The organism is Nitrospirillum pindoramense (assembly GCF_007827955.1).
Lineage (GTDB): Bacteria > Pseudomonadota > Alphaproteobacteria > Azospirillales > Azospirillaceae > Nitrospirillum > Nitrospirillum amazonense_B.
The window spans coordinates 1-55,505 of the sequence record NZ_VITR01000023.1 but is presented as its reverse complement, the minus strand read 5'-3'; the positions used below and the strand labels follow the sequence as shown (position 1 = coordinate 55,505).

At 65.9% G+C, this 55,505-nt stretch carries 52 protein-coding genes, 1 tRNA gene and 4 pseudogenes; 36 read left to right on the top strand and 21 right to left on the bottom strand.

From position 1 onward, the window contains the following. Positions 1-18 precede the first annotated feature (18 nt). A tRNA-Met gene (locus FBZ90_RS26050) sits at positions 19-95 on the top strand. Here the strand turns inward: FBZ90_RS26050 and FBZ90_RS26045 are convergent. Then, positions 52-1,734, bottom strand: coding sequence for a recombinase family protein (locus FBZ90_RS26045; protein ID WP_145736345.1), 1,683 nt, complete (start codon positions 1,732-1,734; stop codon positions 52-54). The two genes, FBZ90_RS26050 and FBZ90_RS26045, sit on opposite strands and share 44 nt — an antisense overlap. A gap of 637 nt (positions 1,735-2,371) precedes the next feature. Between FBZ90_RS26045 and FBZ90_RS26035 the strand changes: the two genes are divergently transcribed. Next, positions 2,372-4,282, top strand: a complete 1,911-nt coding sequence (locus FBZ90_RS26035) for a ParB/RepB/Spo0J family partition protein (RefSeq protein WP_186456053.1) — start codon at positions 2,372-2,374, stop codon at positions 4,280-4,282. A 45-nt stretch (positions 4,283-4,327) separates the two neighbouring features. On the opposite strand, the gene FBZ90_RS26030 is transcribed toward FBZ90_RS26035, so the two are convergent. Both FBZ90_RS26030 and FBZ90_RS26025 read right to left on the bottom strand, forming a co-directional pair. Next, entirely contained in the window at positions 4,328-4,789 is a 462-nt protein-coding gene (locus tag FBZ90_RS26030) for a Ros/MucR family transcriptional regulator (RefSeq protein WP_186456052.1), read from the bottom strand. 191 nt (positions 4,790-4,980) lie between these two features. Beyond that, a complete protein-coding gene (locus FBZ90_RS26025) occupies positions 4,981-5,496 on the bottom strand; it encodes a hypothetical protein (protein WP_145736332.1) in 516 nt (171 codons plus the stop codon). A gap of 83 nt (positions 5,497-5,579) precedes the next feature. Between FBZ90_RS26025 and FBZ90_RS26020 the strand changes: the two genes are divergently transcribed. Then, entirely contained in the window at positions 5,580-5,843 is a 264-nt protein-coding gene (locus tag FBZ90_RS26020; protein ID WP_145736330.1) for a helix-turn-helix domain-containing protein, read from the top strand. Here FBZ90_RS26020 and FBZ90_RS26015 read toward each other — a convergent pair. Next, positions 5,821-6,204, bottom strand: a complete 384-nt coding sequence (locus FBZ90_RS26015) for a DUF5615 family PIN-like protein (RefSeq protein WP_145736328.1) — start codon at positions 6,202-6,204, stop codon at positions 5,821-5,823. The two genes, FBZ90_RS26020 and FBZ90_RS26015, sit on opposite strands and share 23 nt — an antisense overlap. Then, entirely contained in the window at positions 6,186-6,746 is a 561-nt protein-coding gene (locus FBZ90_RS26010; protein ID WP_186456051.1) for a DUF433 domain-containing protein, read from the bottom strand. The genes FBZ90_RS26015 and FBZ90_RS26010 overlap by 19 nt, the downstream gene beginning before the upstream one ends. Before the next feature lie 401 nt (positions 6,747-7,147). Here FBZ90_RS26010 and FBZ90_RS26005 point away from each other — a divergent pair, with 401 nt between their 5' ends. Next, positions 7,148-7,465, top strand: a complete 318-nt coding sequence (locus FBZ90_RS26005) for a DUF736 domain-containing protein (RefSeq protein ID WP_145736324.1) — start codon at positions 7,148-7,150, stop codon at positions 7,463-7,465. 376 nt (positions 7,466-7,841) lie between these two features. Then, complete coding sequence (locus FBZ90_RS26000) at positions 7,842-9,044, top strand: DUF932 domain-containing protein (RefSeq protein WP_145736322.1); 1,203 nt, start codon at positions 7,842-7,844, stop codon at positions 9,042-9,044. A 99-nt stretch (positions 9,045-9,143) separates the two neighbouring features. Here FBZ90_RS26000 and FBZ90_RS25995 read toward each other — a convergent pair whose 3' ends face one another. Further along, positions 9,144-9,371, bottom strand: a complete 228-nt coding sequence (locus FBZ90_RS25995; protein WP_145615362.1) for a helix-turn-helix domain-containing protein — start codon at positions 9,369-9,371, stop codon at positions 9,144-9,146. 170 nt (positions 9,372-9,541) lie between these two features. Between FBZ90_RS25995 and FBZ90_RS25990 the strand changes: the two genes are divergently transcribed. The 3 genes and pseudogenes from FBZ90_RS25990 (at position 9,542) to FBZ90_RS25980 (ending at position 10,805) form a co-directional block, all read left to right on the top strand. After that, the gene (locus FBZ90_RS25990; RefSeq protein ID WP_246130883.1) at positions 9,542-9,832 is read left to right on the top strand and encodes a DUF2285 domain-containing protein; all 291 of its coding nucleotides are present in this window, start codon (positions 9,542-9,544) and stop codon (positions 9,830-9,832) included. Between the two features lie 204 nt (positions 9,833-10,036). Continuing rightward, a pseudogene (locus tag FBZ90_RS28890) lies at positions 10,037-10,165 on the top strand (transcriptional regulator domain-containing protein); the annotation flags it as partial. Positions 10,166-10,196: 31 nt separating this feature from the next. Further along, positions 10,197-10,805: a DUF2285 domain-containing protein gene (locus tag FBZ90_RS25980; protein WP_246130885.1), complete on the top strand. Its 609-nt coding sequence runs from the start codon at positions 10,197-10,199 to the stop codon at positions 10,803-10,805. Positions 10,806-10,903: 98 nt separating this feature from the next. On the opposite strand, the gene FBZ90_RS25975 is transcribed toward FBZ90_RS25980, so the two are convergent. Continuing rightward, positions 10,904-11,185: a hypothetical protein gene (locus tag FBZ90_RS25975; RefSeq protein WP_145736318.1), complete on the bottom strand. Its 282-nt coding sequence runs from the start codon at positions 11,183-11,185 to the stop codon at positions 10,904-10,906. Next, entirely contained in the window at positions 11,182-11,871 is a 690-nt protein-coding gene (locus FBZ90_RS25970; RefSeq protein ID WP_145736316.1) for a hypothetical protein, read from the bottom strand. Before FBZ90_RS25970 ends, FBZ90_RS25975 begins: the two co-directional genes overlap by 4 nt. Before the next feature lie 285 nt (positions 11,872-12,156). On the opposite strand from FBZ90_RS25970, the gene FBZ90_RS25965 reads away from it, so the two are divergent. From FBZ90_RS25965 to FBZ90_RS25930, 8 genes are all read left to right on the top strand, one after another. Next, positions 12,157-12,420, top strand: a complete 264-nt coding sequence (locus FBZ90_RS25965) for a helix-turn-helix transcriptional regulator (RefSeq protein WP_145736314.1) — start codon at positions 12,157-12,159, stop codon at positions 12,418-12,420. A 3-nt stretch (positions 12,421-12,423) separates the two neighbouring features. Then, on the top strand, positions 12,424-13,260 hold the full coding sequence (locus FBZ90_RS25960) for a replication initiator protein A (RefSeq protein ID WP_145736312.1): 837 nt from the start codon (positions 12,424-12,426) through the stop codon (positions 13,258-13,260). Between the two features lie 199 nt (positions 13,261-13,459). Beyond that, the gene (gene parA, locus FBZ90_RS25955) at positions 13,460-14,098 is read left to right on the top strand and encodes a ParA family partition ATPase (protein WP_145736310.1); all 639 of its coding nucleotides are present in this window, start codon (positions 13,460-13,462) and stop codon (positions 14,096-14,098) included. Beyond that, entirely contained in the window at positions 14,095-14,343 is a 249-nt protein-coding gene (locus tag FBZ90_RS25950; RefSeq protein WP_145736308.1) for a hypothetical protein, read from the top strand. Before parA ends, FBZ90_RS25950 begins: the two co-directional genes overlap by 4 nt. Next, entirely contained in the window at positions 14,340-14,825 is a 486-nt protein-coding gene (locus FBZ90_RS25945) for a DUF2840 domain-containing protein (protein WP_145736306.1), read from the top strand. The genes FBZ90_RS25950 and FBZ90_RS25945 overlap by 4 nt, the downstream gene beginning before the upstream one ends. After that, positions 14,822-15,340, top strand: coding sequence for a S26 family signal peptidase (locus FBZ90_RS25940; protein WP_145736304.1), 519 nt, complete (start codon positions 14,822-14,824; stop codon positions 15,338-15,340). The genes FBZ90_RS25945 and FBZ90_RS25940 overlap by 4 nt, the downstream gene beginning before the upstream one ends. 190 nt (positions 15,341-15,530) lie before the next feature. Further along, entirely contained in the window at positions 15,531-16,109 is a 579-nt protein-coding gene (locus tag FBZ90_RS25935) for a lytic transglycosylase domain-containing protein (RefSeq protein ID WP_145736302.1), read from the top strand. Positions 16,110-16,343: 234 nt separating this feature from the next. Continuing rightward, a complete protein-coding gene (locus FBZ90_RS25930) occupies positions 16,344-17,630 on the top strand; it encodes a DUF3363 domain-containing protein (protein WP_145736300.1) in 1,287 nt (428 codons plus the stop codon). A gap of 21 nt (positions 17,631-17,651) precedes the next feature. Here FBZ90_RS25930 and FBZ90_RS25925 read toward each other — a convergent pair whose 3' ends face one another. Together FBZ90_RS25925 and FBZ90_RS25920 are read right to left on the bottom strand one after the other, a co-directional pair. After that, entirely contained in the window at positions 17,652-18,083 is a 432-nt protein-coding gene (locus tag FBZ90_RS25925) for a type II toxin-antitoxin system VapC family toxin (protein ID WP_145736298.1), read from the bottom strand. Beyond that, positions 18,080-18,706: a DUF433 domain-containing protein gene (locus FBZ90_RS25920; RefSeq protein ID WP_145615376.1), complete on the bottom strand. Its 627-nt coding sequence runs from the start codon at positions 18,704-18,706 to the stop codon at positions 18,080-18,082. The genes FBZ90_RS25925 and FBZ90_RS25920 overlap by 4 nt, the downstream gene beginning before the upstream one ends. A 194-nt stretch (positions 18,707-18,900) precedes the next feature. Between FBZ90_RS25920 and FBZ90_RS25915 the strand changes: the two genes are divergently transcribed. The 13 genes and pseudogenes from FBZ90_RS25915 to FBZ90_RS25855 form a co-directional block, all read left to right on the top strand. After that, the gene (locus FBZ90_RS25915; RefSeq protein ID WP_145736296.1) at positions 18,901-20,877 is read left to right on the top strand and encodes a conjugal transfer protein TraG; all 1,977 of its coding nucleotides are present in this window, start codon (positions 18,901-18,903) and stop codon (positions 20,875-20,877) included. 2 nt (positions 20,878-20,879) lie between these two features. Then, on the top strand, positions 20,880-21,365 hold the full coding sequence (locus FBZ90_RS25910; RefSeq protein WP_145736294.1) for a conjugal transfer protein TraG: 486 nt from the start codon (positions 20,880-20,882) through the stop codon (positions 21,363-21,365). After that, positions 21,358-22,374: a P-type conjugative transfer ATPase TrbB gene (trbB, locus tag FBZ90_RS25905; protein ID WP_246130882.1), complete on the top strand. Its 1,017-nt coding sequence runs from the start codon at positions 21,358-21,360 to the stop codon at positions 22,372-22,374. Before FBZ90_RS25910 ends, trbB begins: the two co-directional genes overlap by 8 nt. After that, positions 22,371-22,679, top strand: coding sequence for a TrbC/VirB2 family type IV secretion system protein (locus tag FBZ90_RS25900; protein ID WP_145736291.1), 309 nt, complete (start codon positions 22,371-22,373; stop codon positions 22,677-22,679). Before trbB ends, FBZ90_RS25900 begins: the two co-directional genes overlap by 4 nt. Beyond that, positions 22,676-22,942: a VirB3 family type IV secretion system protein gene (locus tag FBZ90_RS25895; protein ID WP_145736289.1), complete on the top strand. Its 267-nt coding sequence runs from the start codon at positions 22,676-22,678 to the stop codon at positions 22,940-22,942. Before FBZ90_RS25900 ends, FBZ90_RS25895 begins: the two co-directional genes overlap by 4 nt. Positions 22,943-22,944: 2 nt before the next feature. After that, positions 22,945-25,374: a conjugal transfer protein TrbE gene (trbE, locus tag FBZ90_RS25890; protein WP_145736287.1), complete on the top strand. Its 2,430-nt coding sequence runs from the start codon at positions 22,945-22,947 to the stop codon at positions 25,372-25,374. Next, positions 25,371-26,099 (top strand): P-type conjugative transfer protein TrbJ, encoded by a 729-nt coding sequence (gene trbJ / locus FBZ90_RS25885; RefSeq protein ID WP_145736286.1) that lies wholly within the window; start codon positions 25,371-25,373, stop codon positions 26,097-26,099. Before trbE ends, trbJ begins: the two co-directional genes overlap by 4 nt. Beyond that, positions 26,096-26,440, top strand: a complete 345-nt coding sequence (gene trbK-alt, locus FBZ90_RS25880) for a putative entry exclusion protein TrbK-alt (RefSeq protein ID WP_145736284.1) — start codon at positions 26,096-26,098, stop codon at positions 26,438-26,440. The genes trbJ and trbK-alt overlap by 4 nt, the downstream gene beginning before the upstream one ends. After that, a complete protein-coding gene (trbL, locus tag FBZ90_RS25875) occupies positions 26,433-27,578 on the top strand; it encodes a P-type conjugative transfer protein TrbL (protein WP_145736283.1) in 1,146 nt (381 codons plus the stop codon). Before trbK-alt ends, trbL begins: the two co-directional genes overlap by 8 nt. Continuing rightward, positions 27,575-28,273, top strand: a complete 699-nt coding sequence (gene trbF, locus FBZ90_RS25870; protein WP_145736281.1) for a conjugal transfer protein TrbF — start codon at positions 27,575-27,577, stop codon at positions 28,271-28,273. Before trbL ends, trbF begins: the two co-directional genes overlap by 4 nt. After that, complete coding sequence (trbG, locus tag FBZ90_RS25865; protein WP_145736278.1) at positions 28,270-29,238, top strand: P-type conjugative transfer protein TrbG; 969 nt, start codon at positions 28,270-28,272, stop codon at positions 29,236-29,238. The genes trbF and trbG overlap by 4 nt, the downstream gene beginning before the upstream one ends. Before the next feature lies 1 nt (position 29,239). After that, positions 29,240-30,421, top strand: coding sequence for a TraB/TrbI/VirB10 family type IV secretion system protein (locus FBZ90_RS25860; RefSeq protein ID WP_246130881.1), 1,182 nt, complete (start codon positions 29,240-29,242; stop codon positions 30,419-30,421). 220 nt (positions 30,422-30,641) lie between these two features. Further along, positions 30,642-30,980, top strand: a pseudogene (locus FBZ90_RS25855) (IS110 family transposase); the annotation flags it as partial. A 277-nt stretch (positions 30,981-31,257) separates the two neighbouring features. On the opposite strand, the pseudogene FBZ90_RS25850 reads toward FBZ90_RS25855, so the two are convergent. Both FBZ90_RS25850 and FBZ90_RS25845 read right to left on the bottom strand, forming a co-directional pair. Beyond that, a pseudogene (locus FBZ90_RS25850) lies at positions 31,258-31,700 on the bottom strand (transposase); the annotation flags it as partial. A gap of 27 nt (positions 31,701-31,727) precedes the next feature. After that, positions 31,728-33,100: pseudogene (locus tag FBZ90_RS25845) on the bottom strand (transposase). Positions 33,101-33,465: 365 nt separating this feature from the next. On the opposite strand from FBZ90_RS25845, the gene FBZ90_RS25840 reads away from it, so the two are divergent. The 5 genes from FBZ90_RS25840 (at position 33,466) to FBZ90_RS25820 (ending at position 40,391) form a co-directional block, all read left to right on the top strand. Further along, positions 33,466-35,625, top strand: coding sequence for a peptidase domain-containing ABC transporter (locus FBZ90_RS25840; protein ID WP_145736276.1), 2,160 nt, complete (start codon positions 33,466-33,468; stop codon positions 35,623-35,625). Further along, the gene (locus FBZ90_RS25835; protein ID WP_145736274.1) at positions 35,622-36,866 is read left to right on the top strand and encodes an HlyD family secretion protein; all 1,245 of its coding nucleotides are present in this window, start codon (positions 35,622-35,624) and stop codon (positions 36,864-36,866) included. The genes FBZ90_RS25840 and FBZ90_RS25835 overlap by 4 nt, the downstream gene beginning before the upstream one ends. Before the next feature lie 47 nt (positions 36,867-36,913). After that, complete coding sequence (locus FBZ90_RS25830; protein ID WP_145736272.1) at positions 36,914-37,588, top strand: hypothetical protein; 675 nt, start codon at positions 36,914-36,916, stop codon at positions 37,586-37,588. Next, entirely contained in the window at positions 37,581-38,681 is a 1,101-nt protein-coding gene (locus FBZ90_RS25825; protein WP_145736270.1) for an ATP-grasp domain-containing protein, read from the top strand. The genes FBZ90_RS25830 and FBZ90_RS25825 overlap by 8 nt, the downstream gene beginning before the upstream one ends. A 738-nt stretch (positions 38,682-39,419) precedes the next feature. Further along, entirely contained in the window at positions 39,420-40,391 is a 972-nt protein-coding gene (locus FBZ90_RS25820) for a DUF6624 domain-containing protein (protein ID WP_145736268.1), read from the top strand. A gap of 503 nt (positions 40,392-40,894) precedes the next feature. On the opposite strand, the gene FBZ90_RS25815 is transcribed toward FBZ90_RS25820, so the two are convergent. Next, on the bottom strand, positions 40,895-41,419 hold the full coding sequence (locus tag FBZ90_RS25815; protein WP_145736266.1) for a RidA family protein: 525 nt from the start codon (positions 41,417-41,419) through the stop codon (positions 40,895-40,897). Between the two features lie 24 nt (positions 41,420-41,443). Beyond that, positions 41,444-43,045, bottom strand: a complete 1,602-nt coding sequence (locus FBZ90_RS25810) for a flavin monoamine oxidase family protein (protein WP_145736263.1) — start codon at positions 43,043-43,045, stop codon at positions 41,444-41,446. A gap of 354 nt (positions 43,046-43,399) precedes the next feature. Between FBZ90_RS25810 and FBZ90_RS25805 the strand changes: the two genes are divergently transcribed. Further along, complete coding sequence (locus tag FBZ90_RS25805; protein ID WP_186456050.1) at positions 43,400-45,847, top strand: TonB-dependent receptor plug domain-containing protein; 2,448 nt, start codon at positions 43,400-43,402, stop codon at positions 45,845-45,847. 149 nt (positions 45,848-45,996) lie between these two features. On the opposite strand, the gene FBZ90_RS25800 is transcribed toward FBZ90_RS25805, so the two are convergent. The 7 genes from FBZ90_RS25800 to FBZ90_RS25770 all read right to left on the bottom strand — a co-directional run bounded on the left by FBZ90_RS25800 (position 45,997) and on the right by FBZ90_RS25770 (position 53,128). Then, on the bottom strand, positions 45,997-46,335 hold the full coding sequence (locus FBZ90_RS25800) for a 4Fe-4S dicluster domain-containing protein (RefSeq protein ID WP_145736259.1): 339 nt from the start codon (positions 46,333-46,335) through the stop codon (positions 45,997-45,999). A gap of 15 nt (positions 46,336-46,350) precedes the next feature. Next, the gene (locus FBZ90_RS28730) at positions 46,351-47,961 is read right to left on the bottom strand and encodes an FAD-dependent oxidoreductase (protein ID WP_145736257.1); all 1,611 of its coding nucleotides are present in this window, start codon (positions 47,959-47,961) and stop codon (positions 46,351-46,353) included. 11 nt (positions 47,962-47,972) lie between these two features. After that, positions 47,973-48,860, bottom strand: coding sequence for an NADPH-dependent oxidoreductase (locus FBZ90_RS25790; RefSeq protein WP_145736255.1), 888 nt, complete (start codon positions 48,858-48,860; stop codon positions 47,973-47,975). Positions 48,861-48,888: 28 nt separating this feature from the next. Beyond that, the gene (locus FBZ90_RS25785; RefSeq protein WP_145736253.1) at positions 48,889-49,827 is read right to left on the bottom strand and encodes an ABC transporter substrate-binding protein; all 939 of its coding nucleotides are present in this window, start codon (positions 49,825-49,827) and stop codon (positions 48,889-48,891) included. Then, complete coding sequence (locus tag FBZ90_RS25780; RefSeq protein ID WP_145736251.1) at positions 49,814-50,704, bottom strand: TauD/TfdA dioxygenase family protein; 891 nt, start codon at positions 50,702-50,704, stop codon at positions 49,814-49,816. The genes FBZ90_RS25785 and FBZ90_RS25780 overlap by 14 nt, the downstream gene beginning before the upstream one ends. Before the next feature lie 363 nt (positions 50,705-51,067). Next, entirely contained in the window at positions 51,068-52,411 is a 1,344-nt protein-coding gene (locus FBZ90_RS25775; protein WP_145736249.1) for a sensor histidine kinase, read from the bottom strand. Positions 52,412-52,447: 36 nt separating this feature from the next. Continuing rightward, the gene (locus FBZ90_RS25770) at positions 52,448-53,128 is read right to left on the bottom strand and encodes a response regulator transcription factor (protein WP_186456049.1); all 681 of its coding nucleotides are present in this window, start codon (positions 53,126-53,128) and stop codon (positions 52,448-52,450) included. 545 nt (positions 53,129-53,673) lie between these two features. On the opposite strand from FBZ90_RS25770, the gene FBZ90_RS25765 reads away from it, so the two are divergent. Further along, on the top strand, positions 53,674-55,505 hold a 1,832-nt coding region (locus FBZ90_RS25765), incomplete at its 3' end, for a beta strand repeat-containing protein (protein WP_211102330.1).

The following is a 55,505-nucleotide window of genomic DNA, read 5'->3' as shown; positions in this document are numbered from 1 at the left end:
CCCCCATGCACCAACATCCGCGGGGTGGAGCAGCCCGGTAGCTCGTCAGGCTCATAACCTGAAGGCCGCAGGTTCAAATCCTGCCCCCGCAACCATCTTAACTTGCTCGACCAAGTCATCCGAACAGCCCGCCTCGAAAGAGCGCGGGCTGTTCGCTGTTCCGGGTTTTGCGGTGCCGCTCGCGGCGACGGCGAGGATGCCGGCGAGATCGCCGTGCAGCTCGACCCGCAGGCCATCGGCCGCCGGAGTCAGGACGATGCGGCTAACCAGCGACCGGATCAGTTCGGCAGCGCGGGGGCGCGTCTCTTCCTGTTGTAGGGCGTCATGCAGGGCGGCAACCCGCTCCCGGTAGACCAGCGCCATACTGGGATGAAGAACCGGTGGTGGATCTTCGGCTGATGCCAATGAGGCCGTCAGTTGGTCCTGCCTGGCCTCAAGCATGGCGATCCGTTTTCCAATCGCCCGGCCATCACCATGGCCTTCAGCGATATGTTGGACCAGTCGATCCAATTCACGTTCGATCTTTTGAAGGTCCGCTCGGGCGGCATTCAAGGCGGCACGGGCCTCCATCCGCCGCTCATTCATGCGGTGCGTGAACTCCTCGCAGAACATCGCGAAGAGGGCGGGGTCCATGAGGTGTTTCTGCAGCGCGGTCAGCACCCGCGTTTCCAAGGTGTCGCGACGGATATTGAGACGGTTTTGGCAGGTTCCTTTGTTCCGGGCGGCGGAGCAGCCCACATGAGCCCCGGAGATCATGGAATAACCGCCGCCGCAGCATCCGCATTTGGTCAGCCCGGAAAATAGATATTTGCTGCGTTGCCGCTCATGAAACGCGTTGGCGTTCCCGGTATCGTGGTCGATGTTGAGAGCCGCCTGCCGCTCCTTCACCCGGTCCCACAGACATTGGTCGACGATCCGCAAGTCCGGAACACCTTGCACCACCCAATCCGCTTCACTGTTCAGGCGGGAAACCCGCTTCCCGGTGTCGGGATCTTTGATGTAGCGGAGGCGGTTCCAGACCAGGTGCCCGATGTAGAGTTCGTTGTTGAGGATGCCGGTGCCCCGCCGACGGTTGCCGTTGATGGTGCTGAAGCTCCATTCACCGCCGCCTGGGGCCGGGACGGCGGTTTCGTTCAACGCGCTGGCGATACGTTTGGGTGACCGACCGTCGGCATACGCCTGAAAAATCCGCCGCACGACAGCAGCCTCGGTCTCATTGATGATGCGGTCGCCACGGTTGGCTAGGCCGTCCGCACTTGGCTGCCGCACCACGTCATAGCCGTAGGCGTTGCCGCCGCCGGATTTACCGAGCTCAACGCGGCCGCGCAGCCCCCGGTGGGTCTTGTCGCCCAAGTCCTTGAGGAACAGGGCGTTCATGGTGCCCTTGAGGCCGACATGCAGGGCGCTGACCTCGCCCTCGGCCAGGGTGACGATCTTGACGCCCGCGAACGCCATGCGCTTGAACAGTCCGGCGATATCCTCCTGGTCGCGGCTGAGCCGGTCCATGGCCTCGGCTAGCACGATGGTGAACAGCCCCCGCGTCGCGTCCTGGATCAATTCCTGGATGCCGGGGCGCAGCAGTGACGCGCCGGACATGGCCCGGTCGGTATAGCTGTCGGTGATGGTCCATCCCTGCCGCTCCGCATGGAGGCGACAGAGCCGTAGCTGGTCTTCAATCGACGCGTCGCGCTGGTTGTCGGAACTGTAGCGGGCGTAGAGCGCGACCTTGGTCATTCCGGCCTCTTGCTACCTGGGCTCCGCCTTCGGCGGTCGCGCGCCGTCAAAGTATTGATCAGCCGCCTGTCGCGCGAGGAGCCGGACCAGTTCCACCAACCTGGGATCCGGCATGACAGCAGGCCGGAAGGTGAGCAAGTCGCCGACCTTACTCTTCTCGCTATCTGGACGCCCTATCGTGCCGGACTTTTCCATGGTGCCGCAACCCGCTCTCAAGAGGCATTACCGTCTGGATAGACATGAACCTGGGGCTGTCCGGTGGGATGGGAAACCCTATCACAGGCCAGATCGCGCACTGACCTGCCAATGACGGTAAACGCCTACGCAATCGTAGCGGCGGATTGAGGCGGGTGGCCTATGGCGGTCCAAGGCTGCTCCTGGTTCTCTGACCCTGGCATCTGGGGAGAGGGGGCCCTTCGCCCCCTCTCCCCCGCGAGTGCCGGGCTCCGCCCGGCAGGGCCGCGGCCGCGCAGGCCCGGCGTCATGGTCATGATCACGGGTGCCGCGACGGTCCCGCCCGTCCTGGCAACCCGGCCGGGCGCGCCGGCGCTCGCCCCCCTCTCCCCCCGCGCGGTCGCCCGCCTCCGGGAAGCACGCACGGGTGCTTCCCGGCGGGATTTTACCGATGGAGACGATCATGGGAGAGTTCTTGACCCTGCCCCTGTCCAAGCTCAGCGCTTCGGACGCCAACATGCGCAAGACCGCCCGCGATAGCGGGCTGGAGGAACTGGCGGCCAGCATCGCCGCCCACGGCCTGCTGCAAAACCTCACCGTCCGGCCTGTCCTCGACGGCCAGGGGCAGGAGACGGGCCGCTATGAGGTGGTGGCCGGTGGGCGCCGGCTGGCGGCGCTCAAACTCCTGGCCCAACGTAAGCGCCTGCCCAAGGCGGCCCCCATCCCCTGCGCCCTGCTGGGGACGGCCAACGCCCTGGAGGTCAGCCTGGCCGAGAACAGCTACGTTCCGCCCCACCCGGCTGACCAATTCGAGGCCTTCCATCACTTGCATGCCGCCGAGGGTTTGCCGGCCCTGGAGATCGCGGCCCGCTTCGGGGTGGCTGAGCGGACGGTGAAGCAGCGCCTTAAGCTGGGTGCCGTGTCCCCCCGCTTGATGGCGCAGTACCGCGAGGGGCTGATGACGCTGGAGCAATTGACGGCCTTCGCCCTGACCGATGACCACGCCCGCCAGGAACAGGTTTGGGGCGACCTCACCTGGAACAAGTCGGCGGAGACGATCCGCCGCCTGCTGACCCAGGCCCATGTCCCCGCCACCGACAGGCGCGTCCGTTTTATCAGTATTGCCGCCTATGAGGCGGCGGGCGGCCCGGTGTTGCGTGATCTGTTCAGCGCTGATGACCAGGGCGTCTACCTGGAAGATGTGCCGTTGCTGGACCGGCTGATGGCCGAGAAGCTGGAGGCCGACGCCGTCACCGTGCGCGCGGAGGGGTGGAAGTGGGTGGCCGTCCATCCGGAATTCGCCTATGGCCTGGCCGCCGGCCTACGCCGCGCCTATCCCGTGCCCGCACCGCTCGACGCCAATGAACAGGCTGCCTTGGACGCGCTGGAGCAGGATTATGAGGCGCTGTCCAACCGTCTGCAGGGCGATGCGTCCCCTGAGGCGGATACCGCCTTTCAGGACCTGGAGGCCCGGATCGCCGCGTTGCGTGATCGCGAGGCCTATGATCCCGATGACATCGCGCGCGGCGGCGCCTTCGTCTGCCTCGGCGCCGATGGGGCGCTTCGGGTGGAACGCGGCTTTATCCGGCCGGAGGACGAAGCGCCGCCCGAGCCTGTCCCGCAGCCCGCGCCTCTTCCTGCTGCGCGGGGCGAGCCCGAGGCGATCAGCGCAGCGGTGGAGGAGGAAACGGACGGCTTGACGTCGTTGTCCGAGCGTCTGGTGGAGGAACTGACCACCCATCGCACCGCCGGGCTCCAGGCGGCGCTGATGGATCGGCCCGACGTCGCCTTGGCCGCCGTGGTGCATGCCTTGGCGCTGCCCCTGTTCCATGGCGGCGGTTACCTGCCGCAAAGCTGCCTGCGGTTGGAAACGGCGCCCGTGGTCTTCATCAATCCGGTGGCGGACGGTTCCGCCGCTCGTGCCGTCGCCAGTCGCCATGACGACTGGGCCCGGCAAGTGCCGTCCTCGCCGGATGAGCTTTGGGCCTGGGTGCTGGTGCAGGAAACCGCTGTTCTGGCCCGTCTGCTGGCGTTCTGCGTGGCCACCCTGGTCCATGGCGTGCAGGCGCCCTGGAGCCATGATCCGCGCCGCCTGGCCCATGCCGATGCCCTGGCCACCGTCCTGGACCTGGACATGAGCCGGCATTGGTCCGCCACCGTCGACAGCTATCTGGGCCGGGTCACCAAGGCCCATATCGTGGAAGCGGTGGGCGAGGGCGTATCGGCGCGCGATGCCGAGGCGATCAGCGGCTTGAAGAAGGGGGAGATGGCGGAGCAGGCGGAACGCTTGCTAGCCGGCAGGCCTTGGCTGCCCGCCTTGTTGCGCACGGTGCGGCGCGAGCCGGCGCCGGCGTTGGATCAGGCGGCGGAGTAACGAGGTGTCAGGAAGGCGGGGCCGGGATGACCGGCCCCGCTGGCCTTACGCCGCCTTCTTGGCGGCGCGCTTCCTCTTGGCCGGTTCCGCAGCCGGGGCGGCCACCGTGTTGCGCTGGGCACGGGTGCCCAAGCCATTGGCCTTGGCCAAACCCGACCGGCGCTCGGCGTAATTGGGCGCCACCATGGGATAATCCGAGGGCAGGCCCCACTTGGCGCGATATTCGTCCGGCGTCAGGTTGTAGGCCGTGCGCAGGTGGCGCTTCAGCATCTTCAGCTTCTTGCCGTCTTCCAGGCAGACGATGTAGTCGGGCGTCACCGAGCGGCGCACCGGAACGGCGGGCGTCAACGGCTCCGGCGTGGCCGCCACCACCGGCGGGTTTTCCAGGGCCACCAGCTTGTCATAGGTGGCCTTCAGCAGGGACGGCAGGTCCGCCACATCCACGCGGTTGTGGGAGACATAGGCGGCCACGATGTTGGTGGCCAGGTTCAGGGTCGAGTCGGACATTTGTATTCCATCGCCATTCGGGTTCGGCACGAGCAGAGGCACCATGCTGAAGTAAGTCCATGATCCTGCAAATCAAGGCGCAGGAATAGCCCCTATATAATTAAATGATATCCATACTCGGTATTGATGGCATCGGAACCAAGGGAGCGCCGGAAATGAGCGTTTCTGCGACGGAAATAAAATGGATTTGCTCAGTGCAGCCGATGATGTGGTGCCCGCTCCCCTCCGCGCCAAGGAGTGGAATTCGACCGCTCCGCTTTTGGCGCCAGCATGAAGACACCCATCACGGAAATCGGCTTTTCCTGCCGGATATGAAGAACTGGCAGAGCCAACAGGCCCAAGACCTCTTGCCGGCTGGGGATTTCATCATAGGTGGCGACCGCCATCTTGCCGGCGTGATAGGCGGGGGCGCCGGGCAGGTTGGCGCTGATGTCGAAACGGCTGGCCAGCAGGTTGCCGGCGCTCCAGCCGACGTCATGCCAGCGGGGTGGGGTCGCGTGCAGGTCTGCCACCACCAGAAAATCGCGGTAGGGCGCCTGAATCCGTTCCCGCACCGCCGGCCATGCGGGATAGCCGTCGCCCATGCGCGCCCGCATCCAGGAGACCAGCAGGTTGAAATGCCCGGCGTGGCGGATTCCCCGCACCTGGGGCGCCTGGGCTGTCGCCATGGCGAAAACCATTGGATCGGTATAGGCGGATAATGGCATGGTCCGCGCCCCTTTGCTCAGCAATAAGGGCTAAAATAGCCCTTATTGCCCGGGCCGTCACTGGCTTTGCTTTGATCGGAGCCATGATCTCGCTCCGTCAAATCCGGGCCGCCCGCGCACTTCTCGGCTGGTCGCAACAGATGCTGGCTGACAAGGCGCTGCTATCCGTCAAAGCCGTGGCCCGGCTGGAACGCAACGAGGTGACCAGTCATGCCGCCACGGTTGAAGCCTTGGAGCGGACGTTGACCCAAGCCGGCATCATCTTCATCCCTGCTGGCCACGGCTTGGGCGAGGGCGTGCAACTGGCGTCCGATCTGTTGCCGGTCAGGGCAGAGGAAACACCCTGACCGCTCCGGCCCGGTCCACCTCGAACAACTGCCCGGCGGCGGGTTCCCCGGCCTGAAGGCGGGCCTCCACCGCTTCCGCGAGAATGACAGTCAGCGCCACCTGCTGCTGGCGGCCCACGGCGTCCAGCAGTATGGCCAGCCCCGGATGGCCAGGGCTGGCCCGGCCCAGGCGGCGGAAGTCGTCGGCGTTGCTGGTAACCACGATGTGCTGGCGCTCCAGGGCCCAGGTCAGCACCGTGTCGTCCGGCTGGCCGCTCAAGCCCACCTCGTTCACATGTACGGCGTCATATCCCAGGGTGTCCCGCAGATGGCGGGCGACCTGAGGCGACAGGTTCTCATCGATCAGGAAGCGCGGGGCCACAGCTTGCCGCTCGGTCGGCCCCGCAAGGGGTTGGCCTTGGCGTACAGGGCCGCCACCTCCAGGGTGTCCCGGTCCAGGGCCGGATAGTCTTCCAGGATGCCGTCGACATCGTCCCCGGCCTCCAGCCGGCCCAGGATGGACTGGGCGGTGATGCGGGTCCCCTTGATCACCGGGGCCCCGCCCAGGATGGCGGGGTCCTTGACGATGACATCCGTCGCCCGGTCATACAGCGCCAGGCGTCGGCGTGTGCCCTCCAAGGCCTTGGCGGTATCGATGCGGACGACCTCGCCCAGCACCACGTCGCGCCGCTGCGGGTCTTCCCGCAACAGGTTGTAGACCGTCGCTGGGGAGAGGCGGACCTCCGCCGGCAGGGCTTCCAGCAGGGCGAAGGCCAGCAGCGCCGTCTCATTGAGCTGCCGCCGGCCGGTCTTGCCCAGGGCGCGGGCGGGGATGGCCTGGCGGGTGATCGCCCGCTGGATGGCGGCCAGCGGCGCGCCGGTGATGGCGGCGGTCTCTTGGGGGCTGTAACTGGGCAGCGGCATAATTCGTGTCCTCGTGGACATCAATTTAGGCCTTGTCCCTGCCAGCGGCAAGGGACTTGGCCGCCGAGGGTAGGGAAGGGGCCGCAGTGCCATCACGGCACCTTGGCAAAGGCGTCGGAGGCCGCCAGCGTCTCCGGGAACACCGGTGCCAGGGCGTCCGTCACGGCCTCTCGTCAGGTGACCCTGGCCGAAAGGGAAGCTCCGTCCCGCAACGGCCGGCAGGGCGTTTTATTCCCCAGCGCCGCTGGGCGGCGCCTCCTCGCGCACCAATAAAACGCCCCGCCAGCCGTCCTTCGCTGTCGCTGCGGCCGCCAGGGCGGTGCGGGCGCTTCCCCCTCGGCCGGTCGGATCACCATCGAGGCCGCGACGGGCGGCCCCGGACCATCCCAGGAGACGACATCATGGCGACCATCGGCACCTTCACCAAGGACGAGAACGGCAACTACACGGGCTCCGTCCGCACCCTCTCCGTCAACGCCAAGGCCCGCATCACCGCCGAGGCCGACAAGGCCAAGGACAGCGCCCCCGACTTCCGCGTCTACGCCGGCTCCGCCGAGATCGGCGCCGCCTGGAAGAAGACCGCCCAGGACACGGGCCGCCCCTACCTCTCCCTCAAGCTGGACGATCCCAGCTTCGCCCAGCCCATCTACGCCAGCTTGGTGGAGATGGACGACGGCAAGGGCTACAGCCTCATCTGGTCCCGCCGCAACGGCAACTGACCCCTGATCCCACCAGCGGCGCCCCGTCCACCCCGGCGGGGCGCCTTTTCTTTTCCGTAAAGCCGCTTCGCCGGAAACCCGGGTTTCAGGATTTGCGGAGAGCCGGGATTCCGGCTCGATGCCGTGTCAGCCCCGCACCGCCAGGGCGGTCGCGGGGCCGTTGGTGGGAGGGCGGGCCCTGGGCCCTCCCTCCCCGCGAATGCCGCCTGGCGCCCGGCAGGGCCGCGGTGCCCTGGGTGGGCCGAGGCCCACCCGTTCCCCGCAAACCCGGCCGGGCCATGCCGCATTCGCCCCCACCCACCCCGCGCGGTCACCCGCCTCCGGGAAGCAGCAGCCGCTGCTTCCCCTCGTCATCTTACCTGCAAGGAGACAGATCATGAGCCTGGTGACCCAAACCCTCGACGCCACTCCGGTGGCCGCCCCCTTCAAGGTGGACGTGACGCGCGGCCGGCGGGTTGGCCGCGTTTCATCGGAATGGTTCTCGCGCCCGGCGGACGAGCGCTATCTCAGCTTGGCTGACCTCTATGACGCGGTGCGCGACCGGGCCGACCGCTCCCGCACCCGGACGGTGGAGAGCCGGCATATCCTGGTGGAGGCCCACCGCGACGACCCGGACAGCCTGGCCCTGCGCCTGCCAGGGGAAGGGGCGGCCCTGGCGCCGACGCACTGGAGTTTCGGCCAGCTGGCCGGCCTGGTGGGCGCGCCCGCCCGCTATCTGCGACAACTGCCGGCCCCTTTGGCGGGCATCAACCTGCAATATGGCCTGACCCATCATCGGGCCGAACAGGTCAAGACTCTGGAAACGGACGACGGCCGGCTTGAACTGCGGGCGGTGACGGGGCCGGATTATGGCCGCATCCACGACCATGAACTGGTGGCCGCCGTGCGCGCCATTGCCGGCAACGGCACGGGTGACACCCGGTGGAAGGTACCGGGGACGCTGGACTGGTCCACCATGAGCCACAACCCCCACGTCGACATCAGCGCCGAGACCACCACGCTGTACGCCAGCGACCGCGACGTCTTCCTGTTCCTGGTGGACGACACCCATCCTATCGAGGCCGGGCGTTTGGCCGATGGATCACCGGACCTGTATTTTCGGGGTTTCTATTGCTGGAATTCGGAGGTGGGCAGCAAGACGCTGGGCATCGCCTCCTTCTTCCTGCGGGGCGTCTGCCAGAACCGCAATCTCTGGGGCGTGGAGGGCTTGGAGGAAATCACCATCCGCCACAGCAAGTACGCCGCTGGCCGCTTCGCCCACCAGGCGGCCCCGGCCCTGGAGCGCTTCGCCGCCAGCAGTCCCGCCGGCTTCATTGCCGGCATCAAGGCCGCCCGCGACACCATCGTCGCCACCAAGGATGAGGAGCGCACGGACTTCCTCAGCCGCCGCGCTGGCCTGGGTCGCCAGGATGCCGCCCGAGTCATCGAAACCGTCTTGCGGGAGGAAGGTAAGCCCCCGGAAAGCGTGTTCGACTTCATCCAGGGCATCACCGCTGTGGCCCGCGCCAAGGGCCACCAGGATGCCCGCTTGGACCTGGAGCAGAAGGCCAAGCGCTTGATGGACCGGGTGGCCGCGTAGATTGGGGTAGGGGCCGGTGTAATGCCGGCCCCTACCTTCCATAGGCTTGGATCCGTCGGGCTGGCGCAAAATTTGCGCGCCGGCGGGGCCGGCGCGGGATCAGGGCCCGGGGTCACCCACGCTTTCGTCAAAGAATTCGACAGGCCGAACCTGCAAGGCCTCACAAACCGCCCAGAGCGTGGTCAAGGTCACGTTCTGCAGGCCACGTTCCATCAGGCTGACATGGGCCCGGTCCACGCCCATGCGCGCCGCCACGGCCTCCTGGCTGAGGCCGGCGCGATCTCGCAGGCGGCGCAGGTTCGCCCCAAAGAGCCGTCGGATGTCCATCCCCAGGATGGAGCAGGATCGCGTATTCTAATGCGACGTACTATAATACGCAGACGTGGCGTCTTGACCTGTTCGTCCCCCGAACGCGCCTTCGCCGGGCGGGGGCGCCCATGGCATACTCCCAGCGGAGAAGCAGGACCACCTGTCCCATCAGCAAGGGGCCCCAATCCGTGACCCGATCCCCCGTGAATCCAGGGCCGGTGGCCGATCTGGCGCCGAGCGACACCACGATCACCGACTACGACCGTAAGCATTTTGCGACCTACCTGATGCTGCTGGACGCGGTACGGGATGGCAGGGCCATCGACGACATCATCCGGGAAGTCTTGCAAATCAATTCGCAAGGGGACCGGGCCAAAGCCTTGCGCGCTTACGACAGCCATCTGGCTCGGGCACGCTGGATGGCCGAGCATGGGCGTGAGCAACTGCATAAAAGTGGGCGGGACCGCCGGGTGGAGTAAATCCGTGGAGCCGTTTTTACGGATCCACGGCTCTACGCCTTTGGGGGCAGGGGGAGCCTCTTCAGGTCAAACGCGTCCCAATCGCGTCCCAATTCGGCCCGTGGGACCTACACCCGTTGATCTAGACACGACGCTTCGCGCTGGGCATTGTTTGTTGGGGAAGGTGCCTCCACTGATCCGCGCTAACGATGCACGGAGAGGGCTATGCGCCCGTTTAAGCGAGAACGCCTCGACGCCGACTACCGCTATATCGAGGGCCTGGACGATGACGGGCTCGCCTGGGAATTCCTGCGCCGTTCGGCCGCCTACCAGGCGGACCACCAGGCTGAAAAGGCGGAACCCGCAACCGTGATCCCGTTTGACCGTGGCGCCCGCTGGGGGCTGCGATGTCCTGGCCGACCCCGCCCTGACAGCCCGGGAAGCGTTCGTGTTCTGGCGCGCCGACGTTCTGGTTCGTCTGGTGCGGTTGACCCCGGCCCCCCTGGCCGCCGGGTGCTTGATCCACTTTGACCCGGATCGATGGGGCGGTCGCCAGGCTGCCTTGCTGACCCCCGATGGCTATCAGTTGATCGTCTCGCCCCGCCCGGGGTTGGCGCACCACCTGCTGCTGCCAGGCCCGGACCCGCCTGCCGCCCGTGCCGCCTTGGCCCCCCAGCCTCTGTTTGACGCCTGGCATCCCCAGCGATTGGCCTCAACGCTGGCATTCTGGCGCTATGCCCAGAACCCGCGCATCACCCGGGCGCCGCCTGTGCCGGCTCTCAAGCCGACCGGCCGCACGCTGGAATCCACCTTCATGCTCTGGGCGCTGGACCTGGCCGCCGCCGGGGCATCCGGCCGGGAGGTGGCGGCGGCATTGTGGGGAGCGGTGCCAGCGGATTGGTCCGACAGTCCGATGAGGGCCCAGGTGCGGAGATTGCTGGCGACGGGGCGCCGCTTGGTCAATGGCGACTATCGCGCCCTGTTAAGGCGCTGACGGCGCCGCAGTCAGCTTGCACCGCAAAGAACAGCCAGATGCTGAGCAAGGTCAGCTCGATGTAGTGGCCATTACCCACCAGTGGGGAGGGGCTTTCGTTATGGCCTCTCAACTGCATAGAACAGGCACACGTACAATATGGTCAAGGCGATGGCCATCCACAGCAAAAGGTTCAGGAAAGGGCGCCGATAACCAAAGGACTTGCCCGGCATGTCGGCGTGCAATAACAGGCCCCATGCGCCTATCGAGGCGATGATCAACCCGAGAACGGTGTACTCATACCGTTTGTCGGCTTGACTAAAAAAGGCCAGAAACCAGCCGGCCACCGTCAACCAGCGTCCATACCGGGCGACCCAACTGCGGAAAGCCAAGATGCTCATCGCAACAGCCTTCGATTGTACTCCGCGAGATAACGAGGCCATAGCCGGTTAGAACGCGCCGCAGCCCAGGTGTTGCCAGGCAACAAGCGGGATGCCAGCCCAGTCGCAAAACCGCTCACGGCCGATCTTGTGGTGGTGACGCCAAAAGTAGGTCCGCTGCTGGCTGCCGCTTTTGCGGCGGCTGTCCCAAGGACGGTTCTGCTCAAGGCTGCGACGCCTGCAGCCTCGGGGATTAGAGCGGTGGCCGCCATTCCTACACCGACACTGATAAAGAAGGTGCCGATGTCCTGGCCCAAGGCGGTATAGAAGTTGGGCGGCTTGTAGATGCCCTGGACGTCGCCGATCTTGCCGCTGAACTCCTTGGTGGCGTAGTAATCGAATTCCCGGTCGGTGAGGGAGAATGGGTATTCGTCCGGATTCTCCGTCACCTGGAACTTGGTCATGATCATCCAGGAATAGAACGGCCCCCAGCCGGGGGTATGCCGCAAGGTGTCCAGTTCCTTCTCGAATGCGAAACGGAAGTTGTCGCTCATGCGGATGAGGCAGAGGCCCGCCACCAGCGCGCGGGCTTTCTGCGGATCGGGCGTCTGGTTGAGCATGCCAAAGTCACAGGACGCCTCGCTCAAGAGCAAGGCCATGGCATCGTCCCGGAGCCAGCGGTGGCTCACGGTCAGGGTTTCCGCCATCTTCGCGCTCCTCGGCTGAACCGAACGGCGGGACCGTTGTCCCGCGTAATCAAATACGCGCCGCCCGTGTATCGGCAAGCTGTCCATGCGGCCCTCTGCCGAAGGCATGAGGCGCTTGGCCGGCGTCTTCCCCTTACGGGCAGGTCGTCCCGCGCCGATGCCGGGGTGGACGTTTTCCGCACCCCCCGATCTTCGTCCATCCCCAAGGGGGTGGCGGCCCGCCGATGCTTGCCGGTGATGCGGCCCCGTTCCCGGTGGGCCGCCTGGCCATGCCGGGGTGCGCCCATGCTCGATCCTTATCCTTCCCTGCCGCCGCGCTATCTGCGCACGCCCGAGGCCGCCCGGCTTCTGGGGCTGTCCGGCCGCACGCTGGAGAAGCACCGCACCTTCGGCACCGGGCCGGTCTATCGCAAGATCGGTGGACGCGTGATCTACGCCGTCGACGATCTGCAGCGCTGGGCCGACCAGGGCCGGCGGACCTCCACCACCGACGTCACCCCCACCACCGTCCGGCCGCCGCGTCAGGCCGCGTCGTTGGGAAGGCGATGACCCATGCGCGGCTTTCCCGCCATCCACGCCGGTGCCCCGGTGCGCGATGCCATCGACCTGATGGTCTGGCCTTGTTTTTCCTTATCCAAGCGGCCCCGGCATCGGCCGCTGTCGCACCGGCGGGCGGGTGCCCAGTTGCGGGTGTCGACCCCGGCCGGCGGGCCGGGCCTTGCCACCCTCTGGGATGCCGACCTGTTGATCTGGGCCGTTTCGCAACTGGCCGAGGGGCGTGATCAGGGGCTGGAACCAGCGCCGCTTTTACGCGCACCCGCGTTTCAGGTTTTACGCTTCCTCGGGCGCGGCACGGGCCGGGCGCAATATGCCGCCCTGGCCCAGGCGCTGGACCGACTGGTGGCCAGCGAGGTGGAGACCACCCTGGGCGTCCCCACCGCCGAGGGTCACCGCTTCCACTGGATCGAGCGCTGGACCGTTGACGGCGAAGGCTTGATCATTCTGCTACCGGAATGGCTGTGGACGGCGGTTGTCGTCCGCCGCCGGGTGCTGCGGATCGACCGCGCCTATCTGCGGCTGACCGGCGGGGTGGAACGCTGGCTGTGGCGCCTGCTGCGCCGGCATGCCGGGTTATCCACCGGCTGGACCATCGCTCTGGCCGACCTCCAGGCCCGGTCCGGCAGCCTGGCGCGCCCGGTCGATTTCATCGCGGACCTGAGGGGGATCGCGCGCCGGGGCGTATTGGCGGGCTATGTCCTGACCCTGGTGCGACACCACGGGCGGGAGGCCCTGCACGCCGCCCGATCCACCGAGCCCGTCCACAGTGCCGCTGTGGTGCCTGGGGATAAGGCGGGGGTTTTATCCACAGACGGGGAGGGTGGGCTGTGAATCCTCTCGGTGGATCAGGCGTGCCGCCACGGTGGATCAGGCGTGATTCGACGGTGGATCAGGCGTGGGGGTGGTCGGCAAGCCATTGGCAGAGCTTGCGAATTCGCCCTGGCCGAATCCCTGACTCTATGACTCTTAATAGACTCTTGGTTGTTGTTGAGGGTAGTGCCCTACGGCCGCGCCCGCGCGCGAGGCGGCCATGATCGTCGCCGTGCTGACGCAGAAGGGCGGGGCGGGCAAGACCACCTTGGCCCTGCATCTGGCCGGGGAGTGGGCGCGGGCCGGGGCGTCGGTGCTGCTGGTCGACGCCGATCCCCAGGCCTCCGCCCAGGACTGGGCGGAACAGCGGGCACGGGCGGGGCGCCGCCGGCTGTTTGGCATGGTGGGCTTGGCGCGGGAGACCCTGCACCGCGAGGTGCCGGACCTGGCGCGGGGCATCACCCACGTCGTCATCGACGGGCCGCCACGCACCACCGCCCTGGTGCGCTCCGCCCTGCTGGCGGCGGAGCGCGTGCTGGTGCCGGTGCAGCCGTCCGGCTTCGACGTCTGGGCCAGCCAGGCCATGCTGGACCTGGTGGCCGAGGCCCGTGTCTACCGGCCGGAGCTGAAGGCCCACTTCGTCGTCAACCGCCGTGTGGTGCGCACCCGCATCGCCCGGGAGGTCCAGCGCGCCATCGCCAGCCTGGGCGTGCCGGCGCTGGAGGCCAGCCTGGCCCAACGGGTGATCTACGCCGAGGCGGCGGGGTCCGGCCTGCTGGCGCGGGAGATCGACCGGGCGTCGCCGGCGGTGCGCGAGGTGGCAGCGCTGGCCGCCGAGGTGCTGCGGGGGCGGCCATGACCCGGCGGCCCGCCCCCGTCCTCGGTGCCCGCCCGCGCGACGATGCCCAACGCTGGGTCGATGGCGACGGCAAGGGCCGCGCTGCACCCAAGGCCGAGGCCTACAGCGCCCGCCTGACCATCGACGTCACGCCGGCCTTGCGCGGCCGCATCAAGGTCGCGGCCTTTCACCAGGGTATCACCGTGGCCGACCTGCTGCGGACGATGCTGGAGGAGCGCTTCGGCGCCGGAGCGGGGCCGTCATGACCGCGTCGGCTTCCCTGACCAGCCCCCTGACCAGCGTGGAACTGGTGTTCCACCGCGACTGGATCGAGCGCTGGCTGCGCTTCGGTCATCCGGTGGCGGACCAGGTGCTGGACCGGCGGCGGCGCCTGCTGTTCTTCGCCCCCGGGGCCGTGTTCGGCTACGTGCGGTGGGAGGGCAACGCCCACGGCACCGTCCTCTCCCGCATCGACATCCTGCGGGCCTGCGCGGCGGGGGAGGGGCGCGTCACCGTGCCCGGCATCACCCCTGGCGGTGACAGCCTGCTGCGTCTATCGGGCTGGCCCCGGGTGAAGCGCACGCTGGAACTGATCGACATGCTGGAGGCGGACGGCTTCGATCCGGCGGCGGTGGCGCCGGACTATTGGCGCCATGCCCACAACCGCCTGGCCTGCGGGCAGGCCCCCCGGCGCTACGGCCGGGATCAGCATGCCGCCTGGTGCCGGCGCCGGGGGGTGGGGGCATGACGCGCCGGACCTTCCCCTTGCTGGCGGGCCTGGCCGCCGTGCTGCTGCTGGTCCTGGCCCCACCCGGCCGCACGCCCGCGCTGGTGTGGAACGCCACCGCCAGCGCGCCCATCGGCCTCTACCGCGTCCGCCCCCTGGGCGATGGCGGCCCGGCCCCCGGCACCCTCCTGTTGGTGCGGCCCGACGCCGCCCAGGCCCGCCTCTACGCGAATCGCGGCTACCTGCCCTGGGGCGTGCCCCTGCTGAAGCCGGTGGCGGCGGTGGCGGGGCAGCAGGTCTGTGGCCGCGCCGGCTGGATGCTGGTGGACGGACGCCCCCTGGCGCGAGTGCGGGAGGCCGATGGCCAGGGGCGGCCGCTAACCGCCTGGCACGGCTGCCGGCGGCTGTTCCTCGGCGAGGTCCTGCTGCTGAACCCCGACCGCGCCGACGCGCTGGACGGCCGGTATTTTGGCCCGACGCCGCTGACCGCCGTCCTGGGCCAGGCGACCCCGCTTTGGGTGGGGCGTGACCCATGACGCCGCCTGTCCTTCCCCATCCTGTTGTTCGGCCCCGGGGCGACATCCTGTCGTCCCGACCGCCCTCCGGTCCGCCGCCGCGCGCAGCCGGGGTCAAGGTCAAGCGGCGCTTGGCCTTGACGCGGGCGAGCCCGGTGGCTGAAGGCCGCGCTCCGCTCGTCCCGTCGTCGCTATCGACCTGGAGGCCGCCATGCCCGTCCTGACCCTGGCTGCCGCCTGCGGCCTCGCCACCGCCAGCCCGCTGTTCGCGCCGTTGCAGCCACCACCGCCGTGCGTGACGACGACCGCACGTCGGCCGGTCTGGGTCGCGCCGGAGATCGCCCCCGAGATCGCGGAGGCGGCTGCGCGTGTCCACCTGCCGCCCTCTTTGCTGACCGCTGTGGTCGCGGTGGAAAGCGCCGGTGACCCCACCGTCACCTCACCAGCGGGAGCCATGGGGCTGACGCAACTGATGCCGGGGACTTGGGCCGCTATGCGGGCCCGCCTGCACTTGGGCACCAGCGCCTATCAGGTGCGCGACAACCTGCTGGCGGGTGCAGCGTTCCTGGCGGAGTTGCGGGAGCGCTTCGGGACCGTGGATGCCCTGGCCGCCTACCATGCCGGGCCCGCCCGTGTGCTGACTTACCACCGCACCGGCCAGCCCCTTCCGGTGGCGACCCGGCGCTATGTCGCCCAGGTGCTGGGGCGATGGACCCAGGCCCCGAGGGACCTGTCGACGCCGGACCGGGGGCTGTTCGTCGTGCTGAGCCACGCCGGGAGCACGCCGTGAGGGGGCGGCGCGACAGCGTGGGCCGGGCGCTTAAGGGCGGCGAGGGGCGGGGGATCAACGCCAGAAAGCCCGATGGACGACGGACGGCAAGATTAAAGGCGGTGCCGTGGGGTGGGTTTTACGGGTTGTCAGGGGCGGATTGCCTTGCGTCGGGACAGTGCCGGGTTTTGGGCGCCGTGCCGCTTACGCCCGCTGAGGGGCGGGTTAGCTGGGGTTTGCTGGCACGGGGCCGTCATGCCGCGCCGTGGTGACCGCGATGCCGACGCATTCCTGCGCCCCCGCCTGGGCCGCTTCCGGGCGGAGCGGCAGCCACCCCTGTTCAAGGCCAAGGTGCTGGTGGCGCGCGACCAGGCGGGCGTCGTCTCCACCCGCACGAAGCGTGGGATGGCCGGCCGGGGGGCTGGCATGGCCTGGAGGCTCAGCCGAGGTCTGCTGGCCCGGCGGGGGCGACGCGTGGTGGTCAAGGCCCGCATCGTCCGCCACGGCCGGCGGGGGGCGCCGCTGGGAACCCACCTGGCCTATCTGCGCCGGGAGGGCGTGACCAAGGACGGTCAGCCGGCGCGGATGTTCAGCGCGGACACCAACGATGCCGACGTGCGGGCGTTCGTCAACCGGACGGCGGACGACCGCCACCACTTCCGCTTCATTGTCAGCCCGGAGGATGCGGCCGACCTCACCGATCTGCGGGCCTACACCCGCGACCTGGTGCGGACCATGGAGCGCGACCTGGGCACCAAGCTGGAGTGGGTGGCGGTCGACCACTGGAACACCGACAACCCCCACGTCCATCTGATCGTGCGCGGCACGGACGAGGCGGGGCGCGACCTGGTCGTCCACCGCAATTACATCACCCAGGGCCTGCGGGCTCGGGCCCAGGAGCTGGCCACCCTGGAACTGGGGCCACGCTCGGAGTGGGAGATCCGGACCAAGCTGGCGCGGGAGGTGGAGGCCGAGCGTTGGACGCAGCTGGACCGGACCTTGGCCCAGATCGCGGCGGCGGACCAGGCCGGCGTCATCGACCTGCGGCCGGACGGACAGGGTTGGCCGAAGGGAGGCGGCGTTGAGGGGATGCTCATCGGCCGGCTCCAGCGCCTGCAGGTTCTGGGGCTGGCGACGGTGGAGGGGGTGGGACAGTGGCGGCTATCGGTGGCCGTCGAGCCAACCCTGCGTGCCTTGGGGCAACGAGGTGACATCATCCGCACCCTGAACCAGAGACTGGGCCGTGCGGTCGGTGACGTGGTGGTCCATGGGCAAGAGGGACCGGCCTACCCCATCGTCGGTCAAATCACCGTCAAGGGCTTGGACGATGAGTTGACGGGCCGACCGTTCATCGTTGTCGAAGACCAGGAGGGGCGGTCCCACTACCTGCGCTTGGGTGCCGACCTCAATAGTTCGAGCTTGCCCGTCCGTGGCACAGTCCGGGTGACCCGCCATCGGACAGGTCTGGTGGTTTCACCCCAGGAGCCGGACTGGATCGCCGATTGGGGATTCCCCGTGGGTCGTGGCCCTACGCCGGGATAGCGGGATAGGGCAAAGGGGGTGTCAGGCGGGCCGTATCCGGGGAGACGCGGAGTAGGGATCGAGGGTGGTGATGCCCCGCCCGGCCACGTTGGCGGAATTGCGGGTCACCAGGATCAGCCGATGGATGCGGGCCGTGGCCGCCAATCCGGTGTCGTCGGTATGTTTCTCGCTGGCGCCCAGCAACCTGCCCCATAGGGCCGCGATCTCGCGGTCGACAGGAAGGATCCGGTCCGCCAGGGCATCGAAGCTCGCCTGCACCCGGGTCTCGATTACCGCCGCGACGTCGGGTTTGGTGCGCCGGAGCTTCTCCACGCCCTTCATGACCTCACGCACGGTGATGGTGCTGAGGGCCAGATCGGAATCATCCACCTGCGCCAGCCAGGCCTTCACATGCTCGTGTGGCGCTGTCTTGCCGATCTCACGGAAGACGTTGGTGTCGAGCAGGTATTTCATGCCTCGCTGGCCGGGCCGTCGAGCACCTCATCCAAGGCTTCCAGTCCGGCCCCTTGCAAGGCGCGCTTCACCGTCGTCCGGGGATAGGGGCGCCCGGGTTTGGGATGGACGTCGGCATAAGCCTTGGCTGTGTCCACCATCGCAGGCGTGACCGAGGGATAATCGTCGCGGATTTCCTCAGCCGACAGGCCGCCGGCCAGCAGGGCCGCGATCCGATGCACCTCGATGGCGGTTCCCTTGAGCAACGGCTCGCCATCGGCGCGGAACTCGACCTTGTCGGCCAGCGCCGACAATTCCTGCGCCCGCGCCTCGACCTCCGCCTCGAACGCGTCCATTGTCACGCTCAGCCGGCCGAACCGTACCTCCCGAGTACCCTCCGCAGGACTCCGCTTCAGAGCCAGGTAGAACTCGGTCCGGCCCTTGGGCGTCAATTCCTCGCGCAGGGTGCGGACCGCGTGGAGATAGACCAGATCCCGCCAAGCGATGGCCCGCACCGGTCCGCCCGCCTTGGTGACCAGCCGGGCCTGCACCGGCCCCTCGTCCATGGCCTTGCGCACCGCCTTGATGGGTTCGCGCAGGACGAAGGCGGCTTCGGCGGCGGTGAACTCGAGCATGTTCGGCATAGTGAGGTCTCCAACTCTGCCCCATACTTGGGGTTACATTGGCTGATGTCAAGTCGATGGACGTCGTCCTGACGGGCCACTCCGCCGGCCGTTTCTATTTCTACGCTGCCCTACGACGGCGGCTGTTGGCTGTTGCGCTAGCCTGAATCGGGTCTTCTTTATCTATCCCGCCTCTATCAAGCGGGACGGGACAGATGACCGGCGGGCGCATCCTCTGGGGTCAGATCGCGGCGGCACTGGTGTTGGTGCTGGCCGGCGTCTGGCTTGCCACCCAGTGGGTGGCCTGGCGCTTGGGCCATGCCCCCGCCTTGGGGCCGCCCTGGTTCTTCCTGGGCGCCAGCCCCGTCTATCGCCCCGAACTGTTCTTCCTCTGGTGGCTGCGCTTCGACGCCTATGCCCCGCGCGTCTTCCTGGTCGGCGCCTGCATCGCCAGTGCCGGCGGCGTTGGTGCCCTGCTGGTGGCGGTGGTCGGCTCCACCCTGCGCGCCCGCGCCGCCGGCCAGGTGGCCACCTACGGGTCGGCCCGCTGGGCGGTGGCCGAGGAGGTGCGCGGCGCCGGCCTGCTGGCCGATGCCGGTGTGATGCTGGGGCGGATGGGCCGGCGCTACCTGCGCCATGATGGGCCGGAGCACGTCTTGGTGTTCGCGCCCACTCGCAGCGGCAAGGGCGTCGGGCTGGTGGTGCCCACCCTGCTGACCTGGACGGAGAGCGTCCTGGTCCATGACCTCAAGGGAGAGAACTGGGCGGTCACCGCCGGCTGGCGCGCCCTGTTCTCCCACTGCCTGCTGTTCGATCCCACCAATCCCCGGTCCGCCGCGTACAACCCGCTGCTGGAGGTGCGGCTGGGGGCGTGCGAGGTCCGCGACGTCCAGAACGTGGCCGACATCCTGGTCGATCCGGATGGGGCGCTGGAGCGGCGGAACCATTGGGAGAAGACCAGCCACGCCCTGCTGGTGGGGACCATCCTGCACGTCCTCTATGCCGAGGCCGATAAGACGCTGGCCGGCGTGGCCGCCTTCCTCTCCGACCCGGCCCGGCCCATCGACCGCACCCTGCGCGTCATGATGCGGACCCGGCATCTGGGCGACCAGGTGCACCCTGTTGTGGCCCAGGCGGCGCGGGAGTTGCTGAACAAGTCGGAGAACGAGCGCAGCGGCGTGCTGTCCACCGCCATGTCCTTCCTGGGCCTCTACCGCGACCCGGTGGTGGCCAAGGTGACCGGGCGGTGCGACTGGCGCATCACCGACCTCATGGAGGGCGGGCGGCCGGTGTCGCTCTACCTGGTGGTGCCCCCCTCGGACATCAGCCGTACGAAGCCGCTGATCCGCCTGGTGCTGAACCAGATCGGCCGCCGGCTGACGGAGCGCCTGGACAACCCCGCCCGGTGCCGGCGCCTGCTGATGATGCTGGACGAGTTTCCCGCGCTGGGCCGGCTGGATTTCTTCGAGACCGCGCTGGCCTTCCAGGCCGGCTACGGCATCCGTGCCTTCCTCATCGCCCAGTCGCTGAACCAGATCCAGAAGGCCTATGGCGAGCACGACGCCATCCTGGACAACTGCCACATCCGGGTGTGCTTCGCCACCAACGACGAGCGCACGGCCCGGCGCATCTCCGACGCCCTGGGCACGGCCACCGAGCAGCGGGCCATGAACAACTACGCCGGTCACCGCCTGGCGCCCTGGCTCAGCCACCTGATGGTGAGCCGGCAGGAGACGGCGCGCCCCCTGCTGACGCCGGGCGAGGTCATGCAACTGCCGGCCACCGATGAGCTGGTGATGGTGGCGGGTACGCCACCCATCCGGGCACGCAAGCTGCGCTATTACGAGGAGCCGCAACTGCGCGACCGCGTCCTGCCGGCGCCGGTGCTCAACGACACTGTCTATCCCGACCGCCCCCCGGGCCGGCCCGACGACTGGTCGGGCCGGCCGGCCTTGGGCGAGCCCACCGGACCCGGCGGCGGCGCGGGCGGTGCCGAGGACGAGGAGGGTGGCATCCGGCAGGAGCCGGACCTTGCCGGTCATGAACAGGCCGCTCCGCCCCTGGACCCCACCGATGAGTTTTCCGTGGCCGACGACGGGCCCGATGACGAGGGGCCACGCCAGCGGGTGATGGCCAGGCTGCCCATCGCCCGGGCGGCGGCGCTCGACCCCGATGACGGCATGGGGCTGTGACCATGAAGAGCCGCCTTAACTGCTATTTCGATCCCAAGCTGGCCGACCAGCTGACCGCCCTGGCCCTGCGCCAGGGCGTGCATCGGTCGCAGTTGGTGGAGGCGGCGGTGGCCTCCTTCCTGTCGCCGGACGCGCTGGACCGGCGCGAGGCCGCCTACGCCCGCCGCCTGGACCGGCTGTCGCGGCAGCTGGAGCGGGTGGAGCGCGACCTGACCATCGCCATCGAGGCCCAGGCGCTGTTCGTGCGCTTCTGGCTGTCGGTGACCATGCCCATCCCCGCCGAGCACCAGGCCGCCGCCAAGGCCCAAGGCACGCAGCGCTACCAGAACTACATCGCCACCCTGGGCCGTCGGCTGCAGCGCGGCGAGAGCCTGGTGCAGGAGATCAGCGTCGAGATCTGGCCGGAGCGCCACCAGGCCGCCAGCCCGGACAGGGCGGACGCCGAACCGGCGCCAGACGAAGAAGCGGCGGAGGCGGCCCATGTCTGACGGTTCCACCCTCGTGGCCGCCCGCACGGCCCGTATGCTGCGCAGCGCCCTGGGGCCGCTGCTGGCCGACCTGCTGCGCGCGCCGGACATCGTGGAGATCCTGCTGAACCCCGATGGCCGGCTGTGGGTCGACCATCTGTCCGCCGGCCTGGCGGACACGGGCCATCGCCTGTCCGCCGCCGACGGGGAGCGCATCATCCGCCTGGTCGCGTCCTGCGCCGGGGAGGAGGTGCATGGCGGCCGCCCCTCCATCTCCGCCGAACTGCCCCTGGATGCCGACGGCCAGGGCGGGGAGCGGTTCGAGGGCCTGCTGCCGCCGGTGGTCGCCGGCCCCACCTTCGCCATCCGCAAGCCGGTGGCCATGGGCCTGGGCCTGGACGATTACGTTGCCGCCCGGATCATGACCGCCCGCCAGGCCGCCACCCTGCGCGCCGCGGTGGCCGAGCGCTGGAACATCCTCATCGTCGGCGGCACCGGCACGGGTAAGACCACGCTGGCCAACGCCCTGCTGCGGGAACTGGCGCAGACGGGCGACCGCATTATCCTGATCGAGGACCGGCGGGAACTGCGCTGCGAGGTGCCCAACGTGGTGCCTCTGCGCACCCGCCCGGGCGTCATGGGCATGGGAGACCTGGTGCGCGCCAGCCTGGCCCTGCGTCCCGACCGCATCCCCGTGGGCGAGGTGCGCGGCCGCGAGGCCCTGGACCTGTTGAAGGCCTGGGGCACCGGCCATCCCGGCGGCATCGCCACCCTGCACGCCGGCTCCGCCCCCGGCGCCCTGCGCCGGCTGGAGCAACTGGTGCAGGAGGCGGTGGTGACGGTGCCGCGCCCCCTCATCGCCGAGACCATCGACCTCATCGCCGTCCTGGCCGGGCGGGGCCCGCAACGACGCCTGGCCGGCCTGTGGCGTGTCGCCGGCCTCAAGGGCGACGACGGCTACGCCTTGGAACCCCTGGGCGCCGGCCCCCTGGCGCTGCCCATCCCCATTGAACCTGGAGGTTCGTCATGAAGCGTTTTCCCCTGCGCTGGTCCGTTGCCATCGCGGTGCTCCTGCCCCAGGCGGCCCTGGCCGCCGGCACCAGCATGCCGTGGGAGCAGCCGCTGCAGCAGATCCTGGACTCCGTCCAGGGCCCCGTCGCCAAGATCATCGCCGTGCTGATCATCATCGGCACCGGCCTGGCGCTGGCGTTCGGGGAGACCTCCGGCGGCATGCGTCGGCTCATCCAGGTGGTGTTCGGCCTGTCCATCGCCTTCGCCGCCGCCAGCTTCTTCCTGACCTTCTTCAGCTTCTCCGGCGGGGCGCTGGTGTCATGACCGGCGATCTTCCCGGCTGGCTGGTGCCGCTGCATCGGTCGTTGACCGAGCCCATCCTGCTGGGCGGCATCCCGCGCGGCCTGGCCATCGCGCTGGGCACGCTGGCCGCCGCCATCGGGCTGGGCTTGCAGCTGTGGCTGGCGGGGGTGGCGGTCTACGCCCCGGGCCATGGCGTGGCCCTGTTCCTGACCCGCCAGGACCCGCAGTTCCTGCCATTGTTCGCTCGCCACCTGCGTGTCGCCCGCCTCTTGCTGGATGTCTGACCGTGCTCGACCTCCGCGAATACCGCGCCCAGCGCCGCGAACTGGCCGACTACCTGCCCTGGGCCGGATTGGTCGGGCCGGGCCTGGTGCTGAACAAGGACGGCAGCCTGCAACGCACCGCCCTGTTCCGGGGGCCGGACCTGGATTCGGTGCCGGCGGCGGAACTGATGGCGGTGGCGGCGCGCGTCAACAACGCGCTGAAGCGCCTGGGCGAGGGCTGGGCCCTGTTCGTCGAGGCGGCCCGGCGGCCAGCCACCGGCTACCCGGACAGCCGCTTTCCCGACCCCGTCTCCCGCCTGGTGGATGAGGAGCGCCGGGCGGCGTTTGACCAGGAGGGGGCGCAGTTCGAGAGCGAGCAGTTCCTGACGCTCTGCTACCTGCCGCCGCCGGAGCGCACGGCCCAGGCCGGCCAGTTGCTCTACGACACGGCAGGCAAACGACGGGAGGTGGACTGGCGGGCGGTGCGCGACGCCGTCGTGGCGGAGGGGGACCGGGTGCTGGACCTGCTGGTGCCGCTGATGCCGGTGTGCCGCTGGCTGGACGATGCCGAGACCCTGGCCTATCTCCACGGCTGTATCTCCACCCACGGCCGCCACCCGGTGACGGTGCCGCCGGTGCCCTTCCACCTGGACGGCCTGCTGCCCGACTGCGCCCTGACGCCGGGGGTGGCGCCGCTGCTGGGCCGGGCGCATCTGCGCACCCTGACCCTGCGCGGCCTGCCCGACGCCACCTGGCCGGGGCTGCTGGACGCGTTGAACCATCTGGCCTTGCCCTATCGCTGGGTGGTGCGCTGGCTGCCGCTGGAAAAGGCGGAGGCGCAGAAGGAACTGGCGACCAAGCGCCGGCACTGGTGGGCCAAGCGCAAGGGCATCGCCGCCTTGCTGCGGGAGGTGCTGTGGCAGCAGGAATCCCGCCTGGTCGACAGCGATGCCGAAGCCCAGGCGCTCGACGCGGACGTGGCCTTGCGCGAACTGGGCTCGGACGCCGTCAGCTATGGCTACTTCACGGCCACGGTCACCGTGTGGGATGAGGACGAGGCGGTGGCGGCGGAGCGGGCGCGGGCGGTGGGGCGGGTAGCGCGTGGCCTGGGCTTCGTGGCGGTGGAGGAGGGGCTGAACGCCGTGGAGGCCTGGCTGTCCAGTCTGCCCGGCCAATGCTACGCCAATGTGCGCCAGCCGCTGGTCTCGTCGCTGAACCTGGTGCATATGCTGCCGCTGTCGGCGGTATGGGCGGGGCCGGAGCGCAACGCCCATCTGAACGGCCCGCCGCTCTTGGTGGCGCGCACCGCCGGGGCGACGCCCTTTCGCCTGGTCACCCACCAGGGCGATGTGGGGCACACCCTGATCCTGGGCCCCACCGGGGCGGGCAAGTCGCTGCTGCTGGCGCTGATGGCGCTGCAGTTCCGCCGCTATCCCAAGGCCCGGGTTGTGCTGTTCGACAAGCGGCGGTCCTCCAAGGCGGCGGTCTGGGCCGCAGGCGGCGTGTTCCATGACCTGGCCTTGGGCGAGGGGCGGGCAGGGGCGCAGGCCATCGCCTTCCAGCCCCTGGCCCGCATTGACGAGGCGGCGGAGCGCGCCTGGGCGGCGGAGTGGATCGAGACCCTGCTGGGGCAGGAGGGCGTGCCCCTGACGCCGGCGGTGCGCGGCATGGTGTGGTCGGCGCTGGGCAGCCTGGCTGGCGCTCCCTCCCCGGAGCGCACGCTGTCCGGGCTGGTGGCGCTGCTGCAATCCAATGCCTTGAAGGCGGCGCTGGAGCCTTACACCCTGTCCGGCCCCTTCGGCCGGTTGCTGGACGCCGATGCGGAAAGCCTGAGTGACGTCAGCCTGCTGGCCATCGAGACGGAAGACCTGCTGGGCTCCAAGCGGGCGGCACGGGCCGTCCTGCTCTACCTGTTCCATCGCATCGAGGGCTGGCTGGACGGTCGGCCCACCCTGATCGGGGTGGATGAGGCCTGGGTGGCGCTGGACGATCCGCTGTTCGCCGCCAAGCTGCGGGAATGGCTGAAGACGGTGCGGGGCAAGAACGCCCTGGTGGTGTTCGCCACCCAGAACCTGGCCGACATCCTGGACTCCCCCGTGGCGCCGGCGATCATCGAAAGCTGCCTGTCGCGCATCTTCCTGCCCAACGCCCGGGCGGTGGAGCCGGAGAGCCGGCAGGCCTATGTCCGCCTGGGCCTGAACGACCGCCAGATCACCACCATCGCCCAGGCCGTGCCCAAGCGGGATTACTGGTTCCAGTCGGCCGCCGGCTGCCGTTTGTTCGAGTTGGGCATGGGCCCCGCAGCGCTCGCTATCTGCGGCACCTCCCAGCCGGAGGACCTGGCGCAGGTTGACCGGGTGCTGGCCGAGGCGGGAGCGGAGGGCTTCGGTGCGGCCTGGCTGCGCGCCCGGGGCCTGCCCTGGGCGGCGGACTTGGTGGAGGGCTGGTCATGAGGCGGCGCTGGACCTTCGCCCTGTTGGGCCTGCTGCTGCTGGCGCCGCCGGCAGGGGCCCAGTGGGCGGTCATCGACCATGCCAATCTGGTGCAGAACACGGTGGCGGCGGCGCGGGCGTTGCAGGAGATCAACAACCAGGTCACCCAGATTCAGCAGCTGACCCAGTCGCTGCAGTACCAGGTGCGCAACCTGACGACGTTGCCCTATTCCAGCCTGGCGCAGTTGCAGGCCTCGATGACGCAACTGACCACCTTGGTAAGCCAGGCCCAGCGGCTGAGCTTCGATGTCAGCCGGCTGCAGCAGCAGATGCAGGTCCTCTATCCCGCCTATGACGGCGCTATCACCCAGGCGGGGGTGGTGGCCGATGGCGATGCCCAGCGGGCCGCCGCCGTGGAGGCGCATCGCCAGGCCCTGGCGGTGCAGGCCCAGGTGGTGCAGGGCGGTGCCGCCGATCAGGCGCAGATGGCGGCCCTGGTGGATCAGAGCCAGGGGGCGGTGGGCGCTTTACAGGCCACGCAGGCCGGCAACCAGCTGCTGGCGCTGCAGGTGCGTCAGCTCGCCACCACCCAGGATCTGCTGGCCGCCAACGCCCGTGCCCAAACGGCGGAGGCCTTGCGTATCACTGAAGAAGAGGCGGCCGCGCAGGCGGAGTGGCGCCGGTTCGTGGGCGTGGGGGTGGGGTATACTCAGATACCCGTTCAGGTGTTTGGAGGCTCCCCATGAAGACGCGCGCTCTCGTCACGGCGGTGGCCGCCGCTGCCGTTGTCACCGCCGGTCCCATCGCCTTGCTGGCCCGCGCCGCCGACCCCACCGTGGAGCAGTTGCTGGCCGACCATGCCCTGCTGCGCCAGGAACTGGATCGCTGCCGGGATCTGGGCATGAAGGCGGTGGACGATCCCCGCTGCACGGTCGCGGATGAGGCCGAGCGGCGGCGGTTCATGGGCAATGGCGCGGGCCAGTATAACCCGCCGCCGGTGAACATCTTCCCCAATACTCCCGACAAGCTGATTCCGGCCCAGCCTTCGCAGACCGCGCCGCCAAAGACGGAGCCACCCCATGGCTAACGATGTCTCCGTTATCGATCACTTCCTGGATGTCTACGGCCAAACCATCGATAGCGGCTTCGGCTTGATCGCTGGGGACGTCGGTTACCTGGTCACCGTGCTGATCGGCATCGACGGCACCCTGGCCGGATTGGCCTGGGCATTGGGGGAAGAGGAGGTACCCCAAGTCCTGGCCAAGAAGGTCTTGTCAGTGGGCTTCTTCGCGCTGCTGCTGAACAATTGGAAATTCCTGGCGAAAACAATCTTCGATGGCTTTGCCGCGCTGGGGTTGAAGGCATCCAGTGCCACCTTGAGTTATCAGGATTTTTTGCATCCAGGACGTCTGGCCCATGCCGGCGTCGAAGGCGCCCAGGTGCTGCTGAACCAGTTCCAGCGCCTGTCTGGCTTCCCCAAGGTGTTCAGCAACCTGAGCGAGGTGTTGCTGCTGACAGTGGCCATTCTCATCACCCTGCTGGCCTTCTTCATCCTGGCCATCCTGCTGTTCCTGGCGGTCATCGAGTTCAAGCTGACGACCTTGAAGGGCTTCATCCTGGTGCCCTTCGCCTTGTGGAAGGGCACGGCCTTCATTGCCGAGCCGGTGCTGGGCCAGGTGGTCACGTCCGGCGTCCGCATCCTGGTGTTCGCCGTCATCACCGGCATCGGCACCCGGCTCTATACGGAAATCCTGCCCACCGACCCGGCGCAGGAGCTGAGCCTGCAGGACACGATGACCATCCTGCTGGCGGCCATGACCGTGGCCGGCCTGGCCTTCGCCGCCAACCGCTTGGCGGGCGGCCTCACCTCCGGCGCGCCGCAGTTGGGCTTGGGGGCCGCGGCGGCGCCGGTGGCCATGGTGGCCGGTACCGTGGCCTTGGCGGCCGGGGGCGCCGGTATGACCGCCCGCGCGGCCAGTGCCGATGCGGGGGCGGCGGGTGGTGGCGTGGGCCGGGGTATGGGCGGGGCGGTGCCCTCGGCGCCTGCAAGTCCGCCACCCCCGCCGCCGGCCCCACCGGCGCCCTCTTCGCCCGCCTCCGCTCCTCCGGCTTGGGCGGAGCGTCTGCGCCAGCAGGCGGTGGTGCGTGCCACCGATCATCTGTCACGCGACGATGGCGGCGGGGGTTCCGCCATGCGACCCCAGTTGAAGGGGGACGGGTCATGAGATGGCGCCGCCGACAGGCCCGGTATGGCGAGACGCCCGCTCCGGTGACGCCATTCCAGCGGGCGGAGCAGCTGTGGGATGAGCGCATCGGCAGCGCCCGGGTGCAGGCGGCCAACTGGCGCCTCATGGCCTTCGGCTGCTTCGGCCTGGCGGCCGTGCTGCTGGGTGATGACGTGCGCATGCGGGCCCGGGCGGTGGTGACACCTTTCGTGGTGGAGGTGGACAAGCTGGGGGCGGTCCAGGCGGTGGCGCCGGCCATGGCGGACTATCGCCCCAGCGATGCCCAGATCGCCTACTTCCTGGGGCGCTTCGTCACGGAGGTGCGCGGCCTGTCGGTGGACCCGGTGGTGGTGCGCCAGGCTTGGCTCGACGCCTATGGCCAGATCACCAGCCGCGCCAAGCCGGCGCTGGACGCCTACGCCCGCCAGGCGGATCCCTTTGGCCGGCTGGGCCGGCACGCCGTGACCGTGGACATCACCAGCGTGGTGCGGGCCAGTCCCGACTCCTTCCGCATCGCCTGGGTCGAGCATCCCTTTGACGACGGGGCGCCGCAACCGCCCCAACGCTGGTCGGCCATCCTGACGGTGGTGATCCAGACGCCGCACACCGAGGCCCGCCTGCGGCAAAACCCGTTGGGCCTGTACATCGATGCCATCAACTGGGCCCAGGAGTTGGGGCCGGGAGGATCGCCATGACGCGTTGGCTTTGCCTGGCCCTCAGCCTTCCCTTGGCCGCTTGCGCCGACAAGCCGCCGGCCATCACCTACGACGTCCCACAGCCGGCTCAGCTGGAGCCGGCACCGCCCAAGCCGGTGGAGATCGTCACTCTGCCGGAGCCCTTGCCGCTGCCAGGCCAGTTGAAACCGCTGGTGCTGGAAGGCACCTCAACGCCGGAGGCGGCGGACCCGGCCAAGCGGGTGCAGGCCGCCAATGCGGGCGCCAAGGTGCTGCCCACCCGTGATGGCTATATCAACGCCATGCAGGTGTTTCCCTACAGCGAGGGGGCGCTTTACCAGGTCTACGTGGCGCCGGTGCATGTGACGGACATTGCCCTGGAACCGGGGGAGGAATTGAAGTCGGTGGCCGCCGGCGACACCGTGCAATGGAAGATCGGCGACAGTGAGAGCGGCAGCGGCGGGGGCCGACAGGTGCATGTGCTGGTGAAGCCCCTGGCCGCCACCCTGCCCATGAACAACCTGGTGATCCTGACCGACCGCCGCAGCTATCACCTGGAGGCCCATCCCACCGCCACCACCTACATGGCCGAGGTCTCCTGGCGCTATCCGGCCGACGCCCTGGTGGCCTTGAAGGCGCACAACCGGGAAGAGGAGGGGCGCGCTGTCTCCCAGGCCGCCGATGGCGTCGATCTCTCGGCCCTGCGCTTCCGTTATGAGCTGAGTGGCGATACGCCACCGTGGCGGCCTATGCAGGTGTTCGATGACGGCCGCAAGGTCTATGTGCGCTTTCCCGCCGGCATCAGCCAGGGGGAGATGCCGCCCCTGTTCGTGGTGGGGCCGGACGGCGGCACGGCCGAACTGGTGAATTATCGGGTGCGCGGCGCCACCCTGATCGTCGACCGGCTGTTCGCCGCCGCGGAACTGCGCCTGGGTGCCGATCCGCAGCAGGTGGTGCGCATCACCCGTATCGACGGCCGGGGCTGACATGGACCCGACCCAGAATCCTCCGCCCAAGGCGGATCCGGCGGCGTTCGCGCTCCGGGCGCGGCCACGGCCGGTGACGCGGCTGTCACGCCGCACTTTGGGCGTCGCCAGTGCGGTCCTGGCCCTGCTGGTGGTCGTGGCGGTATGGTGGGCGCTGACCTGGAAACCGCCGAAGCTGACGGCTGACCAGCAGCTTTACGCCACGGAGGTCAAGCCGGACGACAGCCTGGCTGTGCCGCCGCCCGGCTATGCTGACCTGACCCGGCGCCCGGCGGCGCCTGCCGCATCCCCGTCGGTATTGCCGCCGCCGTCGCCAATGCCGGCGTTCACCAGCCCCGGCGGGCCGGCGAACTCTGCGGCGCAGGAGCGGAACCGCCGGCGCCAGCAGGCCGCCGCCTCCCCGGTGTTTTTCACCGTGACAGCCCATATTGCCACCCCATCGCAGGAAGTGAGGGAGGCGCCAGGGCAGGGCGGCGCCGTCTCATCCGGCGAAGAGGTTGGCGATGACAGCGACCCCAACCAGCAGGCCCGTAAGCGCGCGTTCCTGCAGGGGCCGGCGGACACCGCGACCATGACAGCTCACCGGCTGCAGCAGCCGGCCTCCCCCTACATCATCCAGGCGGGCACTGTCCTGGCGGCGGCACTGGTCACCGGACTGAACTCCGACCTGCCGGGGCAGGTCATCGCCCAGGTGACGGAGGACATCTACGACAGTGTCACCGGCCGCTTCCTTCTGATCCCCCAGGGCGCGCGCCTGCTGGGCACGTACGACAACGCCGTGACCTACGGCCAGTCACGCATCCTGGTGGTGTGGACACGCCTGCTGCTGCCCAACGGCAAATCCCTGGTCCTGGACCGCCTGCCGGCCACCGACACGGAGGGCCATGCCGGCCTGGAGGACGAGGTTGATTACCACACCAGCCGCCTGCTGCGCGGCATGGTGCTTTCCACACTGCTGGGGGTGTCCGGCGAACTGGCCAGCAACGGCGACACCCAGACCAGCGGTGGCGGCAACGTCGTGGTGGCCGTGCGCCAGAGCGGCGACAACGCCGCCAACCAAGTGGGCCAGCGGCTGGCCGCCAAGGATTTGGGCGTGCAGCCGACGCTCACGGATCGGCCGGGGCTGTCCCTGCGTGTGCTGGTTAATTGCGATTTGGTACTGGGGCCGTACTCTCAGGAGTGAAAGCCTCGGACAATCCAGGCGCGTACATGAATGCACCAGGTTAAGCAAGAAGAATCCTCTGACATCGCATCGCGTACGAGGAGTTCTATCGGTCGTGTGTCTGCTTCATGATGTGGCCTGAACGGGCCAAGGGCCATTTCGTGATTATGGGATGGCCCGCCCCTCTCGAAGTGATCGGTTAAGATCGCAGACCCTTTGCGAGAGGAAAAGGAGGGAACCGATGGATATCGTGGTTCTTGGGGTTGATCTGGGCAAGAATTCTTGCAGCGTCGCCGGGCTGAACGCCGCAGGCCAGGTTGTGCTTCGCCGCCGGCTGAAGCGCGAGGGCATCGCCGGATTGGCTCGGCAATGGCCTGGGTGAGTGGTGGCGATGTAGGCATGCTGCGGAGCGCATCACTTGGGGCGGCAGTTGGCGGCGCAAGGAAATGAGGTCCGACTGATGTCGCCGGAATATGTGCGCCCCTACGTCAAAGCGCAAAAGAACGACGACCGGGATGCGGAAGCGATCGCGGAAGCGGCGACGCGGCCTACGATGCGCTTTGTCGAGGTGAAGGCGGAAGTGGACTTGCCCTGATCAGCTCCAGTTGAACCGGTCAGGGCGATTCTTCACGGGCGACCGGTTCAGAGAGCTTTGCCGACCGCACGCCGGGACTGGTTATCCCCACCTGAACGTTGAGGTCCTTGCCGCCTAAACCGTCAGTCGATCTTCCTGCCCGAGCCGTGAGGCCCGCAACGTGGTCCGGCAGCAGCCCAGATGGCTACGTTTGATCGTGTCCCCTGGCATGGTGTAAGAGGCGCCTGGGCATCGGGCTCTCCGGCGGGTTTGGCCGGGAGGATCATGCAGCAGCAGTTGGCAGCATGATGGTGTGATCATCGCCGACAGCGGCGACGGATTCCAGGGTCATGTATCGGCCGCGCTGAACGGCCCATTCATCGTTGATCTCCATGAGGACGGCCCCGACCAGACGGGTGATGGCTCCTCATTGGGAAAGATGCCGACGACCTCGGTTCGGCGCTTGATCTCGCCGTTGAGGCGTTCGATGGGGTTGGTGCTGTGGGCGGCGGGGAAGGACATGAAGGCCAGCACGTCGTCCTCGGCCTCGTCCATGAGGGCGGCCAGCTTGCCAACCTTGGGACGGAGTTGATCGGCAACCTGGCGCCACTGTGTCCGGGCGGCGGCGGCATCGTCCTGGGCAAAGGCGGTGCCGATGAAGGCGGCGACGACGCGCCGGCCGTTCTTGCCGGCGTGGGCCGGGACGTTGCGCATAAAGTGGACACGGGGGCCGTTGAATATCCCCTCTCAGGCTCAGGCGGGCCACTGGGCGAATGAGGCGACCGCAGCTCGTGTGTTGGTGACGGCGTCGGCGGCACGGGTCAGCGCCGCCCAAAACACGAGCACGGCCGTGGCCAGCCGCTTGAGGTTGATCGCGGCGGCGGCCAGATAGGCCTGCACCCGCATGTTCCAGAGGCCCCGGCGCACGGCGCGGGCGAGTCCATGCCAGCTCTTCGCCTCGCCGTGAACACCCTCCACCTTCCAACGGTGGCGGTAGAGCTCACGGTCCCTGTCTGTCCACCGCTCCCGGCGTCGGCGTGCCCGCAGCAGCGCCGGGTAGTCATCCCCGACCACCACGGCCTTATTGGCCCGGCCGCCCGAAAGGCACAGCTTACGCAGGTCGCAACGCCGGCAATCCCGGGCGCGCGAGGTGAAGAACCGGCCGTGCTTCACCGCCCGACCCGCTTTCAGGACCTTGCCGTGCGGGCACTTCAGAATGTCGTGGCGGGCATCGTAGCGAAACCGGCGCATGGCTACTGGCGAGCGGATCGGCTCGGCCTTGGGCGGAATCACTGCTTGGGTCCCACGGCGCTCCAACTGCCCGTAGACCTTGGCGTAGGCGTAGCCGGCATCCGCTGTGGCGGTGGCCACCTTGGCGCCAGTTAGCGCCTCGACCCTGTCGAGGGCAGGCACCAGTTCCGCGCCTTCGTTGTCCTCGCCCGTGGTGACGTGCACGTCCAGCACCACCCCGGCCTCATCGTCCACGGCCGTGTGTTGCTTTTAGGAGGGTTCCAAGCGTTGCCGTCGACCGCTGGTCGCCATGCTGGCGTCGGGGTCAGTGGTGCAGACCTTCTGGTACTTGCCTGTCTCCTTGGAATCCCGTTCGGCCTCGTCCACGGGATTCTCCTCGCCCACCTTGTCGACCCAGCGCTTGGCCAGGGCCTCCCAACTGACGTCGGCCCGGATGAGGGATGCGTCGACGTGGACCACCTCGCCCTTGGCCACCTTGGCAGCTAAGCAGGCCTGGACCGTCCTCTCGAACACCCGCCGGAACCGCAACTCGCCCCAGCGCTGGCGGATGCGGGTCAGGCTGGAATGGTCTGGCAGGCGCTCGGTCAGGCCGTAGCCGGCGAACCAACGGATCGCGATGTTGACAGCGGCCTCGCGCATCAGGCGGCGTCGTGGACGATGCCGAGCAGGAACCCGGCCAGCATGAGCCGCAGTGCCGCCTCCGGGTCGATGCCCGGTCGGCCGTTGTCCGGGCTGTAGAGGTCGGCGACCTCCGCCCGCAGCCACGAGAGGTCCAGGACGCGGCCCACGCGGGCCAGGACGAGGTCGCCAGGGACAAGGTCGCGCAGGGAGCCAGCGAAGAACTCGTACTGCTCCGGACCGCGCTGCACCAGCATCCCCGCCTCCCACCACCGACTTGCCAGGACAGGGAATCACCGATGGCAGGCTTTTTCAACGGCCCCCATCTGCATCGGATGTGCGCCGCCATCAACCTCCGCCGCGCCTTGGTCCTGACGGCAGACGGGCGGAATCTGTCCTTCACACGGGAAAATCGAGGAAAATGGCCGTGACGTAGCCCAAATCCATACCCTGCGACGCAGGGCGCTCGCTGATATCGCCTGTCACGCGCGTCGATGGTTAGCCTTCGCCGTTATGCGAAGCTCTCAATTCTGTTTGACAAACGCCTCCCCATCCCAGATGCTTCCCAAAAAATAGAATGTGCGCAATATGAATCGCATTTTAGCGGTGGGCAGTGTAGGCATTGATCCGAATTTCCCTCCATAATCGACGTCGCATTGAGCCGGTTCTTCAGTCTGAGGCGGCAGAGTGTGGCTTGGCTTGCCTCGCTATGGTCTCGGGATATTATAATCAACATGTATCACTTTCAGAATTGCGTCGAAGGCATCCAATTTCTCTTAAGGGCTCTACTTTAAAAACATTAATTTGTATAGCGGATGCGCTGGGTCTTTCGGGTAGGCCAATAAGACTGGAATTGGATTATTTTCCTAAACTTAAAATTCCATGTGTTCTTCATTGGGACCTGTTGCATTATGTCGTCTTGAGTCGAGTAACTAGACGTTGGGTTGAAGTGCATGATCCCGCATGTGGGCTCCGTCGATTATCTTATGCCGAGGTCTCCAAGCATTTCACTGGCGTGGCGTTGGAGCTTACCCCCACGGCCAGCTTCCAAAGACGGGAGGTGGTGGAGCGGGTGCGTCTCTCCGACCTGTGGTCTAAGGCGGCGGGATTCATCCCTAGCCTGATTCAGATTCTGCTGCTGTCAACGTTGTTGGAAGTGTTCGGCTTGCTCTCCCCCCTGGTCAATCAGATGATCGTGGACGACGCGATCGCCAAGGGTGAGCTGGATCTGCTGAACGTTATCGCCTTGGGCGCCGCTTTGCTGATGCTCATCCAGACGGGGACCACACTGCTGCGAGGTTATGTGCAGATGCATTTCAGCACTCTGCTGACCTTCCAGATGCGGGGCAACTTGTTGCGTCATGCCCTACGCTTACCCGTGCCGTGGTTTGAAAAGCGGCAGTTAGGCGACATCTTGTCCCGCTTCAATTCCCTACAGCCGGTGCAGGATCTGCTGGCCGGCGGCCTTGTTTCTGTGGTCCTGGATGGGGGCATGGCCGTCATCACCCTGGCGGTAATGGTGATATACAGCCCAAAGCTGAGCGCAGTAGCTGTGGTGGGGCTCACTGTGGTGGTGGGGGTGCGACTGGCAGCGTTTCCCTGGCTGCGGCGTCTGGCCAACGAGGGCATCCAGCACCAAGCCAAGGTGGACAGCGTGTTCCTGGAGACTATCCGTGGCGCCCGGGCGTTCAAGCTGTTCGGGCGGGAGCGGGAGCGCCACGCTGTGTGGCAGAATGCATATGCCGACAGCGTAAATAACACGATCCGCCTGCAGAAGGTGGGCCTCAATGGCGCGGCCGGTTTCTCCATCCTGTCAGGAACTCAGACACTGCTGGTGCTCTTTCTGGGCGCCAAGGCTGTCATCGCTGGCGAAATGTCCTTGGGCATGCTACTGGCCTTCCAATCCTACCGGGAGCAGTTTGCGGGCGCTGCCCAGTCCCTGGTTGCTCAATTTTTTAAGTTCCGCATGCTGGGCCTGCACCTGGAGCGCCTGGCGGACGCGGTGCACCAGGACCCGGAGGCGGGCCTGGACGCGGAGGTGCGGGAGGAGCGGCCGCTGACCGGCGCCCTGGCCCTGCGGAACCTCAGCTTCCGCTATGCCGAGCATGAGCCCTGGGTGCTGAAGGATGTGGCCCTGTCCATAGCGCCGGGCGAGTTCGTGGCCTTCGTCGGCCCCTCGGGCGGGGGAAAGTCCACCCTGCTGAAGCTGCTGATGGGCCTGTACCCGCCCAACGAGGGCGAGGTGCTGGTGGATGGCCTGCCGCTGACCGCCTTCGGCCTGCGGGCCTATCGGGAGCGCATCGGCGTGGTGATGCAGGACGACCAGCTTTTCGCCGGCACCATCGCGGACAACATCGCCTTCTTCGATCCCGACCTGGATCTGGAGCGGGTGGAGGAGGTGGCCAAGCTGGCGGCCATCCATGACGAGATCGTGCGCATGCCCATGGGCTATATGACCCTGGTGGGTGACCTGGGCTCCACCCTGTCGGGTGGGCAACAGCAGCGGGTGCTGCTGGCCCGCGCCCTGTACCGGCGACCCAGCGTCCTGTTCCTGGACGAGGGGACGGCCAACCTGGACATGCTGGCAGAGCGCCGCATCATGCAGGCGTTCGCCAACCTCGCCATCACCCGGGTGGTGGTGGCGCACCGGCCCACGGCCATCGAGGGGGCCGACCGTCTGTTCGCGGTGGAGGGCGGGCAGGTGCGGGAACTGGTGCGAGAGGTTCCCAGCCAGCCGCCGCACCTGGTGCCCACCTCACAGGCGCCGGAGGCCGTGCCATGACCGCCGGCCTGTTCCGTCCCGAGGCGGTGGAGAACCGCCGCCGGCGCCTATGGGGCGAGGTCATCATCGTGCAGCCGGTGAGCCACGGGGTGATGACGGCGGTGCTGAGCCTGTTCACCGTGGCGGCGGCCACCTACCTGGTGACCGGCACCTATGCCAAGACGGAGACGGTGCAGGGCTACGTGGCGCCGACCGGCGGCCTGGCGCAGGTCTACGCCAGCAAGGGCGGCATCGTGACGGCGGTGCTGGCGCACGAGGGTGATCTGGTGGCCCAGGGCCAGCCGCTGGTGGTGCTGTCGCTGGAAACAGCGGGCGCAGATGGCCCGGTGGGGGAGAAGCTGCGGTTGGAAACCCAGGCGCGCATCCGCGAGATTGACGCGCAGATCGCGGCGGCGGAGGCGCGCTACGCCGAGGAGGGGCGCCGCCTGGCCGCCCGGCTGAAGGGCATCGCGGAGGAGCTGTCCAGCCTGGACCAGCGCTTGGTATCGGAACGGGACCTGCAGGTGCTGCAACGGGACGACGTGACCCGCTATGCCGAGCTGGAAGCCCGGGGCAACGGCACACGGCTGGAGCTGTCGCGGCGCAAGCAGCAGGTGCTGGCGCAGGAAGGCGCGATCCGGGAACTGGAACGCCAGCGGGAATCCCGCCGGGGCGACCTCCGGGACACGCAATCGCAACTGGCCACGCTGCCGGCGGAACGGGCGGACAAGCTGGCGCAACTGCGCGGCGCGCGCAGCGAGCTGGAACAGTCGCTGGCCCAGTTGGAGGTGAATCGAGGCTACGTCATGGTGGCGCCGGTGGCTGGCCGGGTGGCGGCGCTGCAGGCGCAGCCTGGCCAGACGGCGACGGCGCAATCGCCGCTGGCGGCCTTGGTGCCGGCGGGCAGCGACCTGGAGGCTAACCTGCTGGTGCCGTCGCGGGCGGCAGGGTTGATCCAGCCGGGGCAGGAGGTGTGGTTGCGCGTGGACGCCTTCCCCTACCAGCGCTTCGGCGCGGTGCGGGGCCGGGTGGTGCAGGTCAGCCACGCCACCTACCGCGAGGGCGAGCTGCTGGCGCCTATCTCCTACAAGGACCCGGTGTACCGGGTGACCGTGAGCCTGGAGCGCACCAGCGTCACCGCCTATGGCGAGGACCGGCCGCTGACCTCCGGCATGACCCTGACCGGCGATGTCGTCACCGACCGCCGACACTTCATCGACTGGGCGCTCGATCCCATACGCTCAGTACATAATAAATCGTAGTTTGTATTAGCGACTTACACGTACGCAAACTGTCTCAGGGTGACGACATGATGTTTGAGGCGTTAAAGTGTGCGCTGAGTGATATGAACACTAATGATTTAGATGATTATGGCGAAATAATGAGCTCTGATTTAATTTCTGGTGAGTCCAGCCGCGCCCGAATGTCTACGGAAAATTTGGATTTTCACTATGATAACAACCTAAAAAGTTGGTGCCTATCACAGTATGCTCGGGAATTTGTTGGTGCGCGAGCTCTAGAGTTTGTTGCCAAAAGAATCAATAACGGGAGTGTAAAATCGCTAGTCAGTCAGCATTCAAAAGATGAAGATAGGCATGCCGCCATTTTTCTCGCGCTAGCCAACACTTTGGGGGGGTGTCAGAATTCTGACTGTGTCAATAAGATAGAGAAGTCAATGGCGGAAGTGGAAAGAATCACAAATAGAGAAGCATTCAATTTTTTTAATTTTATTGTTGATACTCATATATCTGAGGTTGATAGTCTTTATAAGTTATCTGTTTTATGTAAATTATTAGGGCCCAACTCAGAAAATAGAAAAAAAACAGCAATATTTAGTAGAATTATGCAAGATGAGGCATTTCATGTATTGTATACCGCGAAAATAATTGTATTGTATAGCAGATCTATTAATTGCAAATGTAAAATGAAAGAGTATGCGAAAAATTCTGCAGTGAATTTTTTTTTAGAGACCGGCCATGAATAATAATATTTTAATATCAACCAAAAGCAACGACGCCATGTCTCAAGCTGTTGCGGCAATGTTAACAACTTTAGGATTCTCTCCGCATTTGTACTATGCGGCAACACTTCCTATGCAAGATAAAAATTCTATCTATATTGATGAATCCGTGAATTTTCATTCTGAGAATATGCCAAATATTTTGCCAGAAACCGGATTTAGGTCAATTTGGATGCGCCGACCAGACAGTCCATATCTATATGGTGTTAATACAGATGAAGATGACCGTAAATATATAAATGAAGTGTTGTATTCATATTCATCGAGCCTAATGTCTCTTCTTGTTCATAAATACACAAGAACAGCATTCTGGGTTAATACTATGAACGGAAGATTCATGGCGAGTTCAAAGGCCCTGCAATTGAAACTTGCTAAAGAGGAAGGATTATCTATACCTCCCACAGTCATCACAAATTCTCCCGTATCTTTACGTAGATTTCATGAGAAGCATGGTGCATTGATATGCAAGCCCTTGGTCATGGGGGGGTGGGGGACGTTCGAGAACGGGCGAGCAATATCTTTTGCTGCTAAAGTTGACGACATTGATGATCTGCCGGACGATTCTATTCTTATACAGCCTGCTATATATCAGCCATATATAAATAAGTTGTTTGAAATACGTGCTACATTCTTCGGTGGTGTATGCTTCTCCGTAGCAATAGATACACAGTCAAACAGTGCATCTAAAATAGATTCTCGAGGTGTCGTTTGGGACAGTAGCAATTGCACACCATTCGATTTGCCAAATGATATTCAGCAGATGTGTCAATCTGTTATGCGGTCCCTTGGTATTGTATATGCAACAGCCGATTTTATAGTTAATAAAGAAGGAGAGGTTATTTTCCTGGAAATGAATGAAGCAGGTCAGTCTTTATTTATGGAGCAAGCTTTTCCTGGCTTCCCAATTCTTCATTCGTTTAGTCATTTTCTTGCATATGGAAATCTTGAAAACTGGCATCATCGGGAAAATCTTACTCTAATTGATATTGAGCGTAGCGATATTTATAAAGAATTGCGCTCTAAAGCGCGTCTTTGGGTATCTTCACCCAGCCTCTAAAATCAATGGAGAGTGGATATGATTAAAAAGAGCAATGATACGCAGGTGAAGTCTGTACACAGAGTGTTGGCCCGCAATCTAACACCAGACGAAATACTGGCTGTTTCTGGAGCGCCGTCCTCTGGAGGTACCAGCCATCAAACAGTTGCTCAAGATGGGTCGCTCGGAGGTACGGACGGTGACGTTGGCGGTACTTGGTCGTGGAAATAAGCATTGAATGAGAGACTGGGGCGGCGACCGGGTGGTCGCCGCCTTTTATTAAGAGAGGATATCAATGATGTTTCGTCATTTTCCCGGAATTTTTCTTATTTTATTAATATTAATGCCATTTATGGCGGAATGCAAGACATGGAAATCTTGAAAACTGGCATCATCGGGAAAATCTTACTCTAATTGATATTGAGCGTAGCGATATTTATAAAGAATTGCGCTCTAAAGCGCGTCTTTGGGTATCTTCACCCAGCCTCTAAAATCAATGGAGAGTGGATATGATTAAAAAGAGCAATGATACGCAGGTGAAGTCTGTACACAGAGTGTTGGCCCGCAATCTAACACCAGACGAAATACTGGCTGTTTCTGGAGCGCCGTCCTCTGGAGGTACCAGATATCAAACACTTGCTCAAGATGGGTCGCCCGGAGTTACGGACGTTGGCGGTACTTGGTCGTGGAAATAAGCATTGAATGAGAGACTGGGACGGCGACCGGGTGGTCGCCGCCTTTTATTAAGAGAGGATATCAATGATGTTTCGTCATTTTCCCGGAATTTTTCTTATTTTATTAATATTAATGCCATTTATGGCGGAATGCAAGACGTTGCAGACATCATATATTATCCCACCAGTATCAGAAGATCCTGATACAGCGGACGCTGCTAAATGGGTTCAAGAGGCGTCCTCCGATTGCGGGGATAATATTATATGTTTATCGGCTAGAATGTCATTACTCAATTCAGCTATGGGTACCTTAATGGCGCTCCCATGTGCACAGACTGGTAATTGTTCAAAAGAGGAAGATGATGTTAAGAGTCGTGCGGAGTCTGAATTCATAAAGCTTAAGAGAAGTATTTTGAATGAAAATACTATCATTAACTCTGACATCTTATTGGAGCGTAATTATAATAATAACCGTTTAAATTATATAATAAATAAGTGGATGTCAGCAATTTTAAAAAAATGCGACGCTGGTGAGCGAACTTGTATATTGGGTCGCCTATGGCTGATGACTCAGGCAGATCAAGCGGTGAGAAATGTCGCTCCGTGTGGTGGTAAGAGTTCTTCTGCATGCGTTTCCGATAGATTTCGCGCCATAAATGATATAGACTCCAAGTTAAATGAGATGAAGAAAACTATAATTTCCCAAGTAAAATGGCCTGTCAGCAAAATTTGGGGGCAGACCGCTAGTTATGATGCTTGGATTCTGGTTCAGCATATGGATAATGATTATCTATATCAAAAATCTGTCCTTGCTTTCCTATTAAGTCAGCCTTGCCTGCCTTCTCAAGAGCGCCAGGACGTCGCCTATATTATAGATAGGGTTGAGTTAGCCCAGAATAAGAAACAATTATATGGAACTCAAGGGAAGTGTATAAATGGACGATGGGAGCAATTCCCAACAGAAAATAATGATAGCCTGAATGTAAGACGCCAAGAACTCGGAATGGAAACTATAGAAATATACTCTAAAAAAGCAAGTTCTATTTGCGGCCAATAGAATTATCAATTGTAAGAACTTGTTCAAACTGTAAAAATTTGGTGGTTTTTCCATCATGTTATGCTATCGGCGAGCTGTTTTTAGGTCAGATTCAGGATAATAATTCTATTGCTTTTGAGTATAATCACAGAAAGCTTGGGCGCAACTTATACGAGCTTGCGGTAACTGAGACTCCTGCCGGAGATTCCCAAGGCGGTGCAAATATGAGTCACTCTGGCAACTCCTTGGAGGTTTGCCACGGCAGTGAATTGCCGACGGCACCATTACGCCGCTGCCCGGAACAGCAAGTTAAGATGGTTGCGGGCCCCCGCAACCAGAGCGAAAGCCCGCGAGCCTCAATAGTTCGCGGGCTTTTTGCTGGTCCGCCCGCACAGGTTCGGCGGCATGAGAACGGAAGATTCCGGCCGCCACGGCCTCTTGTGGCAGTATTGATGGGCATGCCAGTGGCAGCGGCGGAGCTGGCTGGTGCGCTCCCCGCCTTATTGGACAGCAACCCGCTGGCGTCAGTGTTTCCCCCCGCCAACCTTGGCGGCGGTCAGCTCGATCTCCACCAGGGCGCCTGGCAGCACAAGGGCCGCCACCTTCACGGTGCTGCGCGCCGGCTTGTTGGGCTGGGCCGCCGTGCCGAAATACTGCGTCCAGGCCGCTTGCAGGCCGGCGAAGTCAATATCCCCGCCCTTGTTCGGGTCGCCGGCCAGGAAGACGTGGGCCTGGACCACATCGCCCAGGCCATAGCCCAGGCCCTCCAGCGTGGCCTTCAGCTTCGACAGGACGCTCAGCGTCTGCGCCTGCGTGTCGCCATAGGCCTGGACGCTGCCCTTGGGCGCGGTCGGGTCGATCACGGCGGGCAGCGCGCCGCTGAGATAGACCGTCTCCGCCCCGGCGGGCACGGTGACGGCGGCGGCGATGGGGCTATCGGCGTTGGGTCCCTGGGTGCGCACGATGCCGGTTTCGGCCCGGGCATTAGCGGTGGCGGCCGGAACGGCGGCCAACAGGGCCAGGGCGGACAGCAGGATGGATGGGCGCATCTTGTTTGGTCTCCTCATGAGGTGTCAGCCGTGTCGCGCGGTTTTGGGGGCCCGGCCGGCCAGGGCGTCGGCGGCGACCCGGCGGGCCAGTTCCACCACCGTGCGCTGGGCCGCCAGGACACCACCCTCCTGCCAACTGGGCAACTGGCTGAGATGGGCGCCGCTGAAATAGACGCGGCCGGCGGGTTGATTCAACAGGGCGTAGGCGGCCGGATCGTTGCCGTCCTGGTCCCAATGCAGCCAGGGGCCCAGGTTGAAGGGCACCTTGGTCCAGTTCACCACCACCGGCTTGACGAGATCGGCGCCGTGGCCCGGATGCAGGCGGTCCACCGAGGCGCGGGCGAGGGCGACCTGCTCCGCCAGCGGCCGCTTCTGGAAGGCGGTGGCCGTCGCGCCGGCATTGTAGGTGGCCACCAGCAGGCCCCGGTCCTGGTGATAGCCGCCGCTGGGATACCACACCAGGGAGGTTTCCCCGCCGGTGTAGGAGATGCCGCCGTAAATCTGCTCCCGCTCCCAAAAGCGTGGCGCCTCGAACGCCACCTTGTTGGCGGCGTCATAAACGGCGCCGGCGATGGCGGCTTTCACCGCGGCGGGGAAATCGCTGTCGATGCCGGCCAGGACGGGCAGGGGAATGGTGACCACGGCATAGTCGGCGGCCAGTTCATGTCCCTGTCCCGTCCGCCCGTCGCGGTACCGGATGGTGACGCCGGTGGGGGCGGGGCGGATGCGGTCCACCACCGCGTTCAGGCGGGGCGGGGCCTTCAGCGCCTTGGCCAGCGCCACCGGGATGCGGTCCATGCCGCCCACGGGCTGGAACATGGTCGCCTGCATCAGGATGTTTTCCTCGAACAGGATGGCGGGGGGCACCGTGTCCTCCCCCAGCAGGTCGCGCAGGGGCAGGGGCGCCCGCTTTGTTCCCACCTGGTCGGCCGCCCCTGGCGGCTGGACATAGCCCGAGCGGTCGGAGCCGTCATAGCGTCCCTCCGGCGACAGGTCGCCATAGGATTTGAGGAAGGCCAGCAGCCGTTCCTTGTCCTCCGCCGTCAGTTCCTGGTCCAAGGCACCTCGCCGGGTGGCCTTGGCCAACAGCTCCGACAACCCGCCGCGCACGTCGTTCACCGCCTGGCGCTGTTGGATGGGGCGGCCGCCGTTGGCGGTCCTGGTCTGGATCAGGGCGCTGCGACTGCTGTTGACCTCCACCTCCAGCGGCACCTTGAGATCGCGAACATAGCCGAGCAGGCCCTGGTGATGGCTGGGGATGCGGGCGGGGCCGGCGTTGAAGTAGAGGCCGGGCGACAGCCGCGCCGTCTGGTCGGCTTCCCCCATCAGCGTGATGCGGTCGCCGTCGCGGATGGACCAGGTTCGGCCCCCCACGCGGTCACGGGCCTCCAGCATCACAACATCGAAGCCGGCGCGCTCCAGCTCATAGGCCGCCACCAGCCCGGCGATGCCGGCACCCAGCACGACGACGCGGCGCCCCGTCCCGGTGGCGGCGGGCAAAGCCGGCGGGCCGGCGTAAGCCGTGGGCACGGGTGTCAGCCCCAGTGCCGTCATAGTGCCATAGGCGGCGGCATAGCCGCCCCATTGCGCCGCGCGCGCCAGCAGTCGCCGACGGGTTATGGCCATCTGTGAGTCCTCCACGCATCCTTTTGCTGGGGGAGACAGTGCCGGCGACAGGAAAGAGGCGATATTGAATTAAAATTAACAGCCTTATCAGTTTATTCGATTGTTCAATATTTTAAAAATGCCACAGCCATTTCCGAAGTCGGCGCCCTCCATAAAGTGAAATCAGATGCAGGTGATAGGTCAGTATCGGCATCGCCGCTCATAATTTGACAGGCCCTCAACGAACACATTGAGCGATGCAATTTGTACGGTGGGCGCGGGGGCGGCAACCCTGGGGCATGGTCGCCGCGACCCGTCATGGCAGCGGCAAGCCATTCCAAAAATCCAATGAAGAAAATCCGAAGGGGTCCCCTCATGCCGTCATCCGTCTCGCGTCCATCACGCCCTCTGGTCCGTCTTCCGGCCCGTCTCCTGGCCGGCAGCGGCCTTCTCGCGCTGGCGGCGGGCTTCCCCGTCACCGGCTGGTCCGCCGCCAGCGACGCCAACCCGGCGCCCGCCGCCGCCGCTGATGACCTTAACGAAATCATTGTCACCGGCACCCGCGAGGCTGGGAAACGGGTGCAGGACAGCCTGACCTCCATCGAGGTCCTGGGCGGCGAAACGCTGCAGGCCACCGGCCAGACCAACCTGCTGGACGCCTTGCGCGGCACCTTGCCGTCCTTCACCGCCGACCAGTTCGGCGGCGATGTCGGCAACCTGGTGCGGTCCGCGCGCCTGCGGGGCTTGAGCCCCGGGCAGACCCTGGTGCTGGTGAATGGCAAGCGGCGGCACAACTCCGCCAACATCTATGCCGACGGCGGGCCCAACGGTGGTTCCAACCCTGCCGACCTTGACTTCATCCCCCTGGATTCCATCGACCATATCGAGGTGCTGCGCGATGGCGCCGCCGCCCAGTACGGGTCCGACGCCATCGCCGGCGTCATCAACATCATCCTGAAGAAGTCGGACAGCGGCACGCACGTCTCCACCCTGGGCGGCATCACCGGGCGGGGCGACGGCGCCACGGCCCAGGGCTCCGTCTTCCACGGCTTCGACCTGGGTGACGGCGGCTTCATCAACGTGACGGCCGATTACCGCCACCACGACTTCACCAACCGCACGGGCGACGATCCCCGCGCCCCGTCAGGCACCGTGGTCAAGGGGCGCATCTATGGCGACCCGCTCAGCGACGTGGTCAACATCGGCTATAACGCCGAGGCGCCGCTGACCCCCAGCGTCACCTTTTACAGCTTCGGCACGGCCAGCCACCGGTCGGCCGAATCCTATGAGAACTGGCGGCCCGGTTCCCGCATTCCCGCCCTTTGGCCCAACGGCTTCTTCCCCGAGGAGACGGCCGACGAATACGACGTCGGTTTCACCTTGGGTGCCCGGGGCGACAACCTGGCCGGCTGGCGGTGGGACCTCAGCAGCACCTATGGCCATGATTGGCTGGCCATCGGCGTCATCAATTCCGGCAACCCCAACCTGGCCAATGCCGGCAGCGGATTCTACAACGCCTCCTATGCCAAGCAGACCAGCTTCAACGCCGGCAAGCTGGTGTCCACTCAGCAGACCACCAACCTGGACCTGGTGCGGGAGTTCGACGTCGGCCTGTTCGCCAAGCCGGTGAACGTCGCCTGGGGCCTGGAACACCGGCATGAGGTGTATGAAGTCGACGCCGGCGAATACGCCTCCTACGCCGCGGGCGGTTCCGCCTCCTACGCCGGCTTCACCCCCACGGACGCCCACACGGCGGATCGCAACAGTGCCGCGGGCTACATCGACCTGTCGACCCAGTTGCTGCGCAATTGGCAGTTCGAACTGGCCGGCCGTGTCGAGCACTATGACGACTTCGGCGACAGCGAAAGCGGGCGGGTGATCAGCCGCTATGACATCACGCCCTGGCTGGCGGTGCGTGGCGCCGTCGGCAACGGCTTCCGCGCCCCGACCCTGGCGCAGCAATACTTCTCCGCCCTGAACGTCAGCCCCACCTCGGCCTCGCTGCAGTTGCCGGTGAACTCCCCGGGCGCCAAGCTGCTGGGGGTCCAGGCGCTGAAGCCGGAAACGTCCACCGAATACAGCGCCGGCCTGGTGCTGGAGCCGGTGCCGGGCCTGCACGCCACCCTGGATTTCTATCAGATCGAGATCCAGAACCGCATCATCAACTCCGGCGCCCTGTCGGGCTCCCTGGCCCAGGCGGCCATCCTGGCCAACGGCGCCAGCCTGCCGGCCGGCATATCGGCGGGCAACACCTCCGTCACCTTCTATCTCAACGGCGTCGACACCCGCACCCAGGGCGCCGACCTGAACCTGGATTACACCACCGATCTGGCGAGCCTGGGCGCCATCAAGTGGACGCTGGCCGGCAACTACAACGTCACCAGCATCCTGAAGCAGCAGCCGGCGCCCAAGGCCCTGGCCGGCGTGACCATCCTGGACGCCACCGCCATCACCTCGCTGACCTCCTACGATCCGCGCAGCAAGATCTCTCTGGCCGCCAACTGGACGCTGGGGCCGTGGGACGTGACCCTGCGGGAAACGCGCTGGGGCCACAGCTATTACGTGGCGCATGATTACAGCAGCGTGGGCGACTACGTGGCCCGCGCCGTTAGCCCGGCCTTCCTGACGGACCTCAACATCGGGTATCGCGTCACGCAGGGTTTCCGTGTCGATCTGGGCGCGCAAAACCTGTTCGACCGCTATCCCGCCAAGACCAATCCGGCGACGCGCTGGTTCGGCATCAACGTCGACACCTATCCGCAGAACACGCCCTATGGCTTCAACGGCGGCTATTACTACGTGAAGCTGTCGGCGGATTTCTGATCGCAGGGTTCGGCTGGCCCGCCTGTCGCATCGGCGGGCCATCCTCCCGCCCGGTTCATCCCGGGTCCCTTGGGCGGCGGCTTCCTTCGGGGCCCGCCGCCCTTTTTTTGGTCAATGAAAGGGATGGATCGGAGGGGCGGCCCCCGCTGTCAACCCGCCTTGGCCCGGGCGAACAATTCGCCCATGCGCCAATGCAGGTTGGGGGACTGGCCCGCCCATTCATGCCATCCGGAATCACGGCGGAACTGGCCCAGCAGGCCGCTGGCGGCGATGGCCCCGGCGTCCACCGCCACCATTTCATCGCAATTGGGCGCGACATAAAGGGCGTCGGCCTCGCAATACAGTTCGCACAAGAAGCAAGTCTGGCAGTCCTCCTGCCGCGCGATGGCGGGAGGGGCATTCTTCCCCGGTTCCAGCACATTGGTGGGGCAGATCCGGACGCAGGCGTTACAGCCGGTGCAGCGATCGGCGAAGATGAGTTCGATCATGACAGCCTCACCGGGTCAGGCGACTTGAGTGGAAACGGCGGCGCCCTCCGGCGCCACCCATACGGCGTCCAGGCCGCCGCTCACCAGCCTGTGGGTCTGGGCGGGGTCCAGCGCCGCCGCGTCCTCCCGCCGGTGCAGGCCCCGGCTTTCCGTGCGGGCCAGAGCGCTGGCGGTGACCCAGCGGGCGCAGGCCACCAGGGCCGCCGCCTCCCGCGCCCGCACACGGGCCGTGGCGTCCCGGCCGGGTGCCAGATGGTCGCGCGCGGCACGCCACAGATCCGCCAGCGTGTCCGAGGATCGCCGCAGCACGGGTGCGCGGCGGAACAGGATCTTGTCGTAGGGCAGCATCTCTGATCGGACGCCGTCATACAGCTGCCGCGTCAGCTGGGCTGCTTGGGGCATGCCGGTGCCCTTGCCCTGGGTGGGCCGCAGGCCCGCACCCCCGGCGGCGTCCACCGCTTCCCCTGTCCGGCGCCCCCGGCCGTGCGCCAGCCGGGCGGCCGCCTGGCCGGCCCAGGTGCCGGAGGAGACGGCCCAGGCGGAGTTTTGCGCCCCGCCCCCGGAAACGGCGCCGGCGATCAGCTCCCGCGTGGCCGCGTCCCCGGCGGCATAGAGCCCCGGGACGTCGGTCTGGCAGTCCTCATCCGCCAGCCGCAGGCCGCCGGTGCCGCGCACCGTGCCCTCTCCATGCAGGGTGATGGGGAAGCGCTGGGTGAACGGGTCGATGCCCTGGCGCTGGAAGGGCAGGAGGATGGCGGGCTGGATCTGGTGCAGGATGGCGCGCAGGTCCGCTGGCATGCGGGCCAGCGTCGCATAGACCGGTCCGGCCAGCAGGGCGCGGGCCAGCGGCAGCGTCACGTCCGGATCGGTGCCGGTATCGATGGGGCGTCCCGCGGCGTCGAAATAATCGGCGAAGGCGTAAGAGGCGGACCGGGTCTGGGTGGAATGCCGCTCCGCCACCGTGTGGTAGGTCGAGAACTCCATGCCCGACAGCCGCGCGCCGGCCTCCGCCGCCATCAGGTGGCCGTCGCCCGTGTTGTTGCGGCTACCCAGCAGCTTGGCCAGGAAGGCGCAGCCGCCGGTGGCCACCACCACCCCGGCCGCGCGCACGGTCCAGTCCCGGCCCGCCGGCGGGGCTTCCTGCCGTTGAAGGCCCCGCGCGCCCGCGACCGCGCCATCGGCATGCAGCAGCAGTTCCAGGGCGGGGCTGTGGTCCAGGATGCGCACGCCGCGCACCTCGGCATAGCGGCGCAGGGCGCGGAGATACTCCGGCCCCCGCAGCGATTGGTAATGGGGCACGCCGCCGGCGGTGATGGAATGGTCGTAGTAATCCGCCAGGGTGGGCAGGGTGCGCCAAGTGGTGTCGATGATGCGCGCCATCCAGCGCGGATCGGCCAGGCCCAGGGCGCGGGCATTGCGCTCCCGCACCGCCTGCGCCCGCCGATCCGGATCGGGCGGCACCCACCAATGGTTGGGGCCGGCGGTGGCGGTGACGCCGCTGGTGCCGCAATAGCCCTTGTCGGCCAGGACGACCTCCGCCCCGGCCTCCGCCGCCGCGATGGCGGCCCAGCATCCGGCCAGGCCGCCGCCGATGATCAGGACGTCGGTTTCCAGCGTCAGGGACATCGTGCCGCCGCTCATAACAGGGGGAAGCCGAAGTCGACCAGGATCTGGCGCAGGCGGTGGCGGCCGGACAGGGCGGCGGGGCCGCGCACCCGCGCCGACACCGTTTGGCTCCACGCCGGGGCGTCGATGCCCTGCTGCGCGTAGAAGTCGCGAACCTGGGCGTCATAAGCGGCGGTGGCGGCCTCCACACCGGTCGCCACATAGCGTTCATGGTGCAGCACCACGCTTTGCGGCAGCCGGGGCTTCACCGCCGCCGGGCGTGCCGGATCGGCATAGCCGACGCACAGCCCGAACAGCGGCAGCACCTTGGGCGGCAGACGCAACTCCGCCGCCACCGCCTCCGTCTCATTGCGGATGGCGCCGATGTAGACGGTGCCCAGGCCCAGCGATTCCGCCGCGACCACGGCGTTCTGCGCCGCCATCGTCGCGTCGGTGATGGCCACGATCAGGGTTTCCAGATAGTCCAGCCCGGCGGCGTCGCCCACGGTGGCCTTGGCCAATCCGTCCAGGCGCGACAGGTCGGCCAACCAAACCAGGAACAGGGGGGCCTGCTCGATATGGGCCTGGTTCTGGGCCCAGGTGGCGAAGCGCGCCTTGCGGGCGGGATCGGTGACGGCCACCACGCTCCAGGCCTGAAGGTTGGAGGAGGTGGGCGCCGACTGCGCCGCCGCCACCAGCGTCTCCAGCGTGCCCTCCGGCAGGGGCGCGTCGCGGTACGCCCGCACCGACTTGTGCGACAGCAGGCCGGTCAACACCTCGTTCCACTGGTCGGGGCCCAGCGCTTCAGCGTCCAGCGGGCTGTCCGCGCCATAGCGGCGGGCCAGCAGGTCGGCCGCCGGATGCGGGCGACTGGTCACGCCTCGGTGGGCGAAGGCCGGGATGATGGCGGCGAGCGTCATGGGCGGATCTCCTGGAACATGGAAGGGGTCAGGGATTCAGGGTGAAGCTGCGGTCATAGGTCGGGGCCACGTCCACCCGGGTGGGGATGACGCCGGCGTCGAAATAGAGGTTCGCCACGGCTTGGTGCACGGCGATGGCGTCGTCGGTAACCGCTGGCAGCACCGTCACCTGTTGGCGGGAAAAGGTCAGCACAGCGACATCGAGGGGGGTGCCGGTGTCGCGGGCGTAGGCCTCCGCCTGCTCTTGCCGATGGGCCTCCGCCCAGGCATAGGCGCGGCGGACGCGGGCGATGAAATCGATCAATTGGGCGCGTTTGGTGGCGATGGCGCTGTCGCTGGCGACGCCGCATTCCACCTCGCGCACGGTTCCCTGGCTGCCCACCAGGATACGCATATGGTCCTGGATCTGGGCGGCGGCGACATAGGGATCCCAGATGGCCCACGCGTCTATGGACCCCCTGCCCATGGCGGCCTTGGCGTCGGCCGCCGACAGGTAGACCAGGGTGACATCGGCCAGCGGCACGCCCGCTTGCTTCAGGGCCGCGACCACCAGCAGGTGGCCCGGGGAACCCCGCACCAGGCCCACGCGATGTCCGCGCAGGTCGGCCACGGCATGGATGGGCGCCTTCTCGGGCACGATGATGGCCGCACCCCCCTGGCCGAAATCCCACACGTTGATGGTCTTCAGCCGGGCGCCGGCGGCCAGGGCGAAGGTGGTGGTGGCGTCGCCGACATAGCCGAAGTCGATGGCGTCGGCGTTCAGCGCCTCCACAAGCGGCGCGCCCACCGGGAACAGCGCCCATTCGATACGATAGGGCACATGCTCCAGCTCGCCCGCCGCCTTCAGCAGGACCTGGACGGCGCCGCGCTGATCGCCCACGCGCAGGGGGGACAGCTCGGTGGCGACGGCGTGCCCGGCCAAAACCGCCAACACCAGGCCGAGCGCGACCGCCTTAAAGCGCCGCATAATCGGCCTGGTCCGCGATCAGCACCCGCTCGACCACTCGGGGGAAGTCGCCATAGTTGCGCACGGCATAGTGCACGGCGGCGCGATTGTCCCAGAAGGCGAGGGAATGGGGCCGCCAGGAGAAACGCACCTGATATTCCGGGCGCTTGTACTGGTTCAGGATCAGGGCCAGCAATTCCCGGCTCTCCGACAGTTCGAGGCCCAGGATCTGCGGCTTCTGGGAAAAGTTGACCCACAGGATGGTGGCGCCGGTTTCGGGATGGCGGCGGGCCACGGGGTGGGCGACGATGGGATAGTCCTTGCCCACGCGGTTCAGCGCCTCGCGGAAATCGTGGGTGACATGCAGGCCTTCCAGGCGGTGCTTCACGTCGTCCGGCAGGCCATCATAGGCCGCCTCCGCATCGACCCAGATGGTGTCGCCGCCCACATCGGGAATGGTGACGCCGCGCAGGACCGCGCCCCAAGCCGGCACCAGGCGCCAGCTGGTGTCGGTATGGTACTTGTCCTCGTGCGCGGTGTCCGGCTTGCCCGCCTGGGCCGCCGCCTCTTTCCGTGCCTTCTCGTACTTGGCGAAATCCGCCGCCGTGATGCCGTGGATCTGGGGGTGATTGTCCACGCCGGCGGTGGTGGGGTGGGCATAGATCGGGCCGAACTGCCGGGCGAAGGCCACATGCTGGTCGCGGGTGATGCCCTGGTCGCGGAAGAACACGACCTTGTGGCGCAGCACAGCGGCCTTGATGGCGTCCCGGGTGCCCTCATCCAGCGGCTGGCGCAAATCCACGCCACTGATCTCCGCCCCGATGGTGGGTTGCAGACGCCTGATGGTCAGAGGGCCAAGGTCATTGTTGTCAGCTTGCCTCAACGAAACCGCGCTCATGTCATGCCTCCGGCCTGCGGTGGCGAGGCGGTCGCCACACGGTGTGTCCAAAATTGAAAATCACGCTTCTGGATCGAGAGTGTACGACCCGGGCGACGGCAAGAAATTTTAGAAATGGTGTATGCAGACTTTTATTTTCCAAATATCAGTATTTCCACCGCGTCTGCTTGAGGTTCGAAAGCCTCAAAGCGTCGCTCATCGGCCTCATTCAGAACTATTTGGGCGGGGCTGAACCGCGGCTCATTGGCGACAGTGCCTAATTTTTGAGCAGGTCGCCCAAAGGTGGAATCGCCTTTGGGCGTGAAGCTGCCCGTGGGACAGACTCAGCGAGAGTTGGCTGCGTCTGGTTTTACGCAGCCAACTCTAGCGTTGGGCACTGGGCAGCATGATTGTTGCCACCGCGCCGCCGTTGGTCGCGTTGCCGAAGGTCACAAGACCGCTGTGCTTGTCGACGATGGTCTTCACGATGCTGAGGCCCAGACCGGTCCCTTGCACAGTCCTGGCGTTATCGGCGCGGAAGAAGCGCTGTCCGACCTGGGGGAGTTGATGGGACGGGAAACCGATCCCCCTGTCCTCGACGGTTATGGTGATGGAACTGCCCTGCTGAACGGTGATGTGGACCGGTTGACCAGCGGGGGAATATTTTAACGCGTTGTCGAGAAGATTGCCGATCGCGGTTGCCAGCATCTCGCGGTTTCCCCGGACTTGCGCTGGTGTTTCGGGGAGCGCCGCGATGATCCGTCCATCTTCGTATTTTTGCGCCAGGAGGCGCATCAGATCGCGGACGATGCGGGCAAGGTCGACGAGATCCGCGTCGGACACCTCCAACTCGGCGCGCTCCGCCATCAGCAGGTTGTCCATCATGCCCCGCAGCCGGTCCACCGTGGCCCGGATGGTGTCCAGGCGGCGCGTGACCAGCGGTTGCGTCGGGTCGAGCAATTCCAGGCTCATCTCCGCCGACCGATCGATGATGGCCAACGGTGTCCGCAATTCATGCCCCAGCATGCCCAGGAACTGGCGCAGTTGGGCATGCATGCGGCGTTCCGCCGCCAGGCTCAGCGTTCGTTGTCTGAGCGTGGCGCTGAGTTGCGCACCCACCATGAACATGATGGAAAAAAAGGTCAGCATCATCACCACGGCCCCCTCCAACTGGAACCAGGGGAGAAAGCGGGGTGAAAGGACGAAGGAGGGGTCTGGATTGACCACCGCCGCCATCGCGCGTGCGACCAGGACGGCCATATGGCCGATCAGGGTTAAGATCAGGCATGTCCGCGCGCCACTGATTTGGTCACGGCTGCCGATGGCCTCGACCAGGGGGCGACTGTAAAAGCCAACGTATATGACCGTCGCCACTAACACTCGAATGAGTGTGCTGTCCCCGTCGCCCCACTGCACCAGTTCCCAGAACAGCGCCGTGAAAACCGTCATGCCCAGGACCCAGCCGCGCCTGGATCGCCCCCCAAGCAGTTCCACCATGCCATCCGTCACCAGCCCGATGGCCAAGGTCATCGCGGTGTTGCCGGCGGTGATGAGGTGGGGGTCCCGAAACACCATTAGGGCGAAGGCGGCGGTCAGCGCCAGGCATCCCGCCGACACCGACGCCAGCCCATGGAGTTCCCTGTATGCCCGCCACATCAGGAAGGCGGCGATGCAATTGCTTGCCGTCAGCACCCCGACAAAGACCATCGACGTCGCGATGTCCAGCATGGCGTTCCTTCCGTCAGCCGGCTGCGATCACGGTTGTCATCGCAGGCTGAGCGGCGCCGCGAAACCATAGCCCTTGCCATAGACGGCGCGAATGGGGGGCTCCTCCCCCGTCCGCTCGTCGACCTTCTGTCGCAGGCGGCGGACCAGAGTGGTCAGGCTACCGGTATTGAAGTCGCCGCCGTCCCCCAACCCCTTGGCCAGCCGGTCATGGTCGCAAACGTCAACCCCCGCCAACAGGGCCATCAAGGCAAGTTCCTTCGGTGTCAACGCCACCTTGTGGCCGCTGGGCGTGATCAGCACCCGGCCGCGCTGATCCAACGTCCACTCCGGCGTTGGCGGCGGGGGCGAGACGGGGAGCCTCTTGAGCACGTTCCGGATCGTGTATTCGATTTCCCGCAGGCTTGCGTGCTTCACCAAATAGGCGTCGCTGCCCGCCTCCAGCGCTTGCAGCTTGTCCTCCATGTCTTGGTGGGAGGTCAACACCACCACGCCGCAATGCAGGCCCCGTTGTGCACGAATTTCGGTCAGAAGCCGCACGCCATGCCCATCGGGTAGGCCCAAATCGAGGACCACCAATTCAAAGGCGGTCCTCGCCAAGTGCTGCCTGGCCTCGGCCAGCGTGCCGGCGCCGGTGACGGCGTAACCTTTCGCCTCAAGGAAAGCGATCAAGTCGTCCCGCAGCGACGCTTCATCCTCAATAATCAACAGACGCGTCATGTCTCGCTTTTTTCTTCCAGGCAATGACGAACCGGGACTGGACGATCCCACCGACAGCGACGACGGACGGCGACCACCCCGGTCCTCATCGTGAGGGCGGGGAACTGCCATCCCTTGGTCCATGACATCATCGCCTCCGATCCGAATCACTCCTATCACACCGGCGGCTCGTGATCCAGTTCACGCGCCAATAGGAAAAGGCGCGATCTGGTTTAAGCGATTTCTGCCTAAATGGCGACCAATATCTGCATTGGAAAATCACCAATATCACAGCATGCGCCAAATTAGTCCGTCATTAATTGCCATAATTGTCATTATTGGCATAATGTGGACAGGTATATTTCGTCTATATATTGGCACTATATTGACAGCTAATTCGGGAATGACACAGATCGGCCTGATTGTTCTTGGTGTCCAGGGCGCCCCGGGGTGGTGCCCCGGACACGGGGGGACAGGCCGGTTTGGATTAGGGGGCGGGCGGCAGGCCCACCCGCCCCATATTCGATCCGGCGCCGGTTCATATTTGGGGTGGGGAGTTTGGTGGCATGGCGTTGGGACGGATGGGGCGCGACCAAGGGGCCGCGAAGACGCGGCGTGTTCTGCTGCTGGGCGCGTCCGCCCTGGCCATCGGCATGGGGCTGGCGGCGCCAAGGTCAGCCCAAGCCTACTGCGGCAGCTTCTCCACCAGTCACACTATCGGAAGTGGCGCCAGTTGCACGGCCTTCACCTGGACGGGCTCCATGGGGGGCACCGTCGTCAACAACGGCACGCTGTTGGCCAACATCGACGACGGTCCTGACAATACTTTTATCGATTACCCTGGCTTCAGCGTAGCTGGCGGCAAGACGCTGACCGCTCTTATCAACAATCGCCTTATCACCGGTGTCGGCAGTGGCATCGTGCTGACGGGTAACGCCACCTCCACCACCACCAGCGGCACGGTCACCTACGGCATCAGCGCCTACACCACCATCGGCACCATCGTGAACAACGGCTCCGGCCGGATCGGGTCGGATTCCCTTAGCGCCATCAAGATCATAAACGGGGTGAAGATCGGCGGGATCACCAACGCCGGCACCATGCTGTCCTACGGCAACACCGCCTTCAACCTGCTCGGCGGCAGCATCGGCACGCTGACCAACAGCGGTAACATCTCCAGCACGACGGGCGGCGCCGTCGACGTCAACGTCATCACCACCATCAGCACCATCGGCACGCTGATCAACTCAGGCCTCCTGCAGGGCAATGCCCGCGGCACGGGCGCCTTGAACGTCTTCGGCGTGGTCGGTTCGGTCAGCAATTCCGGCACCATCCTCAATGATTCCGGCCCAGGCGTAGAGGTCAGGAACTACGGCGGTTTCGGTCCCACCGCCATCTACCACAGCCATGTCGGGCAGGACGGTACCCTCAGCACGCTGACCAATTCCGGGCTGATCAGCGGCACCGTCGGTGTTTCCATCGGGGCCGGCGGCTCGATCGTCAGTCTGGTGAACGCCAAAACCGGTACCATCCAGGGCGGCATCGTCATCGCGAAGACGACCGGCAATCCCTCGGTGACGCACAACGGCTCTCTGGGCGCCTTGTTCAACGCCGGTGTGATCATCGGCAATGTCGTCAACAATTCCTCCACCCCCTTGAGCATCACGGGCGGTTCGGGCACCACCATCGGCACCTTTACCGGAACCTCCGGCAAGGGCTCGATCATCAGCACCCTGGGCAACATCGTGCTCACGGGCGGCAACCTGCTGTTCAACGACAACATCAATGTCGGCACCGGCACCCTGGTCAGCCAGGGCACCAGCCTGACCATCACCGGCGGGTCCACCATTGCCGGCAGCTATAGCCAAGGCGCGGGTACCCTGGCCTTGCTCAATGGCGGCCTGGTGGTCACGGATGCGGCCAGCATCACCGGCGGCACGGTGATCGCCAGCCTATCGTCCACCGGCAATTACGTGCCGGGCCAGGCTAGTTCCACCCTGCTCCAGGGTGGGGCGGGTTCCAGCTACAGCGGTGTCAGCCTTCGGGCGGGCACCGGCGGCCTTGGCCTGACGTCGGGCGTCATCGGCAACGCCCTGGTCGCGTTCAGCGCCAACGACTATATCGGCGGCACCCTGGGCGGCGTGGTCAACTCCCAAACCATCGCCGGGATCGACACCGCCCTCTATGTCGCCAGCAGCGGCAGCCTGGGCAGCGTCAGCAACACCGGCCTGCTGAACGGGACCAACAGCGGTGTCGCCAACTATGGGACCATCGGCCTTGTCACCAACGGCGCCACCGGCACTATCGCCGGTGGCGTGAACGCCCTCTATAACGACACCAACGGCGTCATCGGCACGCTGGCCAACAGCGGTACGATCACCGCCAATTCCGTTGGCAT

Excerpts from the sequence above, each read along its gene's own strand:
- FBZ90_RS25785 (WP_145736253.1), bottom strand. The coding sequence starts at position 49,827 with ATGCGGCGCTTTAAGGCGGTCGCGCTCGGCCTGGTGTTGGCGGTTTTG.
- FBZ90_RS26000 (WP_145736322.1), top strand. The coding sequence starts at position 7,842 with ATGAGCCTGGTGACCCAAACCCTCGACGCCACTCCGGTGGCCGCCCCC.
- FBZ90_RS26005 (WP_145736324.1), top strand. The coding sequence starts at position 7,148 with ATGGCGACCATCGGCACCTTCACCAAGGACGAGAACGGCAACTACACG.
- FBZ90_RS25935 (WP_145736302.1), top strand. The coding sequence starts at position 15,531 with ATGCCCGTCCTGACCCTGGCTGCCGCCTGCGGCCTCGCCACCGCCAGC.
- trbJ (WP_145736286.1), top strand. The coding sequence starts at position 25,371 with ATGAGGCGGCGCTGGACCTTCGCCCTGTTGGGCCTGCTGCTGCTGGCG.
- trbF (WP_145736281.1), top strand. The coding sequence starts at position 27,575 with ATGAGATGGCGCCGCCGACAGGCCCGGTATGGCGAGACGCCCGCTCCG.
- FBZ90_RS25895 (WP_145736289.1), top strand. The coding sequence starts at position 22,676 with ATGACCGGCGATCTTCCCGGCTGGCTGGTGCCGCTGCATCGGTCGTTG.
- trbB (WP_246130882.1), top strand. The coding sequence starts at position 21,358 with ATGTCTGACGGTTCCACCCTCGTGGCCGCCCGCACGGCCCGTATGCTG.
- FBZ90_RS26035 (WP_186456053.1), top strand. The coding sequence starts at position 2,372 with ATGGGAGAGTTCTTGACCCTGCCCCTGTCCAAGCTCAGCGCTTCGGAC.
- FBZ90_RS25825 (WP_145736270.1), top strand. The coding sequence starts at position 37,581 with ATGAATAATAATATTTTAATATCAACCAAAAGCAACGACGCCATGTCT.
- FBZ90_RS25950 (WP_145736308.1), top strand. The coding sequence starts at position 14,095 with ATGACCCGGCGGCCCGCCCCCGTCCTCGGTGCCCGCCCGCGCGACGAT.
- FBZ90_RS25940 (WP_145736304.1), top strand. The coding sequence starts at position 14,822 with ATGACGCGCCGGACCTTCCCCTTGCTGGCGGGCCTGGCCGCCGTGCTG.
- parA (WP_145736310.1), top strand. The coding sequence starts at position 13,460 with ATGATCGTCGCCGTGCTGACGCAGAAGGGCGGGGCGGGCAAGACCACC.
- FBZ90_RS25975 (WP_145736318.1), bottom strand. The coding sequence starts at position 11,185 with ATGAGCATCTTGGCTTTCCGCAGTTGGGTCGCCCGGTATGGACGCTGG.
- FBZ90_RS26010 (WP_186456051.1), bottom strand. The coding sequence starts at position 6,746 with ATGCCGCTGCCCAGTTACAGCCCCCAAGAGACCGCCGCCATCACCGGC.
- FBZ90_RS25920 (WP_145615376.1), bottom strand. The coding sequence starts at position 18,706 with ATGCCGAACATGCTCGAGTTCACCGCCGCCGAAGCCGCCTTCGTCCTG.
- FBZ90_RS25965 (WP_145736314.1), top strand. The coding sequence starts at position 12,157 with ATGCTCGATCCTTATCCTTCCCTGCCGCCGCGCTATCTGCGCACGCCC.
- FBZ90_RS26030 (WP_186456052.1), bottom strand. The coding sequence starts at position 4,789 with ATGTCCGACTCGACCCTGAACCTGGCCACCAACATCGTGGCCGCCTAT.
- FBZ90_RS25780 (WP_145736251.1), bottom strand. The coding sequence starts at position 50,704 with ATGAGCGCGGTTTCGTTGAGGCAAGCTGACAACAATGACCTTGGCCCT.
- trbG (WP_145736278.1), top strand. The coding sequence starts at position 28,270 with ATGACGCGTTGGCTTTGCCTGGCCCTCAGCCTTCCCTTGGCCGCTTGC.
- FBZ90_RS26025 (WP_145736332.1), bottom strand. The coding sequence starts at position 5,496 with ATGCCATTATCCGCCTATACCGATCCAATGGTTTTCGCCATGGCGACA.
- FBZ90_RS25805 (WP_186456050.1), top strand. The coding sequence starts at position 43,400 with ATGCCGTCATCCGTCTCGCGTCCATCACGCCCTCTGGTCCGTCTTCCG.
- FBZ90_RS26020 (WP_145736330.1), top strand. The coding sequence starts at position 5,580 with ATGATCTCGCTCCGTCAAATCCGGGCCGCCCGCGCACTTCTCGGCTGG.
- FBZ90_RS25900 (WP_145736291.1), top strand. The coding sequence starts at position 22,371 with ATGAAGCGTTTTCCCCTGCGCTGGTCCGTTGCCATCGCGGTGCTCCTG.
- FBZ90_RS25790 (WP_145736255.1), bottom strand. The coding sequence starts at position 48,860 with ATGACGCTCGCCGCCATCATCCCGGCCTTCGCCCACCGAGGCGTGACC.
- FBZ90_RS25835 (WP_145736274.1), top strand. The coding sequence starts at position 35,622 with ATGACCGCCGGCCTGTTCCGTCCCGAGGCGGTGGAGAACCGCCGCCGG.
- FBZ90_RS25995 (WP_145615362.1), bottom strand. The coding sequence starts at position 9,371 with ATGGACATCCGACGGCTCTTTGGGGCGAACCTGCGCCGCCTGCGAGAT.
- trbL (WP_145736283.1), top strand. The coding sequence starts at position 26,433 with ATGGCTAACGATGTCTCCGTTATCGATCACTTCCTGGATGTCTACGGC.
- FBZ90_RS25830 (WP_145736272.1), top strand. The coding sequence starts at position 36,914 with ATGATGTTTGAGGCGTTAAAGTGTGCGCTGAGTGATATGAACACTAAT.
- FBZ90_RS25775 (WP_145736249.1), bottom strand. The coding sequence starts at position 52,411 with ATGCTGGACATCGCGACGTCGATGGTCTTTGTCGGGGTGCTGACGGCA.
- FBZ90_RS25815 (WP_145736266.1), bottom strand. The coding sequence starts at position 41,419 with ATGCGCCCATCCATCCTGCTGTCCGCCCTGGCCCTGTTGGCCGCCGTT.
- FBZ90_RS25810 (WP_145736263.1), bottom strand. The coding sequence starts at position 43,045 with ATGGCCATAACCCGTCGGCGACTGCTGGCGCGCGCGGCGCAATGGGGC.
- FBZ90_RS25770 (WP_186456049.1), bottom strand. The coding sequence starts at position 53,128 with ATGACGCGTCTGTTGATTATTGAGGATGAAGCGTCGCTGCGGGACGAC.
- FBZ90_RS25915 (WP_145736296.1), top strand. The coding sequence starts at position 18,901 with ATGACCGGCGGGCGCATCCTCTGGGGTCAGATCGCGGCGGCACTGGTG.
- FBZ90_RS25820 (WP_145736268.1), top strand. The coding sequence starts at position 39,420 with ATGATGTTTCGTCATTTTCCCGGAATTTTTCTTATTTTATTAATATTA.
- FBZ90_RS25970 (WP_145736316.1), bottom strand. The coding sequence starts at position 11,871 with ATGGCGGAAACCCTGACCGTGAGCCACCGCTGGCTCCGGGACGATGCC.
- FBZ90_RS25960 (WP_145736312.1), top strand. The coding sequence starts at position 12,424 with ATGCGCGGCTTTCCCGCCATCCACGCCGGTGCCCCGGTGCGCGATGCC.
- FBZ90_RS25800 (WP_145736259.1), bottom strand. The coding sequence starts at position 46,335 with ATGATCGAACTCATCTTCGCCGATCGCTGCACCGGCTGTAACGCCTGC.
- FBZ90_RS25925 (WP_145736298.1), bottom strand. The coding sequence starts at position 18,083 with ATGAAATACCTGCTCGACACCAACGTCTTCCGTGAGATCGGCAAGACA.
- FBZ90_RS28730 (WP_145736257.1), bottom strand. The coding sequence starts at position 47,961 with ATGTCCCTGACGCTGGAAACCGACGTCCTGATCATCGGCGGCGGCCTG.
- trbK-alt (WP_145736284.1), top strand. The coding sequence starts at position 26,096 with ATGAAGACGCGCGCTCTCGTCACGGCGGTGGCCGCCGCTGCCGTTGTC.
- FBZ90_RS26045 (WP_145736345.1), bottom strand. The coding sequence starts at position 1,734 with ATGACCAAGGTCGCGCTCTACGCCCGCTACAGTTCCGACAACCAGCGC.
- FBZ90_RS25860 (WP_246130881.1), top strand. The coding sequence starts at position 29,240 with ATGGACCCGACCCAGAATCCTCCGCCCAAGGCGGATCCGGCGGCGTTC.
- FBZ90_RS25945 (WP_145736306.1), top strand. The coding sequence starts at position 14,340 with ATGACCGCGTCGGCTTCCCTGACCAGCCCCCTGACCAGCGTGGAACTG.
- FBZ90_RS25910 (WP_145736294.1), top strand. The coding sequence starts at position 20,880 with ATGAAGAGCCGCCTTAACTGCTATTTCGATCCCAAGCTGGCCGACCAG.
- FBZ90_RS25930 (WP_145736300.1), top strand. The coding sequence starts at position 16,344 with ATGCCGCGCCGTGGTGACCGCGATGCCGACGCATTCCTGCGCCCCCGC.